Annotated in this window: 53 protein-coding genes and 1 pseudogene (2 of these 54 cut by a window edge); 38 read left to right on the forward strand and 16 right to left on the reverse strand. The window is 33.1% G+C overall.

Annotated elements, in window-relative coordinates:
- From rplU to QO190_RS00335, 4 genes are all read left to right on the forward strand, one after another.
- On the forward strand, nt 1-247 hold the 3' portion of the coding sequence (gene rplU, locus QO190_RS00320; protein ID WP_371460695.1) for a 50S ribosomal protein L21. 182 nt of this gene lie to the left of the window's left edge; only the last 247 of its 429 coding nucleotides appear in the window; its start codon lies beyond the left edge, outside the window; it ends in the stop codon at nt 245-247.
- A 29-nt stretch (nt 248-276) separates the two neighbouring features.
- Nucleotides 277-534, forward strand: coding sequence for a 50S ribosomal protein L27 (gene rpmA, locus QO190_RS00325; RefSeq protein WP_069800488.1), 258 nt, complete (start codon nt 277-279; stop codon nt 532-534).
- Nucleotides 535-668: 134 nt separating this feature from the next.
- Nucleotides 669-1,847, forward strand: a complete 1,179-nt coding sequence (locus QO190_RS00330; RefSeq protein WP_371460697.1) for a T9SS type A sorting domain-containing protein — start codon at nt 669-671, stop codon at nt 1,845-1,847.
- Nucleotides 1,848-1,909: 62 nt separating this feature from the next.
- Complete coding sequence (locus tag QO190_RS00335) at nt 1,910-4,024, forward strand: prolyl oligopeptidase family protein (RefSeq protein WP_371460699.1); 2,115 nt, start codon at nt 1,910-1,912, stop codon at nt 4,022-4,024.
- Between the two features lie 43 nt (nt 4,025-4,067).
- Here the strand turns inward: QO190_RS00335 and QO190_RS00340 are convergent, their stop codons facing one another.
- Both QO190_RS00340 and QO190_RS00345 read right to left on the reverse strand, forming a co-directional pair.
- Nucleotides 4,068-6,185: a hypothetical protein gene (locus QO190_RS00340; RefSeq protein WP_371460701.1), complete on the reverse strand. Its 2,118-nt coding sequence runs from the start codon at nt 6,183-6,185 to the stop codon at nt 4,068-4,070.
- A gap of 87 nt (nt 6,186-6,272) precedes the next feature.
- Nucleotides 6,273-7,067 (reverse strand): DUF2797 domain-containing protein, encoded by a 795-nt coding sequence (locus QO190_RS00345; protein ID WP_371460703.1) that lies wholly within the window; start codon nt 7,065-7,067, stop codon nt 6,273-6,275.
- Between the two features lie 177 nt (nt 7,068-7,244).
- On the opposite strand from QO190_RS00345, the pseudogene QO190_RS00350 reads away from it, so the two are divergent.
- The 7 genes and pseudogenes from QO190_RS00350 to QO190_RS00380 all read left to right on the forward strand — a co-directional run.
- Nucleotides 7,245-7,328: pseudogene (locus QO190_RS00350) on the forward strand (NAD-dependent epimerase/dehydratase family protein); the annotation flags it as partial.
- Between the two features lie 248 nt (nt 7,329-7,576).
- Nucleotides 7,577-7,798: a DUF2795 domain-containing protein gene (locus QO190_RS00355; RefSeq protein WP_002662059.1), complete on the forward strand. Its 222-nt coding sequence runs from the start codon at nt 7,577-7,579 to the stop codon at nt 7,796-7,798.
- Nucleotides 7,799-7,905: 107 nt separating this feature from the next.
- The gene (gene secA, locus QO190_RS00360) at nt 7,906-10,980 is read left to right on the forward strand and encodes a preprotein translocase subunit SecA (RefSeq protein ID WP_371460707.1); all 3,075 of its coding nucleotides are present in this window, start codon (nt 7,906-7,908) and stop codon (nt 10,978-10,980) included.
- 122 nt (nt 10,981-11,102) lie between these two features.
- Nucleotides 11,103-11,630 (forward strand): DUF3575 domain-containing protein, encoded by a 528-nt coding sequence (locus tag QO190_RS00365; RefSeq protein ID WP_371460708.1) that lies wholly within the window; start codon nt 11,103-11,105, stop codon nt 11,628-11,630.
- Nucleotides 11,631-11,672: 42 nt separating this feature from the next.
- Nucleotides 11,673-12,311: a peptide-methionine (S)-S-oxide reductase MsrA gene (gene msrA / locus QO190_RS00370; RefSeq protein WP_371460709.1), complete on the forward strand. Its 639-nt coding sequence runs from the start codon at nt 11,673-11,675 to the stop codon at nt 12,309-12,311.
- A 76-nt stretch (nt 12,312-12,387) separates the two neighbouring features.
- Nucleotides 12,388-14,031, forward strand: a complete 1,644-nt coding sequence (locus tag QO190_RS00375) for a tetratricopeptide repeat protein (protein WP_371460710.1) — start codon at nt 12,388-12,390, stop codon at nt 14,029-14,031.
- Nucleotides 14,032-14,033: 2 nt separating this feature from the next.
- On the forward strand, nt 14,034-14,699 hold the full coding sequence (locus QO190_RS00380) for a response regulator (RefSeq protein WP_371460712.1): 666 nt from the start codon (nt 14,034-14,036) through the stop codon (nt 14,697-14,699).
- 346 nt (nt 14,700-15,045) lie between these two features.
- Here the strand turns inward: QO190_RS00380 and QO190_RS00385 are convergent, their stop codons facing one another.
- From QO190_RS00385 to QO190_RS00400, 4 genes are read right to left on the reverse strand one after another with little or no spacing between them, the layout of a single operon-like run.
- Entirely contained in the window at nt 15,046-15,504 is a 459-nt protein-coding gene (locus tag QO190_RS00385) for a GNAT family N-acetyltransferase (RefSeq protein WP_371460714.1), read from the reverse strand.
- Nucleotides 15,497-16,012: a hypothetical protein gene (locus QO190_RS00390; protein WP_371460715.1), complete on the reverse strand. Its 516-nt coding sequence runs from the start codon at nt 16,010-16,012 to the stop codon at nt 15,497-15,499. The genes QO190_RS00385 and QO190_RS00390 overlap by 8 nt, the downstream gene beginning before the upstream one ends.
- Nucleotides 16,013-16,014: 2 nt before the next feature.
- Nucleotides 16,015-16,635: a ribosome biogenesis GTP-binding protein YihA/YsxC gene (yihA, locus tag QO190_RS00395; protein ID WP_371460716.1), complete on the reverse strand. Its 621-nt coding sequence runs from the start codon at nt 16,633-16,635 to the stop codon at nt 16,015-16,017.
- Nucleotides 16,636-16,687: 52 nt separating this feature from the next.
- Complete coding sequence (locus tag QO190_RS00400) at nt 16,688-17,449, reverse strand: alpha/beta fold hydrolase (RefSeq protein WP_371460717.1); 762 nt, start codon at nt 17,447-17,449, stop codon at nt 16,688-16,690.
- A gap of 245 nt (nt 17,450-17,694) precedes the next feature.
- Here QO190_RS00400 and mraZ point away from each other — a divergent pair, with 245 nt between their 5' ends.
- From mraZ to QO190_RS00495, 19 genes are all read left to right on the forward strand, one after another.
- Entirely contained in the window at nt 17,695-18,159 is a 465-nt protein-coding gene (gene mraZ / locus QO190_RS00405) for a division/cell wall cluster transcriptional repressor MraZ (protein ID WP_371460718.1), read from the forward strand.
- Nucleotides 18,160-18,200: 41 nt separating this feature from the next.
- On the forward strand, nt 18,201-19,094 hold the full coding sequence (rsmH, locus tag QO190_RS00410; RefSeq protein WP_371460720.1) for a 16S rRNA (cytosine(1402)-N(4))-methyltransferase RsmH: 894 nt from the start codon (nt 18,201-18,203) through the stop codon (nt 19,092-19,094).
- Nucleotides 19,095-19,114: 20 nt separating this feature from the next.
- On the forward strand, nt 19,115-19,483 hold the full coding sequence (locus QO190_RS00415; RefSeq protein ID WP_069797387.1) for an FtsL-like putative cell division protein: 369 nt from the start codon (nt 19,115-19,117) through the stop codon (nt 19,481-19,483).
- Nucleotides 19,470-21,485 (forward strand): penicillin-binding transpeptidase domain-containing protein, encoded by a 2,016-nt coding sequence (locus QO190_RS00420; protein WP_371460721.1) that lies wholly within the window; start codon nt 19,470-19,472, stop codon nt 21,483-21,485. Before QO190_RS00415 ends, QO190_RS00420 begins: the two co-directional genes overlap by 14 nt.
- 1 nt (nt 21,486) lies before the next feature.
- A complete protein-coding gene (locus QO190_RS00425; protein WP_371460722.1) occupies nt 21,487-22,947 on the forward strand; it encodes a UDP-N-acetylmuramoyl-L-alanyl-D-glutamate--2,6-diaminopimelate ligase in 1,461 nt (486 codons plus the stop codon).
- Between the two features lie 4 nt (nt 22,948-22,951).
- Complete coding sequence (locus QO190_RS00430; protein ID WP_371481222.1) at nt 22,952-23,329, forward strand: hypothetical protein; 378 nt, start codon at nt 22,952-22,954, stop codon at nt 23,327-23,329.
- Between the two features lie 17 nt (nt 23,330-23,346).
- On the forward strand, nt 23,347-24,585 hold the full coding sequence (mraY, locus tag QO190_RS00435; RefSeq protein WP_371460724.1) for a phospho-N-acetylmuramoyl-pentapeptide-transferase: 1,239 nt from the start codon (nt 23,347-23,349) through the stop codon (nt 24,583-24,585).
- A gap of 92 nt (nt 24,586-24,677) precedes the next feature.
- Nucleotides 24,678-26,009 carry a UDP-N-acetylmuramoyl-L-alanine--D-glutamate ligase gene (gene murD / locus QO190_RS00440; protein WP_371460725.1) on the forward strand — a complete coding sequence of 444 codons (1,332 nt, stop codon included), beginning with the start codon at nt 24,678-24,680 and terminating at the stop codon, nt 26,007-26,009.
- Between the two features lie 60 nt (nt 26,010-26,069).
- Nucleotides 26,070-27,299 (forward strand): FtsW/RodA/SpoVE family cell cycle protein, encoded by a 1,230-nt coding sequence (locus QO190_RS00445; RefSeq protein ID WP_371460726.1) that lies wholly within the window; start codon nt 26,070-26,072, stop codon nt 27,297-27,299.
- 67 nt (nt 27,300-27,366) lie between these two features.
- Complete coding sequence (gene murG, locus QO190_RS00450; RefSeq protein ID WP_371460728.1) at nt 27,367-28,473, forward strand: undecaprenyldiphospho-muramoylpentapeptide beta-N-acetylglucosaminyltransferase; 1,107 nt, start codon at nt 27,367-27,369, stop codon at nt 28,471-28,473.
- A 203-nt stretch (nt 28,474-28,676) separates the two neighbouring features.
- Complete coding sequence (gene murC / locus QO190_RS00455) at nt 28,677-30,029, forward strand: UDP-N-acetylmuramate--L-alanine ligase (RefSeq protein WP_371460729.1); 1,353 nt, start codon at nt 28,677-28,679, stop codon at nt 30,027-30,029.
- 27 nt (nt 30,030-30,056) lie between these two features.
- On the forward strand, nt 30,057-30,878 hold the full coding sequence (locus QO190_RS00460) for a cell division protein FtsQ/DivIB (RefSeq protein WP_371460730.1): 822 nt from the start codon (nt 30,057-30,059) through the stop codon (nt 30,876-30,878).
- Nucleotides 30,879-30,897: 19 nt separating this feature from the next.
- Complete coding sequence (ftsA, locus tag QO190_RS00465) at nt 30,898-32,253, forward strand: cell division protein FtsA (RefSeq protein WP_371460731.1); 1,356 nt, start codon at nt 30,898-30,900, stop codon at nt 32,251-32,253.
- 51 nt (nt 32,254-32,304) lie between these two features.
- Complete coding sequence (ftsZ, locus tag QO190_RS00470; RefSeq protein WP_213190290.1) at nt 32,305-34,224, forward strand: cell division protein FtsZ; 1,920 nt, start codon at nt 32,305-32,307, stop codon at nt 34,222-34,224.
- 22 nt (nt 34,225-34,246) lie between these two features.
- Nucleotides 34,247-34,693, forward strand: a complete 447-nt coding sequence (locus tag QO190_RS00475; protein WP_371460732.1) for a GatB/YqeY domain-containing protein — start codon at nt 34,247-34,249, stop codon at nt 34,691-34,693.
- Nucleotides 34,694-34,885: 192 nt separating this feature from the next.
- Entirely contained in the window at nt 34,886-35,296 is a 411-nt protein-coding gene (locus tag QO190_RS00480) for a BrxA/BrxB family bacilliredoxin (RefSeq protein WP_069797407.1), read from the forward strand.
- A 101-nt stretch (nt 35,297-35,397) separates the two neighbouring features.
- Nucleotides 35,398-36,915, forward strand: a complete 1,518-nt coding sequence (locus QO190_RS00485) for a GH3 auxin-responsive promoter family protein (protein WP_371460733.1) — start codon at nt 35,398-35,400, stop codon at nt 36,913-36,915.
- Complete coding sequence (locus tag QO190_RS00490; RefSeq protein ID WP_371460734.1) at nt 36,915-37,418, forward strand: hypothetical protein; 504 nt, start codon at nt 36,915-36,917, stop codon at nt 37,416-37,418. The genes QO190_RS00485 and QO190_RS00490 overlap by 1 nt, the downstream gene beginning before the upstream one ends.
- 96 nt (nt 37,419-37,514) lie before the next feature.
- Nucleotides 37,515-38,147, forward strand: coding sequence for a nitroreductase family protein (locus QO190_RS00495; RefSeq protein WP_371460735.1), 633 nt, complete (start codon nt 37,515-37,517; stop codon nt 38,145-38,147).
- A 54-nt stretch (nt 38,148-38,201) separates the two neighbouring features.
- Here QO190_RS00495 and hemE read toward each other — a convergent pair whose 3' ends face one another.
- The 6 genes from hemE to QO190_RS00525 form a co-directional block, all read right to left on the reverse strand.
- Nucleotides 38,202-39,227, reverse strand: a complete 1,026-nt coding sequence (gene hemE, locus QO190_RS00500; RefSeq protein WP_371460737.1) for a uroporphyrinogen decarboxylase — start codon at nt 39,225-39,227, stop codon at nt 38,202-38,204.
- A gap of 130 nt (nt 39,228-39,357) precedes the next feature.
- The gene (locus QO190_RS00505) at nt 39,358-40,029 is read right to left on the reverse strand and encodes a uroporphyrinogen-III synthase (RefSeq protein WP_371460739.1); all 672 of its coding nucleotides are present in this window, start codon (nt 40,027-40,029) and stop codon (nt 39,358-39,360) included.
- Between the two features lie 7 nt (nt 40,030-40,036).
- Nucleotides 40,037-40,945 (reverse strand): hydroxymethylbilane synthase, encoded by a 909-nt coding sequence (hemC, locus tag QO190_RS00510; protein WP_371460741.1) that lies wholly within the window; start codon nt 40,943-40,945, stop codon nt 40,037-40,039.
- Nucleotides 40,946-40,951: 6 nt separating this feature from the next.
- Entirely contained in the window at nt 40,952-41,269 is a 318-nt protein-coding gene (locus QO190_RS00515; RefSeq protein WP_104792960.1) for a hypothetical protein, read from the reverse strand.
- Between the two features lie 68 nt (nt 41,270-41,337).
- On the reverse strand, nt 41,338-42,615 hold the full coding sequence (gene hemA / locus QO190_RS00520; RefSeq protein WP_371460744.1) for a glutamyl-tRNA reductase: 1,278 nt from the start codon (nt 42,613-42,615) through the stop codon (nt 41,338-41,340).
- A gap of 68 nt (nt 42,616-42,683) precedes the next feature.
- A complete protein-coding gene (locus tag QO190_RS00525; RefSeq protein ID WP_371460746.1) occupies nt 42,684-43,100 on the reverse strand; it encodes a GNAT family N-acetyltransferase in 417 nt (138 codons plus the stop codon).
- 201 nt (nt 43,101-43,301) lie between these two features.
- Between QO190_RS00525 and QO190_RS00530 the strand changes: the two genes are divergently transcribed.
- Genes QO190_RS00530 through rodA form a run of 5 tightly spaced genes read left to right on the forward strand, consistent with a single transcriptional unit; the run spans nt 43,302 to nt 48,921 of the window.
- Entirely contained in the window at nt 43,302-44,327 is a 1,026-nt protein-coding gene (locus QO190_RS00530; protein ID WP_213197195.1) for a rod shape-determining protein, read from the forward strand.
- 19 nt (nt 44,328-44,346) lie between these two features.
- Nucleotides 44,347-45,198 carry a rod shape-determining protein MreC gene (gene mreC, locus QO190_RS00535; protein ID WP_069797430.1) on the forward strand — a complete coding sequence of 284 codons (852 nt, stop codon included), beginning with the start codon at nt 44,347-44,349 and terminating at the stop codon, nt 45,196-45,198.
- A complete protein-coding gene (locus QO190_RS00540; protein ID WP_069797432.1) occupies nt 45,188-45,694 on the forward strand; it encodes a rod shape-determining protein MreD in 507 nt (168 codons plus the stop codon). The genes mreC and QO190_RS00540 overlap by 11 nt, the downstream gene beginning before the upstream one ends.
- Nucleotides 45,691-47,688, forward strand: a complete 1,998-nt coding sequence (locus tag QO190_RS00545) for a peptidoglycan D,D-transpeptidase FtsI family protein (protein ID WP_371460747.1) — start codon at nt 45,691-45,693, stop codon at nt 47,686-47,688. The genes QO190_RS00540 and QO190_RS00545 overlap by 4 nt, the downstream gene beginning before the upstream one ends.
- Before the next feature lie 3 nt (nt 47,689-47,691).
- Nucleotides 47,692-48,921: a rod shape-determining protein RodA gene (gene rodA, locus QO190_RS00550; protein ID WP_371460748.1), complete on the forward strand. Its 1,230-nt coding sequence runs from the start codon at nt 47,692-47,694 to the stop codon at nt 48,919-48,921.
- 62 nt (nt 48,922-48,983) lie between these two features.
- Here the strand turns inward: rodA and QO190_RS00555 are convergent, their stop codons facing one another.
- The 3 genes from QO190_RS00555 to QO190_RS00565 form a co-directional block, all read right to left on the reverse strand.
- Complete coding sequence (locus QO190_RS00555) at nt 48,984-49,646, reverse strand: C40 family peptidase (protein ID WP_213190278.1); 663 nt, start codon at nt 49,644-49,646, stop codon at nt 48,984-48,986.
- Nucleotides 49,647-49,950: 304 nt separating this feature from the next.
- Complete coding sequence (locus QO190_RS00560) at nt 49,951-50,409, reverse strand: GNAT family N-acetyltransferase (RefSeq protein ID WP_371460749.1); 459 nt, start codon at nt 50,407-50,409, stop codon at nt 49,951-49,953.
- A 49-nt stretch (nt 50,410-50,458) separates the two neighbouring features.
- Nucleotides 50,459-52,654 carry a glutamine synthetase III gene (locus tag QO190_RS00565; protein ID WP_104792967.1) on the reverse strand — a complete coding sequence of 732 codons (2,196 nt, stop codon included), beginning with the start codon at nt 52,652-52,654 and terminating at the stop codon, nt 50,459-50,461.
- A gap of 308 nt (nt 52,655-52,962) precedes the next feature.
- Here QO190_RS00565 and QO190_RS00570 point away from each other — a divergent pair, with 308 nt between their 5' ends.
- The 3 genes from QO190_RS00570 to QO190_RS00580 all read left to right on the forward strand — a co-directional run bounded on the left by QO190_RS00570 (nt 52,963) and on the right by QO190_RS00580 (nt 57,431).
- Complete coding sequence (locus tag QO190_RS00570) at nt 52,963-54,651, forward strand: hypothetical protein (protein WP_371460750.1); 1,689 nt, start codon at nt 52,963-52,965, stop codon at nt 54,649-54,651.
- Nucleotides 54,652-54,755: 104 nt separating this feature from the next.
- Nucleotides 54,756-56,597 (forward strand): M1 family metallopeptidase, encoded by a 1,842-nt coding sequence (locus QO190_RS00575; RefSeq protein ID WP_371460751.1) that lies wholly within the window; start codon nt 54,756-54,758, stop codon nt 56,595-56,597.
- Nucleotides 56,598-56,672: 75 nt separating this feature from the next.
- Nucleotides 56,673-57,431 (forward strand): type III pantothenate kinase, encoded by a 759-nt coding sequence (locus tag QO190_RS00580; protein WP_371460752.1) that lies wholly within the window; start codon nt 56,673-56,675, stop codon nt 57,429-57,431.
- Between the two features lie 142 nt (nt 57,432-57,573).
- Here the strand turns inward: QO190_RS00580 and QO190_RS00585 are convergent, their stop codons facing one another.
- A protein-coding gene (locus QO190_RS00585; RefSeq protein WP_371460753.1) for a nucleoside deaminase crosses the window boundary here: on the reverse strand, nt 57,574-57,671 show its final stretch. The gene runs 334 nt beyond the window's last position; only the last 98 of its 432 coding nucleotides appear in the window; the start codon falls outside the window, past its right edge — the gene reads right to left on this strand; it ends in the stop codon at nt 57,574-57,576.

Raw genomic sequence — 57,671 nt, forward strand, 5'->3', positions numbered from 1 at the left:
AATCCTAGACCATGTACAAGCAGATAAAGTAATCGTTTTCAAAAAGAAAAGAAGAAAAGGTTACAAAGTGAAAAATGGTCACAGACAACAATTAACTCAAATTCAAATTGTATCAATTGGTGGTGCAGATGCTCCAAAAGCTAAAAAAGCTACCAAAAAAGAAACAACTGAAGAAGTAGTAGCAGAAGAAAAACCAGCTAAGAAACCAGCTGCTAAAAAAACTGCAAAAAAAGACACTGAAGATTAATTTAAAAAACCAAAAAACCTTAAAATAAAATGGCACACAAGAAAGGAGTTGGTAGTTCCAAAAACGGTAGAGAATCTCACTCTAAAAGATTAGGTGTGAAGATTTTCGGTGGACAAAGCGCTATTGCTGGTAATATTATTGTAAGACAAAGAGGTACACAACACCACCCAGGTGAAAACGTGGGAATGGGTAAAGACCACACTTTGCATGCATTAGTAGACGGTAAAGTAGTTTTTACTAAGAAAGCAAACAACAGATCTTTTGTATCTGTAGAACCAAACGCATAATTTAAGCGTTATAAAATCTTAAAAACCTCAGCTTTTCGCTGAGGTTTTTTTATGTTATTATTCATCAAAAAAAATTCTTTGTCATTGCATTGAAAATCTGTAACTTCGCTTCCCTTTTTATAGCAAGTTTATTTATGAAAAAAATATTATCCGTTTTTACCTTAATTGTATTTTTATCAACCAATGCCCAAATCAAAATTTTATTTGATGCCACAAAAGCCGAAATGGCAGGAAACGCAGATTGGGTAATTGATGCAGATTCTAAATCTGGTGGAGAATCTAATCCACAAAGAATTCCTACTCCCGCACAAAGCGGAATTACCGCTTCTACATCAGAAACTTATTGGACTGGCGGAATAAGTGCATGGGCAATTGATTTAGTAAAACAAGGATACTACGTAGAAACACTCCCAAGAACAGGAGGTGTAATTTCTTATGGAAATCCAAATAACAACCAAGATTTATCTAATTACAAAGTATTTATCGTTACCGAACCAAATAGCCAATTTACGATGGCAGAAAAAGACGCTATTATTAATTTCGTGAAAAACGGAGGCGGACTTTATATGATTGCCGACCATGACAATAGTGATAGAAATGGTGACGGTTGGGATTCTCCAGCTATTTGGAATGATTTAGTCTCTACCAATTCTGTAGTTGCCAATCCTTTCGGAATTACGTTTGATGTAGTGACTTTTTCACAAACTACTACTAATTTTGCCAATATTCCGTCTAATACTATTTTAAATGGAAGCGCTGGAACTCCTAGAGCTATGCAGTTTTCTGCGGGTGCAAGTATGACGCTTAATAAAACCGCTAATCCTTCCGTTCAAGGTTTGGTTTTTAAAACAGGAGCTTCAACCACAGGAACCACCAATGTAATGTTTGCTACAGCAACTTACGGAGCTGGAAAAGTTTGCGCATTAGGAGACAGTTCCGTTCCTGATGATGGAACTGGAGACACTGGAGATAATTTATATGATGGCTATTTTGCAGATGCATCGGGAAATCATAGACCTCTTTTAATTAATTCTGTAATTTGGTTGGCTACATCTTCAGGATTAGCCACAGATGACATTATGAAACCAGAACTTTCGGTAAATATTTACCCTAATCCAAGTAGTGATTTTGTGTATGTACAGAGCAAAACTTCAGAAAAATATCACTTAACCTTAATGGACTCTTCTGGAAAAGTTTTACAAAGTATTCCTAATACAGATAAAATCAGCATAACCTCTTATCCTAAAGGAATTTACTACTTAGTCATCAAAAATGATAAAGGTTTTAAGAACTTTAAAGTCGAAAAAAAATAATTCCACACCAACCGAAGAAATTCTTCGGTTTTTTTATTTATTTTTGAGGAAATTCTCAACAAATGAAAATCAATACATTCACTATGGCATTAGCAGGATTATTCCTTGCCTCGTGCTCATCACAAGTTATGAAAAATTCATTGAACTATCCTGAAACCAAAAAAGTAGAACATACGGACGAATATTTTGGGACTAAAGTGGCAGATCCTTTTCGTTGGTTAGAAGACGATCGTGCTGAAGATACTAAAGATTGGGTTCAGCGTGAAGTGGCTTTTACACAAAATTATCTTAATCAAATTCCGTTTCGTGAAGAAATTCGTGCACAGTTAAAAAACATTTGGAACTACGAGAAAATTTCTGCTCCATTTAAAGAAGGAGATTATACATATTTCTATAAAAATGACGGTTTACAAGCACAATCTGTACTCTACAGAACAGATAAAAATGGCAACACCGAAGTTTTCCTTGACCCGAATAAATTTTCAGAAAAAGGAACTACTTCTATGTCTGGCTTGTCTTTTAACAAAAAAGGAACACTTGCAGCTTACAATATTTCTGAAGGAGGAAGCGATTGGCAAAAAATTGTCATCATCAATGCGATTACCAAAGAAAAAATAGACGAAACCATTACCGATGTTAAATTTTCTGGCGCTTCTTGGTTGGGAGACGAAGGTTTTTTCTACTCTAGTTACGGAAAAGTACAAGGCTCTGAACTTTCTGTGAAAACAGACATGCACAAAGTTTATTTCCATAAATTAGGAACCAAGCAATCCGAAGACAAACATATCATCGGCGATGAAAATTTTAAACGCAGATATATGAACATTGGCGTTTCAGATGACGAAAGATTCTTGATTCTAAATGCTTCAATTGCAACCAACGGAAATGAATTGTACGTCAAAGACCTTAAAAATAACACCGACTGGATTGCGATTCAAAAAGGATATGATTACAATACCGATGTTTTAGACACCAAAGGAGATTTTATCTACATCATGACCGATAAAAATGCTCCAAACATGAAATTGCAGAAATTTGACATTAAAAATCCTTCTGTTTGGACAGACGTTATCCCAGAAACCGAAAACGTATTAAGTGCTTCAACTGGTGGCGGTTATATCTTCGCTAAATACATGAAAGACGCTGTCTCTTACATGAAACAGTTCGATTATAATGGTAAATTGGTTAGAGAAATCACTCTTCCTGGAGTCGGTACCGCTTCTAATATTGGTGGCAAAGAAACTGCAAAAGAATTGTATTATTCTTTCAGCAATTATATCACGCCGGGAACTACTTATAAATTCAATGTAGAAAATGGAACTTCTGAAATTTACCAAAAACCAAACGTAAAATTCAATCCAGAAGATTATGTTTCTAAGCAAGTATTTTTCACTTCAAAAGATGGAACAAAAGTGCCCATGATGATTTCTTACAAAAAAGGAATTAAACTAAACGGTAAAAATCCAACTATTTTATACGGTTACGGCGGTTTCAATATTTCTGTAACTCCAAATTTCTCCGTAGTCAATGCAATCTGGATGGAAAACGGCGGAATTTATGCCGTTCCAAATCTTAGAGGAGGAGGTGAATACGGCAAAAAATGGCACGTAGCTGGAACACAAATGCAAAAGAAAAATGTTTTTGAAGATTTTATAGCTGCAGGTGAATATTTACAGAAAAACGGTTACACTTCACCAGAATTTATGGCACTTTCTGGTCGTTCAAACGGTGGTTTATTAGTTGGCGCAACCATGACGATGAGACCTGATTTAGCGAAAGTAGCTTTCCCTGGAGTTGGCGTTCTTGATATGTTAAGATACAATAAATTTACAGCAGGAGCTGGTTGGTCTTTCGATTACGGAACTGCGGAAGATTCAAAAGAAATGTTCGAGTATTTGAAATCTTACTCACCAGTTCACAATGTTAGAAAAGGCGTTTGTTATCCTTCTACGATGATTATCACGAGTGATCATGATGACAGAGTAGTTCCGGCGCATTCTTTTAAATTCGGTGCAGAATTACAGGAAAAACAAAGTTGTAACAACCCTGCTTTAATCAGAATTGAAGTAAATGCAGGACATGGAGCTGGTAGAAGTACAGACCAAGTTATTGGTGAAAACACAGATTTGATGAGTTTTGCACTCTATGAAATGGGAATTAAAGAATTGAAAAAATAATTTCTAATCTACCATAAAATCAAACCGCAGAAATTTCTGCGGTTTATTTTTTGAATAAATTTTTAAAAAATCCTTTTTCTTTTTTAGGCTTTTCTTTTTGATTTACAGAATCTTGCAAACCTAACTTTTGCTTTACCTGTTTTACCGTTTTCTCAGTTTTTTCTACATTTTTACCCACCAAAGTTTTCTTCAAACCTTCTTCTACTCCTTTCCAAAGCAAATTAAAAAATGATTTCGTAGGATTTCTAGTGGTGTGAACTTCTACATTTTCTGTTTCGGATTTAGAATTGGTTCGGACGATTAAATTTGTAACCGCACTCAATACTTTCTTCTCTTTTCTCGTTTTTTCATCTAAAACTTTCACTTTCACATTTTCATGTTTCATCGTGTAATTTCCAGAAATTTCATGACGATTTCCTTTGAAATTAAATCGCACTTCGTGAATATTCCCTTCTACTTTTTTATGAGAATAGGGCGTAACAAAAGCGTTAATACTTTCGGCTGGTAAATCATTAATTTGCCCTGAAATCGAAAAGTCATCCTGAAGATTTGCTGTATCAAAACTCCAGTTTACTTTCATAGGCGCTACATTCATAAATTGTGTGTGAATTTTAATCGGAATAACCGTATTTTTGAAACCTTTATTTGAATTAAGATTTTGTGCATTTAAATTAAATTGGCTGAAAGTCAGTTTCCCAGGTTTATTTCCATTCGGCAAATCTTCTTCATAAATTAAATTTGAATTTCTAATGTTCAAATTTTTCACCAAAAGAGGAAATTTGATGGAACGGAGCAATTCACTGTAAAGTTTTTTTCTAGTTAGATCATCTTTAGGACTTTTACTTCTATAAATTTGCGCTTGTAAATTGTTAATCAATACATTACCAATATTAATTTTCGGTTGACTATCTTTTAATTTCCAATGAAAATCAGTAATTCTCGTTTGTGCAATTTTTACATTATACCAATCTTTTTCTGTAGAAATTTTAGAAGTAAACTGGGTTTTAGTAAACTTGGGCTGTAAATGCAATCCTCTTAAATCCATAGAATTTTTCTGAAAATCAGCATTATTAATGAACAACTGATAGAATTTTCCAGCATCTAAAAAAATATTTCTTCCCGAAATTTGGTAATTTTTATACTGAAAAGGCAATTCATTTTTGGAATTTTTTTCATCTAAAACCAATTGTTCAAAATGAGCATTTACGTTGACTACGGAAAACTTGTTTTGTCCGTTTTTGATAATTTTTGCTTTTCCATTATCAAAGAAAACATTTTGTAATTCAACAATATAAGTAAAAGGTTTATTTTTATTTTTATTCTGATTTTCAGAAGAATACAACGTTAAATTAGGTTCAGAAAACCGAACTTCAGACAAACTAATTTTATTCTTCTTCAATACCATATCTTTGAAATTCATTTTTTGAGAAGAAATATCAAAAAGTGATTTTCTAGGAAATTTTCTTGAAAATTCAGAAAAACTCATCAAAGGTTTCATTGAAAAATCTGTCACTGACATTTGCCCATTTTCTGTATTAATTTCGGCAGCTGAAATGTGATACACTTCATCTGGATAAAAATGAAATGCTTTACTTTTTATAGAATATTGATCAAAAACAATTGGCAATTTACGCGTAACATTTTTCTCTGTATGTTTCAGATTGTCAATACTTAGACTTAAATTTTCAATTGACAAAAATTTACTTTTATCAAATCTTAAGATTTCCACATTTCCGTCTTTAATGATCAAATTTTTAGAAATCAAGGGTTGCTTATTGTTCTTATGTGCATCTTGATTTTCTGGCAGAATAATCTGAAGATTTGGACGAAAAAGCTTTAAGTATTTAGCATTGATTTTCTTATTTAGAATGGCATCATAAATCCCAAGATTTGAAATAAAAAGAGAATCTACAGTTCCGTTAAGCTGTAAGAGTTTTCGATTATCTATATGTTTTGGAGTAATTTTAACTTTACTAGCAGAAATATTTCCGCTTACAAATTCTATGTTTAAATCCTGATAATGAATATAATACGGAGATTTTTTTTCAATATACTGCGGCAAATGATGCTGCAACCAATAATGGAAATACAGATTCACCGAAACCAAAAGCACAGCAAATCCAAAAATAACGGAAAATAGAATTCGTAAAGCTCTCTTCATAGAGCAAAAGTATTTGGTTATTAGCTTTTTGGGTTACAAGATTACAGCATTTTCTTGTTTTATTTTAAGTTTTATAATTCAGTTATATTATTGAATATCAAGTTCAATCACATAACCTTCGTGGCTTCTTACATTGATAAAATCTCCTTCATTAAAATACAAATACTGCCCTTTAATTCCTTTTAAAACCCCTTCAAACTCTGGTTTAGAATCTAGTGTGAAAGAATTAATTTTAGCAGGTGCTTCATATGGAAAGTCTAAACGCACCATTTCTTGACCATCAATCGCAAAATTTTTAAAATCTTTAGGAAAAAGTTCCGCAATCTGATTTCGAAAATCCAATAAATCTACATCACTTTCGCGGTCGTCTTGAAGCATTTTTCTCCAATTGGTTTTATCTGCAATATGTTTTTTGAGTTCCACTTCTATCATTCCCGCTTCATAGCGGTTTTCAGTTTTTGCAATTGGCAAGGCAAAAGTAGCTCCTTGATCAATCCAACGTGTAGGAATCTGACTTTCGCGCGTTACCCCAACTTTTACATCACCTGTATAAGCCAAATAAACAATATGGGGTTGCAATTGTATCTCTTTTTCTACTTCTAAATCACGCTCTTCAATGCCGAGATGCGCTGTAGAAAGTTCTGGTTTTAGAATCGTATCACTTGCATAAGGACTTTCGAAAAAACATTTTTTACAAAATCCCATTCTATAGATTTTTTCATCTTTACCACATTCTACACACTGATAACCAACATGTTTTATGTTGAAATTTTTACCAAATAGCTGATTCATAGAGATTAAATCTCCTGAAAGATTGAGGTAATACTGAATTGGATTTCCGAGAACGGAAGACATTTTGAGAATTTGTCCTTTAAGTTGCATTGAGAAAATTTTGAGTAAAAATAAGGAAAAAGATATTAAATGTTTCGCTGATTTTACTGATTGAGCATATTTATAAAGAATCAGCCTAATTTGCTCAATCTGCACGAAAATTTATTTTATATTTGACCATAATCATTTCCAAATTCTTAAATTTGCTACTCTTTGTAAAACGCACAAATGAATTATTTAGTAACAGGCGGTTCTGGATTTATTGGTTCACATTTAGTAGAACATTTGTTGAAAGATGGACATTTTGTCATTTTTGAATAAAAGCTTTATATTTCCTTAAATTTTTAAGTCAAAGCGATAACTAATTTCACTATTCACCCAAAACAAAATACCAAAATGGCATAAAAATTTTTGTGGAATGGTTTTTGAGAAAGAGATAAAACAATTATATTAGAACATTATTAAAAATTAAGTTTAGATTTTATAAATCTGTTGAAAATCAGATAGAAAAATTTTGAAATCTCACCTAATTTTATACTTTTGCAAAAAATTTAAATATTATGTATTGGACATTAGAATTAGCTTCATATTTAAGCGACGCACCTTGGCCGATGACTAAAGCAGAGCTTATCGATTACGCTATTAGAACAGGTGCACCAATGGAAGTAGTAGAAAATCTTCAAGCCATTGAAGACGAAGGAGAAATCTATGAAAGCATAGAAGAAGTCTGGAGTGATTATCCTACAGACGAAGACTTCCTCTGGAACGAAGACGAATACTAAAAAATGCAGTCGGCTGTCGGCAATCGGCAATCGGCTTTTTTTTGAATTTTTATAAATTTAACATTAATATGGCTGAAGCATTTTGCTACTAGCCAAAAGCAATTATTATGAGTTTTTTAAATAAAGTTCTTCAAGGATTCTTAGGCGACAAAAATGCTAAAGACCTCAAAGAAATAAAAAAAGTTGTAGACAAAATTAAGAAAGTAGAGCCAGCAATTGCCGAGCTTTCGGATGATGAATTGAGAGCAAAAACTCAAGAATTCAAAGATAAAATTGATGCAGCTACAGAACACATTACCAATCAGGTAGTAGAAGTTCATGAGCAAATTGCAAAATCTTCTGACGTAGACGAAAAAGAAAAACTTTTTGGGCAAATTGAAACGCTGAAAAAGGATTCTTATCAAATTGAAGAAAAAGTATTGAACGATATTCTTCCTGAAGCTTTTGCGGTTATCAAAGAAACTGCAAGAAGATTGGCTCAAAATGGTGGACTTACCGTTACAGCAACTGAACATGATCAAGAATTAGCTGCTGCTAAAGATTTTGTACAAATTCAAGGAGACAAAGCTTTCTGGAAAAATAAATGGGATGCTGCTGGTAAAGAAGTAGTTTGGGACATGGTTCACTATGACACCCAATTTATCGGTGGGGTTGCACTTCACAGTGGTAGAATCGCCGAAATGGCAACTGGAGAAGGTAAAACTTTAGTAGGAACGCTACCTATTTACTTAAATGCACTTCCTGGTCGTGGTGTTCACGTAGTTACTGTGAATGATTACTTGGCAAAAAGAGACTCGGCTTGGATGGGACCAATTTATCAGTTCCACGGTTTAAGCATCGATTGTATCGATTTGCATCAACCGAATACTGATGCGAGAAGAAAAGCTTATCAAGCAGATATCACTTATGGAACCAATAATGAGTTCGGTTTTGACTATTTAAGAGACAACATGGTTTCTTCGCCTGAAGAATTAGTTCAAGGTGAATTAAACTTTGCAATTGTAGACGAAGTAGACTCAGTATTAATTGATGATGCGAGAACTCCACTCATTATTTCTGGACCGATTCCTCAAGGAGACAGACAAGAATTCGATGTGTTAAAACCATCTGTAGACAGAATTGTAGCTGTTCAGAAACAAATCGTTTCTAATTTATTAACCGAAGCGAAGAAATTAATTGCAGCAGGTAATAAAACAGACGGAGGTTTTAAACTTTTACAGGCTTACAGAGGTTTACCTAAAAACAAACACCTCATCAAATTCCTTTCAGAAGAAGGAATAAGAGTCCTTTTACAAAAAACAGAAGGAGAATACATGCAAGACAATAGCAAGAGAATGCGTATTGTAGACAAAGACCTTTATTTTGTAATCGACGAGAAAAATAATCAAATAGACCTTACAGACAAAGGTGTAGAATATATGTCTCAAGGGAACCAAGATGCCAATTTCTTTGTTTTAGAAGACATCGGAACCTTGATTGCTGAACTAGAGGCAAAAAATCTTACTAAAGAAGAAGAATTTGCTCAAAAAGAAGAGCTTTTCAGAAATTATGCTGTAAAATCTGAAAGAATTCACACTTTAAGCCAGTTGTTAAAAGCATATACATTATTTGAAAAAGATGATGAATATGTAGTAATCGATGGAGAAGTAAAAATCGTAGACGAGCAAACTGGACGTATCATGGAAGGAAGACGTTATTCAGACGGACTTCACCAAGCGATAGAAGCTAAAGAAAATGTAAAAATCGAAGCTGCTACTCAAACTTTCGCTACCATTACGTTACAGAACTACTTCAGAATGTATAACAAATTAGCCGGGATGACAGGTACTGCAGAAACTGAAGCAGGCGAATTCTGGCAAATTTATAAATTAGACGTAGTTGTAATTCCTACCAACAGACCTATCATCAGAGACGATAGACAAGATTTAGTTTATAAAACTAACAGAGAAAAATTCAATGCTGTAATTGACGAAATCGAAAGACTTACCGCAGCAGGAAGACCAGTACTAGTTGGTACAACTTCTGTAGAAATTTCTCAGTTCTTGTCAAAAGCGCTTCAATTAAGAAAAATTCCGCATAATATATTGAATGCGAAATTGCACAAAAAAGAAGCAGACATCGTAGCTGAAGCTGGTAGAGCTGGTGTAGTAACTATTGCTACCAACATGGCTGGTCGTGGTACCGATATTAAACTTCAAGGAGACGTAAAAGCAAACGGAGGTTTAGCAATTATAGGTACAGAAAGACACGATTCTAGACGTGTAGACAGACAGTTAAGAGGTAGAGCTGGTAGACAAGGAGACCCTGGAAGTTCGCAATTCTATGTTTCTCTGGAAGATAACTTAATGAGACTTTTCGGTTCTGAAAGAATCGCAAAAATGATGGATAAAATGGGACACAAAGAAGGCGAAGTAATTCAGCACTCTATGATTACCAAATCTATCGAAAGAGCTCAGAAAAAAGTAGAAGAAAACAACTTCGGTATCAGAAAAAGATTGCTAGAATATGATGATGTAATGAACAAACAACGTGATGTAATCTACAAACGTAGAAAAAATGCATTGTTTGGCGACCATTTAAAATATGACATCATTAATACCATTTATGATGTAGCAGCATCTATCGTAAGCAATACAAAAGGAGGCAACCAATTCAAAGAATTTGAATACGAAATCATCAAATTCTTCACGATGGAAGCTCCACTTACTGAAGCTGAATTCAAAGCAAAAACTGAAAGAGAAATCACAGATATCGTTTTCAAAAAAGCAGAAGAAGATTACAAAAACAGATTGGTTTTATTGAAAGAAAACTCATTCCCAATCATAGAAAATGTGTTTAAACAGCAAGGTCACATGTTCAAAAACGTACAAGTACCTTTCTCTGACGGAGCCAAAACGCTTACCATCGTTACTGATCTTAAGCAAGCTTATGAAACACAATGCGAATCTATGATTAATGATTTCGAGAAGAACATCTGTTTAACCATTATAGACGAAAACTGGAAACATCACCTTAAAGAAATGGATGATTTACGTAAATCTTCACAAGGTGCAGTTTATGAGCAAAAAGATCCATTGGTAATTTACAAACAAGAGTCTTTCCATTTGTTCAGCGAAATGATGGATAAAGTAAACAAAGAAATTATTTCTTTCTTATTCAAAGGAGAAATTCCTACTTCTTAAGACTTAAAATCCTTATATTTATAAAAAACCGAAGAAATTCTTCGGTTTTTTTTTGAAATTGATTACAATCAAGATTTTCTGAGAAAAATTTTAATACTTTAGCACTAATTAAAAATGATACAATGAAAAAACTGATTACAATTTTTACTCTAGCTGTTAGCACGTTTACATTTTCTCAAAATTCTACACCTTTAAAATCAAATGACATTGTGATAAATCCTGTTGCATTAGTTTTAGGAGCTGTAAATGTAGAATACGAAAGAATTATTTCAGAAAATTCAGGAATTGGAGTTACCACTTCTTTTCTTCTTGATGACTATATAATAGAAGATAATAATGGGTTCAGTATAACACCTTATTATAATTATTATTTTGGTAAAAAAAGAGCCAATGGTTTTTATATTGGCGGATATTGCAGCATTAACAGCGGAGATGTAGAAAAATCTTATTATGTTTCTTCTCAATATGGAGGATACACGATGTATACTACAGAAAAAGAAACCAATTTTGGTGTCGGATTTAAATTCGGAGGAAAATGGGTGGTAAAAAACGACATTGTCTTAGAAATCGGAACAGGATTAGGGCGAAATTTTGGAGGCGAAAACAAAGTGAACACCACAGGAATGTTAGGAATTGGCAAAAGATTTTAACTATTATTAAAATAAAAATTAAAACAACAACGTTATTTCTAAATGAAAAAGTTTTTTATATTTTTGATGAGTATTTTACTGATTTCTTGTAACGGACAAGAAAATAAAGTTTCAAAGAAAAAAAATCTTAAAATGGAAAACAAAAAACTAGAATATGCTACGTTTGGTGGCGGGTGTTTTTGGTGTGTAGAAGCATGTTTTGACATGCTGAAAGGTGTAGAATCTGTAACTTCTGGCTATTCTGGTGGTCATAAAGAAAACCCTACTTACGAAGAAGTTTGCACAGGTGAAACGGGTCATGCAGAAGTGGTACAAATCGCTTTTGATCCTTCTGTCATTTCTTTTTCGCAATTGTTAGAATCTTTTTGGTTCCTGCACGATCCTACACAATTAAACAGACAGGGTGAAGACATCGGCACACAATACCGTTCCGTAATTTTCTATCATTCTGAAAAACAAAAAGAAGAAGCACAAATCTCTATGGAAAATTCAGAAAAATCTGGAAAATGGAACGGAAAATATGTTACTCAAATCGTTCCTTTTGAAAAATTCTGGGGCGCAGAGAAATATCACCAAAATTATTTTGAAATCAATCCTAATCAACCTTATTGCAGCGCTGTAGTAGGTCCAAAAGTAGCCAAATTCAAAAAACATTTCGGCGAACTTGGGTTATTGAAATAAAAAATTGAAAAATTTAACTTTTGAGCAGACTAAAAAGTCTGCTCTTTTTTTGTAATTTAGAGTAAAAATTTTCCCGTTGAAAAAACTAATTCCACTTTTATTTTTAACCATTATATTTTCCTGCATTAAAAACACTGTAGAATCTGATTCTGCAAAAAATAAAACGTATTTAAAAGCCACAGACTTGAGAGATGCTGGCGAAAAAGACTCTGCTTATATTTATTATGCATTAGCAAAGGATGATTTTTTGAAAAAAAATGATTCCATCTTTGTAGCTAAATGTCTTGTCAATATGGCCATTATTCAAACAGAAAAAGGTGATAATTTTGGAGGAATTGAAACTTCATTAGAAGCGGAAAAATATCTCAAAAAGAATGACGAGATTACAAGAGAGATTAAGTCATCTAATTATAATAATCTTGCACTGGCACATGTTGAATTAAAGGATTACAAAAAATCAGAAAAATATTATTTCTTAGCTCTTAATCAATCTAATAATTCTTTATCTAAGCTCATATTTTATAATAATATTGCAAATAATTTTTTAGATCAAAAAAATTACCAAAGTGCAAAAACATATTATAAAAAAGCATTGAAAACCCAAGATAGCTTAAGTTACGCAAGAGCTTTAAACAATTGGGGAAGATGCTTGTACCTAGAAAACAAAAACACCAAAGTTTTGCCTTATTTTCAAAAAGCTTTACTCATTAGAACGATTTTAAAAGATTATTGGGGACTTAATTCCAGCTATGGAACTTTAGCAGACTATTATAAAGAAATAAATCCTCTAAAATCTATTTTTTATGCTAAAAAAATGTACGAAGTTGCATTAAAAATAGAAAATCCTGATGATAGATTAGAAGCACTAGAAAAATTAATCGCTTTAGAAAAATCAGAAAACTCAAAAAAATATTTTTTCGAATATCAAAAACTGAATGACAGTTTGCAAACAGCTAGAGCAAAAGCCAGAAATCAATTTGCACTGATTCGCTATGAAACCGAAAAAGCCAAAACAGAAAATATAGAAAAAGAAAATCACATTTTTAGACAAAAAGTGGCGATTGCATTTCTCGTCACAGGTTTATTGGTTGGTTTATTTTGGTATTTAAGAAGAAAAAAAAGACTGGAACAAGAAAAAGAAATTGAGGTAAAAAACACTCAAATTAAATATTCTAAAAAAATACATGATGTAGTAGCCAATGGTTTATACCAAACTATGGTAGAAGTAGAAAATCAAGAAGAGCTAGACAAAGAAAAACTCCTTGATAAACTAGAAAAAATGTACGAAGAATCAAGAGACATTGCTCATGAAGACATTAATAAACAAATAAAAAAAGAATTTTCGGTTAAGCTTTTTGAAATGATTTCTTCTTATTCTTCACTTCAGCAAAAAGTTTTAGTCATAGGAAACGAGCAGAATATTTGGCAAAACGTTTCTCAGAATATACAATCAGAAATTTTCTATGCACTTAGAGAACTCATGATTAACATGAAAAAACACAGTCAAGCGACATTAGTTTCGGTAAAATTTGAAAAATTTGAAAATATTTTAAAAATAAAATACACCGATAATGGCCTTGGAATGGGCAATGCAGAAAATAAAAAACTTTCTGGAATCAAAAATACGGAAAACCGTATTGAGAACATTGGCGGAGATATTAATTTTGAAAAAAATCTACAAAAAGGATTACAAGTAAATATGTCTATTCCAATTCATTAAAAATGATGTTTAATAAAGTACTAATAGCCGAAGACCACGAAATCAGAAATCTAGGAGTCATCAAAACTCTAGAAGAATTGCAAATTACGGATTACGAGTTTGTAAGTTATTGTGATGATGCCGTTTCTAAACTAAAAACTGCCATTTCAGAAGAAAATCCTTATGATTTACTCATTACGGATTTATCTTTTGACACCGATTTCCGGGAACAAAAATTGAGTTCTGGACAAGAACTCATCGCAGAAGTGAGACAATTGCAACCCAATATTAAAATCATCGCTTTTTCTATCGAGAAAAAACCTTCTATTATTGATGAACTTTTCAAGAAACATCACATCAATGGTTTTGTAAGCAAAGGCAGAAATGATGGTAAAGAACTGAAAAGTGCCATCAAAAAAGTTTTTGAAAACAAAATTGTGATTCCTCAGGAAATCATTAATTCCATCAGAAATAACTCATTTGAATTTACCAATTATGATGTGTATTTGGTTGAACTTTTGGCTAAAGGTTGGCGTCAACAAGAAATAGAAGACCATTTTAAAAACACCAATATAAAACCAGACAGCAGAAGTTCTATAGAAAAGAGATTAAGTGAACTCCGCGAAAGTTTAAGCGCCAAAAATAACACGGAAATGGTGGTACTTTGTAAGGATTTGGGGATTATTTAAATAATCCTTTTTTTACGAAATTATTTTACAAAACTCCTCATTAGTAAATTTAGGAAATATAAAAACAAAAAATAAAACCCAATTACGGAAAACCGTAATGAAACAAATTTTTATCAGTCTACATTTGCAGAAGTAATCTTCTACATACTCTTTTTAATAAATGCAAAATTTTATTTTTAAACTAATAACTTTTTATATAACAACACATTTGCATTGAGAGTAGAGTAAGTTTTAAACGGGGAAATGGTGGGAGAAATCTCACCATTTATTTTTATCAGTACTTTTAAAATTATGGATTTTTAAAATCAAAGAAGAAAACACAAGCGAAAACATGAATGGCAAGAAATTATTTTCTCGCCATTTCTGTATGTGGAATATCATCTTCTAGATATTTTTTCCCAGTGTCTTGAAACCCAAAATCACTGTAAAATTTAATGAGATAATCTTGTGCAGAAATTCTACATTCAGTGGTGTTAAATCTGGTTTTTATAGCTTCTAAAGCAAATTTGATAAGAGTTTTTCCTAATTTTAAATTTCTAAAATCAGGATGGGTAAGAACTCTTCCGATGGAAGTTTCTGGATATTTTACGCCTTCTGGGAAAATTCTGCAATACGCTACTACTTTCCCTTCTTTTTCTGCAAAAAGATGAAGCGCTTTCTGGTCATAACCATCTGCGTCCAAGTAATAACAAGTTTGCTCTACTACAAAAACCTCTTGTCTCACTTTCAAAATCTCATACAATTCATGAATGGATAGCTCTTCGAATGATTTTATTTTCCATGTTATATTAAAAATATCACTCATATCTCTTGACAACAGTTTTGAAAAAAATGGTTCCTTTATGTTTTTTATTAGCACCAATATATTGTGGTTCGATTTCAACTTTTAATTTTCCAAATATCGAATCTCCAATTTTTAAATAAGGCTTACTAATTGTTAATTCTTCCAGATCAACTTTATAATATTCTTTATTGTTTGGAAAATAGTATTTTATTTTAGAAAATTTATGATTCAAGGTGAACAGTGTAAATCCATTAAAGGGTTTATCTTCTTTTCCTATAATAAAATGATATGAGTGGTCATTTTTCTTTAAAACTTTACAAAAATCAAAAAAAATAACATCATAATTTACTTTTTCCTCATTTTCAAAAATTATTTCCGTGCTTCTTTGGTTTAAAAATTTATGATTTGCTAAACTTGAATCATATTTAATTTTTTCCGAATTAATGATGAAGTAATATGATATAGAAACAATTAATAGAAAAATAAACAAAAAACTATAAACAAAAATTTTATAAAACTTTGTTGACATAACTACACGAACTTCACTTTATTTTTAACCAAATAAGCATTGGTTTTTTCGATGAATTTCAGAATTTCATCACCGCCCATTTTCTTTTCGGCAGAAGTAATATAAATATCTGGTAAATCTTCCCAAGTTTCTAGAAGTTTGGTTTTATATACTTCTACATTTCTGTCTGCAGCTCCAGGTTTTAGTTTATCTTGTTTGGTAAAAACAATAGAAAACGGCACTCCATTTTCTCCGCACCATTCCATAAATTCTAAATCTATTTTTTGGGGAGTATGTCTTATATCAACTAAAACAAAAAGGTTTACCAAATTTTTTCTATTCAGAATATAATTGGTGATGAGTTTTTCGAAGTCTCTTCTCAAACTTTTAGAAACCTTAGCATAACCATAGCCAGGTAAATCGGTGAGATACCAATTTTCATTCACCAAAAAATGATTAATCAGCTGTGTTTTACCAGGAGTTTGCGAAGTTTTTGCCAAATCTTTATGATTCATAATGGCATTGATTAACGAAGATTTCCCCACGTTACTTCTCCCGATAAAAGCATATTCAGGAATTGTAGGTTCTGGGCACTCTTGCCATTTCCCACTAGATTTTACAAAGTTTACAGTCTTTACTATCATATTCAAAAAATGGAAGTTTTTCAACTTCCATCATTATTTTTTCAACTTAATTCTAAATTTTATCTTTTAACCAGTTGTAAAGAATTTCATTAAATTCTTCTGGCTTTTCCATCATCGCAGCGTGACCGCATTCATCTAACCAGAACAAATCTGAATTAGGAATTTGTCTATCCATTTCTTCTGCTACATCGGGTGGAGTTACTCCGTCTTGTTTTCCCCAAATAATACAAGTTGGTTGTTTTATTTTTGGCAAATCATGGAGCATATTATGTTTGATGGCACTTTTCGCTAAAAGCACTGTTTTAATGCCTTTCATTCTATCATTTACCACCGAGAAAACCTCATCTACTAATTCATCTGTAGCTACTTTCGGGTCAAAGAAAACTTCTTCTGTTTTCTTTTTGATATAGTCTCTGTCCCCTCTTCTTGGGAAGGTTTCTCCAAAACTTTTTTCGTACAAACCAGAACTTCCTGTTAAAACTAAAGAATGTACTAACTCTGGGTTAGCTAATGTTAGAATAAGGCCAATATGACCACCCATAGAATTTCCCATTAAAGTTACGGGTTGTCCTATTTTATCTTTTATAAATCTTGCTACATATTTTGCGATGCCGGTAAGATTAGTATTCAGCACTGGCAAATCATAAATAGGAAGTTGCGGAACATAAACTTTATAGCCTCTTTCTGAGAAATAAGTAATCATTTTATCAAAATTACTTAAGCCTCCCATCAATCCATGTAGAAATACCATAGGATGACCTTCTCCGCTTTCTATAAATGTATATTTCTTCTCCTTTTTGGTATTAAAAATCATATAACGTATCTGTCAAACGCAAAAATACAAAAAAAATGGAATTTTGACCGGTTTTTGTTATGTTAATTTCATTTAAAGTATGTCAATTGGGCATACATCTACCCTCATATCACACTCATTTATTAACATTTTATCAATCAACAAGTTAGCTACATAAAGCTCTACAGGTAAAAAGTTATCAACATTAAGTTAAAAAGTGGGAAAAAGTGGGAAATTTTAGAAAATAATAAATAAATTTGCTCCAAATGATTCATTTCTACGAAACATACGAATGCAAGATTGATGACAAAGGCAGAATAAAGCTTCCTTCGTCATTAGTAAAACTATTGCAAAGTTCTGAGGATAAGAACTTTGTAATTAAGCGTGCCGTGTTTCAGAATTGCTTAGAAGTTTACCCAATGCAGCCTTGGGAAAAACTGATGAAAAAGATAAACGGACTGAACCGTTTCGTGAAAAAGAATGCAGATTTCATCAGAATGTTTACCGCCGGTGTAAAAAACGTAGAGCTGGATTCTTCTGAGAGGATTCTTATTCCAAAAGATTTGAAACAATTTGCCAACCTTCATAAAGAAATAGTGATTTCAGGAGCAGGTGAACTGTTTGAAATTTGGGACAAAGAAGCGTATGAAAAAGTAATTGCTACCAACGAAGTTGATTTCGGGAAACTAACCGAAGAAGTGATGGGCGACATCAATTTTGACGAAGAATAATTTCTACACCTCAATTTTTATAATTTTTTAAATCTAATAGAATGTATCACAATCCTGTATTATTAAAGGAAAGTATAGACGCTCTCATCACTAATCCTGATGGAGTTTACGTAGATGTAACTTTCGGCGGAGGTGGCCATTCTCGTGAAATATTAAAAAGACTTTCCAGCAAAGGAAAATTATACAGCTTCGATCAAGATTTAGACGCGCTCAACAATTCAATTGATGATGAGAGATTTACATTAATCAATCAGAATTTCAGATTTTTAGAAAATTCATTGTTGATGTACGGCGTAACTGAAGTTGATGGAATTTTAGGAGATTTAGGCGTTTCTTCTCATCAGTTTGATGCTGCAGAACGTGGTTTTTCCACCAGAAGTGATGCACCTCTAGACATGAGAATGAACGTGATGCAACATCTTGACGCGAGAAAAGTAGTGAATGAATACGAAGAAGAACATTTGGCTGATATTTTCTACTACTATGGCGAGATAAGAGAAGCCAGAAAACTGGCTAGAGAAATTGTTCATACTAGGAAATCAAAGGAAATTGTAACCACCGAAGATTTGAAAAAAGTCTTTAGTTATATTCCTCAATTTAAGCAAAATAAATTTTTTGCACAGTTGTTCCAAGCGATTAGAATAGAGGTAAACCAAGAGCTAGAAGTTTTAAAAGAAATGCTGCTACAGTCTTATAAAATCTTGAAAAAAGAAGGGAGATTAGTCGTGATTTCTTATCATTCTTTAGAAGACAGATTGGTAAAACGTTTCCTAAAAAACGGAATGTTCGAAGGAGAACCAGAACGAGATATTTATGGAAATTATGCTAAAGCTTTTGAATTGTTAAAAAGCAAAGCCATCATTCCAACAGAAGAAGAAATAGAAGAAAATTCTAGAGCAAGAAGCGCAAAAATGCGTGTAGGAATCAAAATTTAATTAAAAATCAGACAAAGTCTGTGGCAAAAAGAGTAACATATAATAAAAAACCAAAGAAACTTACTTTCATGGATATCATGAAGGGAAACTTCTTAAACCGTGATGAAGTAAAAGTTCATTACAAATATTTTTTACTCATCTTTTCCTTGTTGATGATTATGATTTACAGCAATCACTTGGTCAACAAAAAAATAGAAACCGTAAACCAACTTAAAGAACAAGCAGAAGAATATAAATCTAGAAATGCTTACGCACAGAGCAGACTGATTAAAGTAAGAATGGAAAGTGAACTAAGCAAAGAAATGGAAGGAGATTCTCTAATGTCTTTAGAAAATCATCCACATAAACTTTTAATAAAAGTAGACAGTTTAGAAAATGGCGATAAATAGTAATGAATATGATATCAAACGCGGCAAAGCGTTAAAATGGGGTTACCTTTTTGCAGGGGTAGCTTTCATCGTATTTATTATGTTTTTGGCGAGAATTCTTTTTCTACAAAATACCAATGTAGAAGAATTTGAAGACAATTATATCAGTAAAAATTATAGAGAAGCCACCTTAAAAGCTGCTCGTGGAAACCTTTTTGCATCAGATGGTTCTATTTTAGCAACCACAGTAATGAGATACGATGCGTATATCGATTTTAAAACCATCAAAGATTCTGTTTACGACAATAATATTGGCGCATTGACTGATTCATTGAGCCAAATGTTTGGTAAACCTAGAGTTCATTATAGAAAAATATTTGACGAACAAAAAAAGAAGAAAAATCAATATTTTTCTTTGGTAAGAGGTTTAGACTTCGACCAATATGACAGAATTAAAAAATTCCCAATTTTCAGTAAAAAGGATAAAAAAACAGGGAAATTTAAGAAAAATAGATGTCTCATTATCGATAGAAAATTCCGAAGAGAACTGGCAACAGCTCAAATTGGTGCTGGAACCATAGGAATGGATAACGAGATTGGAAAATCTGGACTTGAAGGCGCCTTTTCTAAATATCTTACTGGAACAGATGGCAAAAGATTAGAGCAAAGAATCAATTCATCTCAGTGGAAACCAATTGATTACTGGAAAGTTCAAGACCCAATTGATGGTCAAGATGTTTACACCACAATAGATTTAAGAATTCAAGATATTGCTCATTCTGCTTTAGAAAAACAACTGCTACATTTCGAAGCAGATCATGGTTCTGTTCTCGTGATGGAAACCGCTACGGGAAAAGTAAGAGCTATGGTAAACCTTAGAAGAAATGAAGAAGGGAATTATATAGATGCTTACAATTATGCACTGAAAGATGCTACAGAACCAGGTTCTACATTTAAGACGGTTTCACTTTTAGCTGCAATGGACGATGGTTTCATAGATGAAAACACCAAAATAAACATTGGTGGAATCTCTTGGACTTATTACAGTCAAAAAATTACAGATTCTCACGCAGGTGGAACGTATGACATCAGTGATATTTTAGCACAATCAAGTAACATTGGTGCAGCAAAAATCATCACCCAACATTATGCAGATAAACCAGATGTTTTCTTAAAACATTTAAAAAGATGGAAACTTTTTGAAAAATTAGAAATCGAACTTCCGGGTGTTACCAAACCTTCAATTGTAACGCCAGAAAATAAAAGATGGAACAAGGCTACATTGGCTTCTCTAGGATATGGTTATAGCGTGAGCCTCAATTTATTACAGCTCACCACATTCTATAACGGGATTGCTAACAAAGGAAAAATGGTGAAGCCGCTTTTCATAGAAAAAATCATGAAAGATGGTAAAACTTCTTACCAAGCAGAACCTCAGGTTTTAGTAGATAAAATGGCTTCTACTGAGGCGATTAATCTAATGACTGCGATGCTTACCAAAGCGGTAGAAAAAGGAACCGCAAAAAGTATTTTTACGCCAAATATCAAATTGGCAGGAAAAACTGGAACCGCAAGGTTTGAATATTGGAAACCAGGACCAACAAAATATCAGGCGAGTTTTGCAGGATTTTTCCCAGCAGATAATCCAAAATACACTTGTATTGTGATGGTGAACCAGCCGAATACTTCCAAAGGATATTATGGTTCAGTAGTTTCGGCGCCAGTTTTTAAAGAAATTGCAGGAAAAGTGTTCCTTAAAACACCACTTAATGTAGAAAAAGAGCTTTTAGTTGATAAAAAGGTGAACCTTAATAAAATGCTAGAACCCAATGTAAAGGTAAACGTGAAAAACGGAGTTCTACCAAATCTTAAAGGTTTAATGGGCAAAAACATTATTCCACAATTAGAAAACCAAGGTTACCGAGTTGATTATAAAGGTGTTGGAAAAATAAAAAATCAGTTCCCAATGGCTGGAACTGTCATTAATAAAAACCAAAGAATTTATTTGGAATTACAGAATTAAAATGATTTTATCAGAATTATTACATAAAATCCCAGTTTTAGAAACTTTTGGAAATCTCAATTCAGAAGTGTCAGAAATCGTTTTCGATAGCAGAAAAGTTACCGAAGGTTCACTTTATGCTGCTATAAAAGGGACAGTTTCAGACGGACATTGTTATATTTCTTCGGCAATCGAAAAGGGAGCAAAAACAATTGTTTGCGAAGTTTTACCAGAAAATTTAATCGATGGAATTAACTATATTCAAGTTAAAAATTCATCTAAAACTTTAGGCAAACTCGCTACTAATTTTTATGGAAATCCTTCTGAAAATCTGAAATTAATCGGCATTACAGGAACCAACGGAAAAACCACCGCTTCTACTCTACTTTTTGATATTTTCAAAAATTTAGGTTATCAAAGTGCGCTGATTTCTACCGTAGAATACAGGATTGGTGATGAAATTATTCCTTCAACTCACACCACTCCAGATGTAATCCGATTGAACCAAATGTTGGCAAAAGCTGTAGAAAGCGGTTGCGAATATGCTTTTATGGAAGTTTCTTCTCACGGAATTCATCAAGACAGAATTGAAGGTTTACACTTTGCTGTGGCTGGTTTCACCAATCTTACCCATGATCATTTAGATTATCATAAAACGTTCGATGAATATCTGAAAACTAAAAAAAGATTTTTTGACGAATTACCAGAAACCGCCGTAGCGATTACCAATGCTGATGATAAAAATGGCGATGTAATGCTACAAAACACCAAAGCGAAAAAGAAAGATTACGCTTTGAAAACTTTGGCAGATTATCACGGAAAAATTTTAGAAGTTGATTTCAACGGAATGCTTCTAAATTTCAACGGAAAAGAATTCTGGACGACTTTAACTGGGAAATTCAATGTTTATAATTTGCTTTTGGCTTTTGCAATTGCGGTAGAATTAGGATTTAATGAAGAAGAAGTTTTACAAGCAATTTCAAGTCTAAAAAGAGTGAATGGAAGATTTGAAACTCTAAAATCGGATGGCGGAATTTTCTTCATCGTAGATTATGCTCACACTCCTGATGCTTTGGAAAATGTTTTAGATTCCATCAACGAAATCAGAACCAAAAACGAAAGATTAATCACCGTTTTCGGTTGTGGCGGAGATAGAGACCATGCAAAAAGACCAGAAATGGGAAAAATTGCTACCAGAAAATCTACTTTGGCCATCATTACCACAGATAATCCGAGAACTGAAAATCCTCAAGAGATTATCAAAGAAATTGAAGCAGGTGTAGAACCGCAGAATTTCAGCAAATACACTTCTATTCCAGACAGAAGAGAAGCGATAAAGATGGCAATAAAATTCGCTGAGCCAAAAGATATTGTTCTCGTTGCAGGAAAAGGTCACGAAACGTATCAGGAAATCAATGGAGTGAGACATCATTTCGATGACAAAGAGACGATTATAGAACTATATAAATTGATGTCGAAGTAATTTGATGATGAAAAAAATATTTAAAATATTATTAGCTGTCATTTCAATCCTTGTTGTAGCAGTTTTGATGTTGTATCTATTTACAAACAAGTTTGAAAGAAAGTTAAATATTTTAGATTGTGAAGGTATTTATTACAAAGGATTATTTGAAAAACCAAAACCTGGATATTTAGATTTTTCGGAAAATAATGCTAAAGTAGATATTGCAAACTGTCTTTGTGAAAAATACATTAAAAATAAAGATACGACTTACAAAAAAGAAATAATAAAATTATATGATAACATTGGGCTAAAATGGGAAAAATATGAAAAGCCAAATATTAATGCTGATACAATATGTAAATATAGAGGTCAAATATTTATCCAAGCCTTTGACTTGTAAACATTAAAATTAAACAAATGCTATACTATCTATACGAATATCTTACCAATCACGGAATTCACATTCCTGGATTAAACTTACTGAAATACATCTCTTTCAGAGCGGCTTTTGCTGTGCTTTTGTCATTGCTAATTGCTTTGGTTTATGGTAAAAAAATAATCAATTATCTGCGCAACAAACAGATGGGAGAATTGGTAAGAGATCTTGGTTTAGAAGGACAAAAACAAAAAGAAGGAACGCCAACTATGGGAGGTTTAATCATCATTTTTGCCACCATTATTCCTGTACTTTTATTTACAAAATTTAATATTTATGTTCTTCTGTTAATTGTTTCTATGCTTTGGATGGGCGCCATCGGTTTTATAGATGATTATCTCAAAAAAATAAAGAAAAATAAAGACGGTTTAAGCGGAATTTTCAAAATTATAGGACAAGTTGGTTTAGGACTAATCGTAGGAGTTACCATGTATTTTCACCCAGACATTACCATCAAAAGAAAATATGCTGATGCTCACGAAATCAATAGAACCAGTGTTTCTCAAAACTTCGCTCCAGCCGAAAGAGAAACCATTTCTACCGTTCCATTTATGAAAAATAATGAATTTGATTACAGTAAAATTCTTTTCTGGATGGACGAAGCTTCGCAAGAAGAATGGGCTTGGATTATTTTTATTCCACTGGTAATTTTCATTGTGACCGCTGTTTCTAATGGAGCCAATATTACAGACGGAATTGATGGACTTGCTGCAGGAACGAGTGTGGTAATTTTAGGAACACTTGCCTTTTTCGCTTATTTATCTGGAAACATCATTTTCGCTGATTATCTGAATATTATGTTCCTTCCAAACATGGGAGAAACCACCATTTTCGCAGTTGCTCTAATTGGAGCAACCATAGGATTTTTCTGGTACAACACATATCCAGCTCAAGTTTTTATGGGCGACACTGGTAGTTTAATGTTAGGAGGTGTAATTGCAGTTTTGGCAATTATCTTAAGAAAAGAATTATTGATTCCAGTTTTATGCGGGATTTTCTTAATCGAAAATCTTTCAGTAATGCTGCAAGTAGCAGTTTTTAAATACAGAAAGAAAAAGTACGGATTAGAGTACGCTCAGAATAACAGATTGTTTAAAATGTCTCCACTTCATCACCATTATCAGAAAAGTGGTTTCCATGAAAGCAAAATTGTTAACAGAATGATTATCATAGGAGTTATGTTGGCGATTGTCTGTTTAATAACACTGAAAATTAGATAAAAATTAAGTTCCACAGGAACGAAAGATATGAGAACGTTGGATTTTAATCCAACAAAATAAAAAGGTTTGAAATAAAAATCGAAATGGAAAAAATGAAAGTCGTAATTCTAGGAGGAGGAGAAAGTGGAGTGGGCGCTGCAATTTTGGCTAAAACTAAAGGTTTGGAAGTTTTTCTTTCCGACAAAGGCGAAATTAAAGAGAATTACAAAAAAGTTTTGGTAGAAAACGGAATCGAGTTTGAAGAAAAAAACCACGATGAAGAAAGAATTCTTGCTGCAAATTGGGTTATAAAATCTCCAGGAGTTCCTAAGAAAGCTGAAATGGTTCAAAAAATCAAAGCGAAAGGAATCAGACTTTCTTCGGAGATAGAATTCGGTGCAGAATTTACCAATGCCAAAATCATCGCCATCACAGGAAGTAATGGGAAAACCACTACTACATCGCTCATTTATCACATTCTGAAAAATGACAATTTGAATGTAGGTTTAGGTGGAAACATCGGCAAAAGTTTCGCAATGCAAGTTGCGCAAGAGAATTTTGACTATTATGTATTGGAAGTTAGCAGCTTCCAATTAGATGATATTCAGAATTTTAGACCTTACATTTCTTTATTGTTGAATTTGAGTCCAGATCATCTTGACCAATATAATTACAACTACGAAGAATATGCTTTGGCAAAATTTAGAATTGCCGAAAATCAAGAAAACGACAATTATTTCATCTACAATAAAGACGATGAAATGAGTCAAAAACTGCTTCAAGAATTAGATTTAAGAGTGAAGCAAATTCCTTTCTCTATGAAGGAAAAATTAGAAGAAGGAGGTTTTACAGAAGAGGAAAAAATTGTGGTAAAACTTCACGATGAATTTTCTATGAAAATAGAAGATTTATCATTGATGGGAACGCATAATGTTGCGAATAGCTTAGCAGCCTCTATTGCTGGTAAATTATTGAATATCAGCAATGAAAGCATTAGAAATTCTCTGATGACATTCCAAGCGGTAGAACACAGATTAGAAGGTGTGGCAGAAATTAATGGTGTGAAATTCATTAATGATTCTAAAGCAACCAATGTAAACGCTACCTACTATGCTTTAGAAAGCATGAAAACGCCAACGGTTTGGATTGTTGGCGGAACAGACAAAGGAAATGATTATACAGAAATAGAAGATTTAGTAAAAAGAAAAGTAAAAGCGATTGTTTGTCTTGGATTAGATAATTCTAAAATCATAGAATTTTTCAAAGACAAAAAAGACATTATCGTAGATACTTCTAGCATGGAAGAAGCGGTGAAAACTGCAAAATCTCTAGCAGAAAAAGGCGATACGGTTTTACTTTCTCCTTGTTGTGCAAGTTTTGATTTATTCAATAACTATGAACACAGAGGACAATTATTTAAAGAAGAAGTTTTAAAAAATAATTAAAAAAAAGCCACGAAGTGGCGATAAGAAATAAAATAGGATTTCAATCCTATGAAATAAAGAATGGAACAACAAGAAAACAAATTTGAACTTTTAAAAGGCGACAAAGTGCTTTGGATGGTGATTATTTTAATCTCCTTCTTTTCCGTGTTCCCTGTATATTCTGCAAGTTCTAACTTAGAATACATTGTGCAGAATGGTACAACTACGGGACACGTTATCAAGCACATGTTTTTTGTTTTCTTAGGTTTAGCCATTATGAGAGCTGTAGGAACTGTAAAATACGAACACATCGGAAAACTGAGCAGTATCCTTCTCGGAATTATGGTGATTTTACTTTTTGTAACCATGTTTACGGGACAAAAAATCGACGGAGCGTCTGCTTCTCGTTGGTTAAAAATCCCTGGAACTCCTATTTCTTTTCAGCCTTCAAGTTTTGCATACCTCATGTTAATTATCTATTTGTGCAGATATTTAACTAAAAAAATTAAAAGAGAAAGACTTCCGATAGAGAATATATTTTACATTTTCGGGCCAGTTTTATTGGTTTTCGGATTGGTTGCCAAAGACAATGGTTCTACTGCTTTGATGATTTTAATGGTTTCATTAGCAGTAATGTTGGTTGGTCAACTTTCCTCCAAATACATCCTTGGATTTTTAGGAATTTCAGGACTTTTTGTGGGAATTTTCTTGTTTTTGGCTTTAAAAACAGATTTAATTGGCAGCAATCGTGTTCATACTTGGGTAAGTAGAATAGAAACTTTTGCCAATTCTAAGAAAAATGCCAATGTAGAAGACGAAACCGTAAAAGCAAAAAATTACCAAGTCAACCAAGCAAAAGCAGCCATAGTTCATGGCGGAATTACAGGAATGGGACCAGGAAAATCTGCATTGAAACAAATGCTTCCACAGTCTGCTTCCGATTTTATTTTCGCGATTATTGTAGAAGAATATGGCTTTTTCGGAGCATTAGCACTCATCACGTTGTATATGATTATGATGATTAGAATTGTGATGATTGCCAGTAAAATGCGGGCATTTTTCGGGAGTTTATTGGTGCTGAGTTTAGGAATTATGATTTTCGTGCAACTGGCAGTAAATATTGCAGTTGCGGTGAATTTAATTCCCGTAACAGGACAACCTTTGCCTTTAATAAGTTATGGAGGAACTTCAATGTTGGTGACTTATCTTCAATTAGGAATTATTCTGAATGTAAGTTCAAGGATTTTAACCTTCGAAGAAGAAGGAATGGGCAAAAAACAAAATGTAGAAGAAATAAATGATATAGCGTAAAATTAAACGATTGAACGAGTTGAAATCTTTAAATATTTCAATTCTTAAATCTTTAAATCAAGATAATATGAGCAAAAAATTAAAAGTTTTAATGAGTGGTGGTGGAACAGGTGGTCACATCTTTCCTGCCGTTGCCATTGCGCAGGAAATACAAAAACGTTTTCCTGATGCAGAATTTTTGTTCATGGGTGCCAATGGAAAAATGGAGATGGAAAAAGTTCCGCAAGCTGGTTTCAAAATTGAAGGATTAAACATCGCAGGCTTTGACAGAGGAAATCTTTTGGCTAATATTAATTTACCGTTTAAGGTGATTTCTAGTTTGATTAAAGCTAGAAAAATCATTAAAGAATTCCAACCAGATTTTGCGGTAGGAACAGGAGGTTTTGCAAGTGGACCAGCATTATTCATTGCTGCGAGAATGGAAATTCCTACTTTTATTCAGGAACAGAATTCTCTTCCTGGGAAAACCAATATTTTCAATGCTAAAAAGGCAAAAACTGTTTTCACCGCCTATCCAAATATGGAAAAATTCTTCCACGGAACGAAAACGTTATTTTTAGGAAATCCTATCAGAAAAAACATTATTACTGATATCATTGACAGCGATTTAGCCAAAGAAAAATTAGGTTTAGAAAAAGGGAAATTAACGATACTTTCAGTAGGCGGTTCTTTAGGTTCTAGAACTTTGAACAACGGCTGGAAAGAAAACATTAATCAAGTTTTAGAAAAAGATTACCAACTCATTTGGCAAACTGGTAAACTAGATTATAAAAATATTTTAGAAGAAACGAAAGACATTCACAGCAGAAACATTCAAATTGTAGAATTTATTAAAAACATGGAAATGGCTTATTCTGCGGCAGATGTAATTGTTTCTAGAGCTGGAGCGATAGCGATTTCTGAATTAGCCATTGCTAAAAAGCCAGTTTTGCTGGTTCCTTTTCCTTTTGCGGCAGAAGATCATCAAACCAAAAACGCTCAGACTTTGGTTGAAAAAAACGCTGCTAAAATGGTAAAAGACACAGAAATGAAAGAGAAATTCTGGAAAACGCTTTCAGAAATTTGCGAAAACGAAGGTTTGAGAAAAGAAATGTCTCAAAATTTAGACTTTTTTGCAAAACCAAAAGCGACAGAAGAAATTGTGAATGAGATTATTAATAATTTGAATATTTAAAAATTTATATAAAAGTGTTTTCAAAAGATAATATTGCTTTAATCGTAATCGTATTAGTTGTAATTAGTATTTGGATAATGCTTTTTATCTCTCATAATAAGAGAAAAAAGAAAGGAATTAAAATCCTATATAAAGAATCTGATAATTCAAATGTTTTGATTACGATTTTTGAAATTATAGGAAAATTCTTTAAATAAAATGAAATGATACAGTATAAAAACTTTTACTTCGTAGGAATCGGTGGAATCGGGATGTCTGCTTTAGCAAGATATTTCCATGCTGCCGGGAAAAATGTTTTGGGTTATGATAAAACCGAAACCAAGCTCACTTCTGCGCTTATTTCGGAAGGTATTGATATTGTTTTTGATGATAAAATTAATGAAAATATTTCTTCTTTAAATCCTGAAGAAACGTTAGTAATTTACACTCCTGCCATTAAAATTTTAGGAATTTTAGACTACTTTAATGAAAATGGTTTTGAAGTTTTAAAACGTGCAAAAGTTCTCGGGATGATTACCGAAGATACCAATTGTATCGCAGTAGCTGGAACGCATGGCAAAACTACTACTTCAAGTTTGGTAGCACATCTTTGCAAAGTGGCGAATCTTCCATTTTCAGGATTTTTAGGTGGAATTGCAGAAAATTACAAGTCAAATTTCATCTTTAACGGAACAGAAATGTCTGTTCTAGAAGCAGATGAATATGACAGAAGTTTCCTAAATCTTTCACCAGATTGGGCAATTATTACATCTATTGATGCAGACCATCTTGATATTTATGGAGATACAGAAACCATTGAACAAGGATTTAGAGATTTTGCAGATTTAGTGCCAGAAAACGACCAACTTTTCGTGAGAAAAGGCGTAAATATTGGCAGACCTTGTAAAACGTATGCTGTGAATGAAGAAGCGGATTATTATTCTGATAATCTGCACATTATAGACGGTTGGATGATGTTTGATTTTCATGCTGGCGAACAAACCGTAGAATTTGCTTGGCAAATTCCGGGAACGCATAATGTGGAAAATGCAACTGCTGCGATTGCTGTTTTGCACAATTTAGGAGCAGATTTTACAGCATTACAAGAAGGGATTTCTAGTTTCAAAGGAATTAAAAGACGTTATACCAAACATATTTTTGAAAACGGTAAGATTTATGTAGATGATTATGCACACCACCCAACAGAACTGAATGCGGTGATAGGTTCTATCAGAACGTTTAACCCAAATAAAAAACTGTTGGTAGCGTTTCAGCCACATTTATTCAGCAGAACCAGAGATTTTGCAGATGGTTTTGCAGAAAGCTTAGCGGCAGCAGATGAATTACTATTATTAGACATTTATCCAGCAAGAGAATTACAAAAAGATTTTGAAGGGGTAACTTCTGACTGGTTGCTAGAAAAAGTACAGTTAGAGAAAAAAGAAGTGTGCAGTTTAAGCGAAGCTTTTGACAAAATCAAAGAAAAAGATTTTGACATTTTGCTTACTGTAGGTGCAGGAAACATAGACACTTTGTATGACCCAATTATGAATTGGATTGGTATATTGAAAAATTAAAATTAGAAAAAACTCGGACGTAAGTTTATGAAAAACAAGTGGAGAATTCTCAAAATTTTTGTCACAGTAGTAATCTTCGGATTTCTATTGAGCTTCTCTTTGAAGAGATTTAATGACAGAAAAATTGATGAGCAATCTATCATCGTAAAATTAAATGATAGCTCCACTCCTGTTTATTTTGTAGACGAAAAAGACATTAGAACCATTGTAGAAAGGTATAATTCTACAAAAAAAGTGGGCGATGTAGACATCCCGAGTTTGGAAAAAAAATTAAACGAATTGCCTGCGGTAGATAGTGCAAACGTTTATTTGAATTTAAATGGAAAACTGAATGTAGACATCAAACAAAGAGTTCCCGTTTTTAGATTAAATAATGGAGGAAAAGGATTTTATGTAGACAAAAAAGGAATAGAATTCCCAATTTCTAAAACATACTCTCATCCTTGCATGCTCGTTTCTGGCGATGTGAAGAAGAAAGAGTATAAAAAACTCATTGAGTTAATAGAAAAAATAAACAAAGACAGTTTCTGCAAAAATTTCTTTGTAGGCATTACAAAAGAAAACGGAAACTTCAATCTTGCAACCAGCGATGGAAATTATAAAGTAGAAATCGGTGATTTAGATAGAATAGATTTTAAAGTAAAAGGTTTTAAAACATTTGTAGAAAAATATTTGGTGTATCAAGCTCCAGAAAAATATTCTAAAATTTCTGTGAAATATGATAACCAAATCGTAACCACTCTTAATTCTGGCTATAAACCCGAAGAAGATAGTTTACAAACAAATGAACAAACACCAATAAACACCGTAACAGGAACACAAAAACCCGAAGAAAAAACAATTAATTAAAAAAAGAGAACAGCAATATATGGAAACACATGATTATTCAGTAGGTTTAGACATTGGTACCACGAAAATTGTTGCCATTGTAGGCAGAAAAAATGCCCACGGAAAAATTGAAGTTTTAGGCGTAGGTAAAGCCAAAAGTTTGGGCGTTCACAAAGGAATTGTGAATAATATTTCTCAAACGATAAGCTCTATCAAAGCTGCTATTTCAGAAGCAGAAAAATCTTCAGGAGTTCCTATTCATAGAGTAACTGTAGGTATCGCAGGCAAACACATTCGTAGTCTGCAACACTCAGATTACATTATGAGAGAAAACCCAGATAAATATATCACAGATGAAGATATAGAAATCTTAAAAGACCAAGTAAAAAAACTGGTCATGCTTCCTGGTGAAGAAATCATACACGTGCTTCCACAAGAGTACAAAGTAGATTCTGAGGGCGAAATCCAAGAACCAATCGGCATGCACGGAAAACGTCTGGAAGCAAATTTCCACGTAGTTGTTGGTCAAATGGGAAGCATCAGAAATATCGCACGTTGCGTTCGCGAAGCTGGTTTAGAAATGGAAGCCCTTACTCTAGAACCTCTTGCCTCTTCAGAAGCTGTTCTTACTACTGAAGAAAAAGAAGCAGGAGTTGCCATCGTAGACATCGGTGGTGGTACTACAGATATTGCTATTTTTAAAGATAACATCATTCGCCATACTTGCGTTATTCCTTATGGTGGCGGAATTATTACAGATGATATTAAAGAAGGCTGTTCTATTATAGAAAAACACGCAGAGCAACTGAAAGTAAAATTCGGATCTGCCGTTCCAGATTTAGAAAAAGATTCTACGTTTGTTACCATTCCTGGTTTGCACGGAAGACCAGACAAAGAAATTTCTCTAAAATCTTTGGCAAGTATTATCAATGCAAGAGTGGAAGAAATTCTCGAAATGGTAAATACAGAATTAAAAGCCTATGGAGCTTATGAACAAAAACGCAAACTCATCGCGGGAATTGTATTAACAGGTGGCGGTTCTAATCTTAAAAACCTTCGTCAGTTAGCCAATTATGTAACAGGATTTGATGCGAGAATTGGTTTTGCCAATGAATATATTGCCAATGACAAAAACCAATATTTGAAATCTCCAGAGTTTGCTACCTCAATTGGTTTATTGATGGAAAGTTTAAAAATTCACGACAAAAAACCTGTAGAAAAACCTGTGGAAGAGCCAAAAGTTATAGAAGTTCCTCAAACAGAAAATACAGTAGAAGAAGTAAAAACTGAGGAGCAAGAAATTTCACAACACATCGAGGAAGTGAAGAAAAACAAACCTACTTTTGGACAATCAATCCTTGAAAAAGTAAAAAAATTCTTCGAAGAAGTAGAATAATTAAAACGAATAACACAAAATAAGTAAGTAACTTTTATACATCGAAAATATATGGAAAATACATTAAATACAGGGTTTTCATTCGATTTACCAAAAGGAAATTCATCTATCATAAAAGTGATTGGTGTAGGTGGTGGAGGTAACAATGCGTTGAAACACATGTACGAGAAAGGAATTCATGGAGTAGATTTTATCATTTGTAACACCGATGCACAAACACTAGATAATAATCCAATTTCTACAAAAGTTCAGTTAGGAGCTGCCATTACAGAAGGTTTAGGAGCTGGAGCAGACCCAGAAGTTGGAGAAAAATCTGCCTTAGAAAGTATTGATGAAATCAAAGCTGTTCTAGGTCATAATACTAAAATGGTTTTCATAACCGCAGGAATGGGTGGCGGAACCGGAACTGGTGCTGCTCCTGTTATTGCAAAAATTGCCAAAGAAATGGGAATTTTAACCATTGGTATCGTTACCGTTCCTTTTAGTTTTGAAGGAAAAAGAAGACTAGAACAAGCCGAAAATGGTTTAGAAAAACTTCGCAATAATGTAGATTCCTTAATTGTTATTAATAACGATAAACTTCGTCAACAGTTCGGTAACCTTGGCTTCAAATCTGGTTTTGCTAAGGCAGACGAAGTCTTAGCCAATGCTGCTAAAGGTATGGCAGAAGTGATTACTGGTTATTTCGATGTAAATATAGACTTCCGTGATGCGCGTTCAGTTTTACAAAATTCAGGAACTGCTCTCATGTCTACAGGAACCGCTTCTGGTGAAAACAAAGCAGAAGAAGCAGTGAAAAAAGCACTCGATTCTCCATTATTAAACGATAATAAAATCACAGGCGCTAAAAACGTTCTTCTCCTTATCAGAAGTGGAAACGAAGAAGCTACAATGGACGAAATCGGCTTAATTAATGACCACATTCAGCGCGAAGCAGGAAACACTGCAGATATTATTTTCGGTGTAGGAACAGATGCAGAATTGGGAGATTCTATCAGCGTATTGGTTATTGCCACTGGTTTTGCAGCAGATGATCAAAAATATGCTGGTCCTACCGAAAAAATTAGATATACATTAGAAGACAGTCCTTCTACACCAAAAGTGAAGAGAGAATCTCCATTTGGCAGAACTTCTTCTGAAAAATCTCAAGAAAATCCAATGCAAAATTCATCAAAAAGCATGTTTTTCTTAGATGATTCTAATGATAACAGCACTCCAGACTTCCCAAATAATTCTGTGAATCAATTTGCAGAAACACAAGCAGCTGTGATGGAAGAAAGAATAGAAGAACTTAGATTTTTTGAAGACGAAAGTTTAAGCATTGAAAGCAGTCATCAAACTTTTGAAGTAGAAGAACAAGAAAATAATGTTTTAGAGTTATTTTCATTTGATGATGAAGACGTTTTAGAATCTCAATCTTTCACTTTTGAAACAGAAGAAAAGAAAACGACTATTATTGAAGAAACTCAGTTTAATGCTGCACAAGAAGTAGAAAATGTGAAACTTTCTGTGGAAGAAACCAAAGAAGAAATTTCTTTCATTGTAGAAGAAAAAACGGTAGAAACGTATAAACCAAAAGCAGAAACGAAAACTTTAGTTGAAGAAAAACCTATTGAGTTTACCTTTAAAATTGCAGAAGAAATAGAAGAAGTAAAAACCGTTTTTGAAAATCATACAGAAGAAAAAATCACCTTTACAGAAACTAAAATTGAAGAGGAATTTAAATTTATCGAAAAAAATACTGCCACAGAAAAAGTTCAGGCAAGAAGAGATAAATTGAAAGAGTTCAACTCTCGTTATCAGACGATAGAAAACGAAAATGAATTCGAAAACATTCCTGCTTTCAGAAGAAAAAACATCAATATTGGTCACGAAAATGCTTCTCAACAGCAAATTTCTAGCTTCCTTTCTGAAAACAACGGAAGAGTACAACTTAGAGAAAACAAGTTTTTAAACAAAGACGTAGATTAAAATTTTTAAAATTTAGAAAAAAATGAGTTTAGAACTTACCATAAACGAAGCGATTAAAACCGCAATGAGAGAAAAAGACAAAGTTGCTCTTGACTCTCTAAGAGCCGTAAAATCTCAAATTCTCCTGCTCAAAACTGAAGCAAAAGGAGCTGATGTTTCTCCAGAACAAGAAATTGCCATTCTTCAAAGAATGATTAAGCAAAGAAAAGATTCTTACGAACAATTTGTTGCTCAAAATAGAAATGATTTGGCAGAAGTAGAATTGGCACAAATGAAAGTGATTGAACAATTTTTACCTGCTCAAGTTTCTGCGGAAGAATTGGAAGCAGAAATTAAAAAAATTATTGCCGAAGTAGGCGCAGAATCTCTAAAAGACTTAGGAAAAGTAATGGGAACTGCTTCTAAAGCTTTGGCAGGAAAATCAGATGGAAAATCCATCTCTGAAATGGTGAAAAAACTATTATCATAATTAAATTTTCATATTAACTATAAAGAGCCGATGAAAAATTCATCGGCTTTTTTAATTAAAAAGGAGTCATTTTGTCTTAATAGATTTTTGGCATATTTTTGATAATAGAATTAAATAGAATTTTCCAAATTTTAATTATAAATTTGCACTACAAAATCTTGAATTTTCTAATCATTAAATAAAATATATATTATGTATCCAGCAGATTTAGTAATGCCAATGAAGGCAGAACTCACAGATAAAGGTTTTCAAGACCTTACCTCAGCAGAACAAGTAAACGATGCACTTAAACAACCGGGAACTACCCTAGTTATGGTAAATTCGGTTTGTGGTTGCGCTGCAGGAGCAGCAAGACCAGGCGTTATTTATTCTTTAACTGGTGATAAAAAACCAGACCATTTAACTACTGTTTTTGCAGGTTTTGACACAGAAGCGGTAGCAGAAGCTAGAAAACATTTTGCGCCATTCCCACCAAGTTCACCTTGTGTTGCGCTTTTCAAAGATGGCGAACTAGTTCACATGTTAGAAAGACACCACATCGAAGGAAATCCTGCTGGTGCTATTGCAGCGAATTTACAAGCAGCTTACGAAGAATTTTGCTAAAATTTTCTCTAAAATAATCATCAATCCGTTCTAAATCTTTAGAGCGGATTTTTGTTGCATTCAAATTACAAAATTCTCAAAAAATTTATTAAATTTGAGCAATGGCAACAAAAGCTCTCTTCAATATGGCTGTAAATTGGTTTATTCGACAAAGAATAGACCAAATTCAGAATTTTATGAAACATCCTATTGAAACTCAAAACGGAGTTTTATTTTCTCAGCTTTTCCATGCAGAAGAAACAGAATACGGCAAAAAATTCGGTTTCAAAGACATTTCTTCTTACCGAGATTTTCAGCAACAAGTTCCTATCGTAAACTATGAAGAATTTGAACCTTACATAGAAAAAGCAAGACAAGGTCAAAAAGATATTTCTTGGCCTGGAGTTATTCGCCAATTTGCTAAATCTTCTGGAACGACCAATGCCAAAAGCAAATTCATCCCTATTTCAGACGAAAGTTTAGAAGAGTGTCATTACAAAGCAGGAAAGGATTTAATTTCCATTTATGCAAACAATCACCCTGATAATCAATTATTTCTCAATAAAAATTTAAGATTAGGCGGAAGTGCAGAATTGTACGAAAGCTTCAATACTAAGTTCGGAGATTTATCTGCTATTTTGATAGAAAATCTTCCTTTTTGGGTAGAAATTACCACGGTTCCCAGCAAAAAAACTTCCCTCATGTCAGAATGGGAAACCAAACTGAAAGCCATCGTTTCAGAAGTTAAAAACCAAGATGTAGGAAGTTTAACTGGTGTACCAAGTTGGATGATGGTTTTACTTCAAAGAATTTTAACCGAAACAGGAAAAGGCAATATTTCTGACATTTTTCCAAATTTAGAAGTATTTTTCCACGGTGGAATAAGTTTTAAACCTTACAGAGAACAGTATAAAAAAATCATCGGCAAAGACATTAATTACTACGAAATTTACAACGCTTCTGAAGGTTTCTTCGGAATTCAAGACAGAAGTGGTAGTGACGAAATGCTTCTGATGCTAGATTACGGAATTTTCTACGAATTTATTCCGATGGATAAATTTGACCGCAATAATCTTCAAGCAATTCCTTTGGAAGAAGTAGAACTCGGCAAAAATTATGCAGTCGTTATTTCTACCAATGGTGGACTTTGGCGTTATTTAATCGGTGATACCGTAAAATTTACATCTCTTTCTCCGCATCGAATTCAGATTTCTGGCAGAACCAAACATTACATCAATGCTTTCGGAGAAGAATTAATGATTGATAATGTAGAAACAGCTCTTAAAAAAGCCTGTGATGCTACAGAAGCTCACGTTTTAGATTATACAGGAGCGCCCGTTTTTATGAGCGAAGGAAAATCTGGAGCGCATGAATGGTTGATTGAATTTGCCAAACATCCTAATAATTTCGAAGCGTTTTCTAAAATTTTTGATGATACTTTGAAATCTATCAATTCAGATTACGAAGCGAAACGTTACCTCAATATGACGCTGAATCCGCCAATTATTCACACGGCAAAAGAAAAACTTTTTTATCAATGGATGGAATCTAGAGGAAAACTGGGCGGACAAAACAAAGTGCCACGATTGAGCAACGACAGAGAATACATAGATCCACTTTTGGAGTTGAATAAAAACTAATGAAAAGACTTCTTCTAATTTTTGTTTTAAGTCTATTCTCAATAAATTCTTATGCGCAAAGTTTAAGCGGAAAAGTACGTGATAGTATCATTAGTAGAAAGTATGACCGAGTTCAATTTGAAATAAAACTTAAAAAAATCAATTCTGAAAAAGAATACTTTTCAACCTCTGATTTGGATGGAAATTTCAGATTTTCAAATATTGAAAATGGGGATTATCAATTCACAATCAACAATGAATTTTACGACAAAAATCTTTTTCTCATCAAAATAAGTGGAGACACCTCTTTAAATATTTTTGTCAAAAAGTTCTGCCAATATCATGAAAATAAAACTTCTGTTTGCCCAAAATGTAAATCTTCCCAAAAAGTTGTTCCTATATTTTATGGATTAACGACTTTAGATTTCATGAAGAAAAATAAGAAAAAATATCATTTTGCTGGCTGCGAACTTTCTTATTGTATGCCAAATTGGTATTGTAAAAGAGATAGGTTAGAATTTTAAATCACATTTTTTAATTATTTTTCTATTTCTTTCTTAACATAAATCAATGACAAAACCGCTCATCATAACTTATCTTTGTAAAAAATTTTTTATAAAATGGAATTATTAGATAAATTAAAGTGGAGATACGCTGCAAAAGCGATGAACGGAGAAAAAGTAAGTGATGAAAAACTTGAAAGAATTTTAGAAGCAGCACGACTTGCTCCTACTTCTAGTGGTTTACAGCCTTTCGAAATTTTCGTGGTGTCTAATCAAGAGGTTAAAAATCAATTGAAAGAAGCAGCAAGTAATCAACCGCAAGTTGCAGATGCTTCTCATGTTTTGGTTTTTGCAGCTTGGGATACTTACACTGCAGAAAGAATCAACTATATGTTTGATTTAACGAACGAAGTAAGAGGTTTTACTAATGATGGTTGGGAAAACTACAGACAATTTTTATTGAACGCTTACGTTCCTAAATCTGCAGAAGAAAACTTCGTACACACTGCAAAACAAGCGTACATTGCATTCGGTGCTGCAATTATTGCAGCTGCTTTCGAAGGGGTAGACGCTACACCAATGGAAGGTTTCAGCCCAGAAAAAGTAGACGAAATTCTAGGTTTAAGAGAAAAAGGATTAAGAAGTGTTTTACTTTTACCTCTTGGTTACAGAGACACTGAAAAAGACTGGTTAGAAAAACTTGAAAAAGTAAGAAAACCAAAAGATAAATTTATCACAGAAGTGAAATAATACAAAAATCCTCAGAATTATCTGAGGATTTTGTGTTTATATAAAGATGGGTTTTTAACCCTTCCATTCTACCACCGCTCTAATAAAAGCTTCGGCATTTTCTAAAGGAATGTTTGGCAAAATTCCGTGACCTAGATTAGCAATGTATTTGTCTTTGCCAAATCTATCAATCATTTCATGAACCATTTTTCTAATCACTTCTGGCGAAGAGTGCAATCTTGCAGGATCAAAATTTCCTTGTAAAGTGATAGAGTTATTGGTGAACTTTCTTGCCAATTCTGGTGTAATCGTCCAATCAACTCCAAGAGCAGAAACTTTAGATTTTGTCATTTCTTCTAAAGCATACCAACAACCTTTCGCAAAAACTACAACATGAGCTTCTGGAGCTAAAGCTTCTACAATTTGATTGATATATTTCCAAGAAAATTCTTGATAATCTTCCGGAGAAAGCATTCCGCCCCAAGAATCAAAAATCTGCACCGCAGAAACTCCGCTTTGTACTTTTCTCTTTAAATAAGCGATGGTTACGTCTGTAATTTTTTGTAAAAGCAAATGTGCTGCTTCTGGTTGAGTAAAGCAAAACGACTTCGCAATGTCAAAAGATTTAGAACCTTTTCCTTCAACACAATAGCAAAGCAAAGTCCAAGGTGAACCAGCAAAACCAATCAAAGGAATTTCGTTTTCTAATTTCTGTAAAGTGATGTCAATCGCATCATAAACATATTTCAGATTTTCTTCTGCTCCCTCTACTTGAAGATTTTGTACTTGTTCTAAGCTTCTAATTGGTGTATCTAGCCATGGTCCAACTGATTCTTTCATTTTGAAATCAATTCCCATCGCTTGTGGAACTACCAAAATATCAGAAAATAAAATCGCTGCATCTAGCGGAAACCTTCTAATCGGTTGAACAGTAATTTCTGCTGCCAATTCTGGAGTTTGACAACGTGTGAAGAAATCATATTGGTCACGAAGTGCGATGAATTCTGGCAAATATCTTCCTGCTTGTCTCATCATCCAAACCGGTGGTCTTTCTACAGTTTCGCCTCGTAATGCTCTTAAATATAGGTCGTTTTTTATCATTTTTCTTGTTTTGCTTCTCACGGATTACACAGATTTTCACAGAAAATAAATTCAAGATTTCTATTTCTTAGTCTTTAACTGATTTAATTTCAATCAATGAAAGAATTAAATTTTAAATTAAAAATCTGTGCTATCTGTGAGACATTATTATTTTAATTAAATCTTCTAAATTGCTTTCTTTACTGGTAAAAATTTTATTTTGTGTAAATTTTCTCAGCTCCTTTTCTGTGGTTTGTCCGATAGAAAAGATCTTCAAATTTTCTAAAGAATTAAACTTTGCAAAACTACGAACTCCACTTGGACTAAAAAAAACTACAGCCTCATATTTTTCATGAATTTCTGGATAGAGAATTTTAGTATTGTAAAGCACTACTTTTTTGTAAGAAATATTCTGTAGTGGCAACGCTTTATCTAAAATATCAAGTGCTAAATTTCCACAAAAATGAATGAAATTTTCTTTTTGGCTATGCTTGAGAATAAATTCAGACAAATCATTAAGATGTTTCTTCACTTTAAAAGTTCCAAAACCTTTATTTCTCAATTCTTTTTTGGTTTTAAGACCTACTGCGTAGATTTTATTATAGTGAGCTTCTTGAAAATTTTCATTCGGTTGAAAACCATTTTCAAAGAAAGATTTTACAGCATTTACGCTCGTGAAAATAAGTGAAGAATTCTTAAGCGGAAAAGGTTTGGTTTTAATTTTTTCAATCGCTATAAAATCCTTAAAATCACAAGAAAAACCGGTTTCTAATTTCTCTGAAACCTCATGTTCGATTCCGGTTTTGGTGAAAAGGATTTTCATGATAACTCTATTCCTTTATTTGTTTCTTAATCTCCTCCATCATTTCTTTTCCTCCGTTTTCTAGGACAAATTCTGCAAATTTTTTGCCGTAATTTTCAGATTCATCATATTCAAATTCTTCAACTACATTTATCGTTTTACTTCCGTCTAAAGAATTTAATCTACCAGAAAACTTGATTTTATTTTCTTCAAAAACTGCTATTGCTCCAATTGGCGCAGTACAGCCACCTTCTAGAGTTCTGAGGAAATTACGTTCTATTTCAACGCAGATTTGAGTGGTTTTATGATTGATTTTTTGCAAAATTTCTTTGGTTTCCTTGTCATCTACCCTACTCGAAATTGCTACAACTCCCTGACTAGGTGCAGAAATCATAAAATCAAGCATTTCATACTCCAACTCCATTTCCATTCTTTTAATACCTGCCAAAGAAAAAAGTGTAGCATCAAAATCTCCTTCTTCCAATTTCTTTAAACGCGTTTGTACGTTTCCTCTAATGTCAGAAAACTGAGTGTTCGGGAATTTTTCTGACCAAAAAGCTCTTCTTCTCAAACTGCTGGTTGCAATTTTAAGTTCTGCTAAATCTTTATTTTTAGAAGAAGATTTTCTCACCAAAACATCTTGCGGGAAATCTCTTTCCAAAACTGCAGAAACTTCTATATTTTGAGGTAAAATAGTAGGAACATCTTTCAGAGAATGCACTGCAATATCTATTTCATTATTGAGTAATGCAATGTCTAAATCTTTGGTAAAAACGCCCGTAATTCCAAGAGAATAAAGCGGTTGATTAAGGTTTTTATCACCAGAAGAAAGCACAGGAACCAGCACTGTTTCGTAGCCTAAATTTTGTAATTTTTGTTCTACTTCTTTTGCTTGCCACATTGCTAATGGCGAATTTCTGGTGCCTATTCTAATCATTATATTTTAAATATTGATATCAATTATTTGATTTGGAAAAACATAAAACTCATTAAACCCTTCATAAGTTTCAATATCCCAAGGTTTTTCAGTTGTTACTTTTAAAGCTTTTTTTTCATCAAAAACTAATTCTTCCAAAATTTCGCAACCTAGAAACCCTTTTTTTGGATAAATACTCTCTTCGTCAAGATATTCTGTTGTAATAATTGGAACTTTATCTTGAAAAATATGTTTTTTATTATTTATATCTAAAAATTCGCATTCTACCCAACCTGGTTGAGAATTATCTACAAATTTTGTAATTAAAACTTTGATTGCTTTCATTTAAAAAAATTTAGATTCCTTCGGAATGACAAAAATGTGTGAAAATTCATAAATCCCAAATCGAAAATCTATTGATGTTTTTTATTAAATTCTTCTTTGGGTTGTTCTACCAAAATTTCGTTCATCAACTTAGTAACTTCTTCGGCACGAAGCGGATTTTCGATGATATATTTCGCAAATCTATTGGTGATTTTTTGAATCAATTTTTCGGTGAGCTCCATGTCTTCTATATCCACATATCTGTGTTTTCTGTGGAAATTATGCATTTCATGGTCTTCTATATGTTTCAGTGCAGCTTTGAACTGATGAATATTCGGCGCGAATTTTCTTTTTCTTTCCCAAGCCAAAAATTCTTTGGTCATTTCCTTGATGATTTTCTCCGCTTTAGGAATTTCTTTCTTGCGCTGTTCTATGGTTTCCTGAATATGCTTAGACAATTCGTCTACATCTACCAATTGCACCGCTTTATTTTCCGCCACTTTTTTATCTACATTATTTGGAATAGAAAGGTCTATCACCAATGTTTCTTTTCCATTTGGAAAATGTTTCTGGTGAATAATCGGATGTGAAGCGCCAGTTGCAACAATAAGAATATCTGTAGATTTCAGTTCTTCTTCGAAATTTTCAAAAGCAATTTGTGGAATGTTATACTTTTCTGCAATTTTCTCAGCTTTTTCATAAGAACGGTTGGCGATTTTTACTTTTGGCTGATACACATGTTTCACCAAATTTTCTACAGTATTTTGACCGATTTCGCCAGTTCCCAAAAGAAGAATATTCTTCTCTGAAATTTGCTTTTGAGTTTTTAAGATATAATGTACCGCTGCATAAGAAACAGAAGCTGCTCCGTTTGAAAGTGCGGTTTCGTTTTTAATTCTTTTAGAAATCTGAATCGCCGAGTTGATGGCTCTTTCTAAGTAAGGATTGCTGAAACTTTTATGTTTTTTGAATCGATGGTAAGCATTTTTTATCTGACCAATAATTTCGAAGTCTCCTAAAATCTGACTTTCTAAACCTGCAGAAACCCTGAAGAGATGATAAAGCGCTTCTTCGTTTTTCATCACATTCACAAACTGCATGAAATCCATCAAACTTACTTCTACACTCTTGCAATACATCTCTGCAATCGCAATATAATTATGAGAAGTAGTGTAGATTTCGGTTCTGTTACAAGTAGAAACTACAAACGCATCACCTAGTTTCTTTTCATGAATTTCTTTTACGAACTGTTTTACGTGTTCATCAAAAAACGCAAATTTCCCTCTGATTTCGGCATTGGCTTTTTCAAAACTAATGCTTAAAACAGTGAAGTTCTGTGTATTATATGTCTTCGCAAGAGAATTCATTTCAAGTCTGCAAATTTAATCATTATTATGATATAAAATTTCTAATTTTCATCATATTTTAATAGATGTTATGAATTGAAATATTTGGTCATTACATAATGAAATCCGATGGGTTTTACTTTAAACAATTCACCTTCAATTTCATACCCTAATTTTTGGTAAAATTCTGTAGCTGTTTCTCTGGCATTCATCCAAATTTTTTGAATTTGAGCTTCTCTCAAAATTTCTTCAACTTTTTCTACCAATTTTTTTCCTATTCCTTTTCCTTGATAATCTTCTGAAACTGCCATTCCTCTAATTTGAGCAATTTCTCCATTTTGCAAGACCGTGATAATTCCCACAATTCTATCTTCCACGAAATAACCTAGATGAAAAGTTTGGTCATCAAAATCACCACTGAACTCATGAGATTCTTGAGGAAGATTTTTTCTTAGGATTTCTCGTCTAAGAAGATAGGTTTCTTCTGGGCTAATTCTTTTAATCATTTGAAAATCTGAGTGTTAAATTATTTTAAGAATTGAAATTCATTAAATTCTCAAAAGAGAAAAATAATTTTTAAAGTTTCGAGTTTAAAGTTACAACAAGCATTTAAAAATTAATAAAATTTTAACGATATTTTTTGTTTTTCATTATTTTTAAATGCTCTGAAATTTATATCTTTGTCACTTAAAAATTTATAGAAGAAAATGGGGTTATTTGATATGTTCACGCAAGAAATTGCAATAGACTTAGGAACAGCGAACACACTTATCATACATAATAATAAAATCGTGATTGACCAGCCGTCAATCGTTGCTATCGAGCGTTCAACTGGAAAGGCAATTGCTGTAGGAGAACAAGCGAAACACATGCAAGGAAAAACGCACGAAGATATTAAAACGATTCGTCCGCTAAAAGATGGTGTCATTGCAGATTTTGCTGCATCAGAACACATGATTAAGGAATTTATTAAACAAATTCCTGGTATCAAAGGAAAATTAATTCAGCCTTCTCTTAGAATTGTAATTTGTATTCCTTCTGGTATTACAGAAGTAGAAAAAAGAGCGGTAAGAGATTCTGCTCAAAAAGTTAATGCTAAAGAAGTAAGATTAATTTATGAACCAATGGCTGCAGCAATAGGTGTAGGAATTGATGTACAAAAACCTGAAGGTAACATGATTATCGATATAGGTGGTGGTACTACAGAAATTGCAGTAGTGGCTCTTGGTGGTATTGTTTGTGATAAATCTGTGAAAATTGCAGGTGATGTTTTCACGAATGATATTGCTTATTACCTAAGAACGCATCACAACTTATACATCGGAGAAAGAACAGCAGAAAGAGTGAAAATAGAAGTAGGTTCTGCAGTAGAAGATTTAGACGTAGAAGTAGAAGATATTCCAGTACAAGGTAGAGATTTAATTACTGGTAAACCAAAAGAAATTATGGTAGGTTATAAAGAAATCGCAAGAGCTCTGGATAAATCTATCATCAGAATAGAAGATGCAGTAATGGAAACGCTTTCTCTTACTCCGCCAGAATTAGCAGCAGATATTTACAAAACAGGTATTTATTTAGCTGGTGGTGGTGCTTTATTAAGAGGTTTAGCAGACAGACTTCACAAGAAAACAGGATTACCAGTTTTCGTAGCAGAAGATCCATTAAGAGCAGTTGTTCGTGGAACAGGTATAGCTCTTAAAAACATGGATAAATTTAACTTCCTTATAAAATAAGTAAAAACCTAGTTATAGAATGGGGTTTTTGATAAGATTATTTAGCAAGAACGGATTATTTCTGTTCTTTCTTTTTTTACAAATAATTGCCGTAACATTGATTTTCAGTAGAAACTCAATGCAACAGTCTTTTATTGCAGCACAAACTACCGCGTTTAATGCTTGGGTTTCTGGTTACATAGACGAAGGAACCAGCTACTTAAAACTGAAGCAAATTAATGAAGAATTAGTTGCTCAGAATAAAACGCTTATGCAGGAATTATACGGTAAAGAAAAAATTAAAAATCCTAGTTTTGTAAGAGTTACCGACACGATTGGTGGTGGACAGATTTACACTTTCGTAGATGGTGAAATAGTAAATAATTCTATCATTAGAAAAGACAATTATTTTACCATTAACAGAGGAAAAAGACATGGCGTTTTTCCTAAAATGGGTGTAATTGCACCTCAAGGAATTGCAGGAATTGTGATCAATACCACTAATAATTATGCATTAGTACAATCTGTACTCAGTATGAACAAAATTAGAATTAATGCTTCGCTCAAAGATTCTGGATTTTTCGGGACGCTTACTTGGAGAGGCGAAAATTCTAGAACCATGCATTTATCAGACATTCCTAAATATGTGCCAATAAAAGTTGGCGACACGGTAGTTACAGATGGCAAATCTGCAATTTTCCCACAAGGAATTATGATTGGTAGAGTTGCAGGTTACGAAGTAGATTCTAAAACAGGATATTGGGATATTTCTGTAGAATTAAGCCAAAAAATGGGACAACTTAACAAAGTTTATGTTGTAAGAAATTTAAAAAAATTAGAAGTAAAACAAATTCAAGATACTCTTGATGCCACGATAAACAATGATCAGTAGAAATTTATTTACAGATGTTTTATTAATCGCAATGTTAGTCACATTGCAAATATTTTTATTTAACAGAATAGATATTGCTGGTAAATATACTCCTGTCATCTACATTATTTTTGTTTTGTTTTATCCTTTTTATAGAAATCTCTATATTTTCCTATCGGCGAGTTTTATTTTAGGATTATCTATAGATGCATTTTTAGGAACTTGGGGTATCAATGCATTTGCCACTACACTTATCGCCTATTTTAGAACCATTATTTTCAAAACTTCCACAGAAGTCTCTTCGGATGTATTTTCTTTCCATAATCTTCAGTGGTCGCAGTTTCTATTTTATATTTTTTCAAGTATTTTTGTGCATCAACTATTAGTTCAGAGTATAGAATTTTTTAAATTCGACAGGTTTTTTGAAGTAATACTTAATATTTTAGTAACCAGTGTTATTTCTATAATATTTGTACTCCTCTATTCGTTAGCATTTAAAATCAAAGAAAAAGTTTGAAAACAGCCTATTATAAAATTACCTTATTTCTCTTTATCATTGCCGCAATTTTTGTGGCAAGATTGGTCTATTTACAGTTGCTTACAGATAGATATGCGCTCAATGCAGCCAATACTTCTATCAAAATAGACTATGTCATTCCTCAACGTGGAATTATCTTTGACCGAAACGGAAAAATTTTAGTAGGTAACCAGCCTTCTTATGAAATTTCTTTTACCCAAAGTCAAATGACGCCAGATTTTGATACTTTGGGTTTTTGTAATTTATTAAAAATCAGCAAAAAAGATTTCATCAAAAAAATAGAGTCTATTAAAAAAGAAAAATATTACTCTAAACTCACTCCTATGACTTTCAAAAGTGATATGAGTAGAGAAGAAATCGCTAGAATTCAAGAAATTATCTTCAAATATCCAGCTTTTAACATTGTAGAAAGACCTCAACGTAAATATGAAGTTTCTACTTCAGGGAATTTACTTGGTTACACCAATCAGGTCAACGAAAATTACATCAAAAAAGATTCTCTTTATTATTTGCCTGGAGATATTGCTGGGATTACAGGAATAGAGCGTGCCTACGAAAAACAATTGCGTGGTGAAAAAGGAATGCGCTACATTCAGAAAGACATTAAACTTAGAAATGTAGGCCCTTATAAAAACGGTGAGTTAGATAAAGAAGTGGTTTCTGGTAAAGATTTAACGCTTACCATAGACTATGATTTGCAAAGAATCGCCGAAGAAATGCTCGTGAATAAGCATGGCGCAATTGTAGCACTTGACCCAAATAATGGAGAAATTTTAGCGCTCGCAACTGGTCCAGACATAGACCCAAATCTTTTTACAGGACCTAACAAAAAAAGAAATATTTATAGATTGGCAAACGACACCATCTATGACAACAAACCTACTTATGACCGTTCAGTTCAGGCAGCTTATCCTCCAGGTTCGCCTTTTAAACTATTGACTGCACTAGCTGGCTATCAGATGAAAGTCATCAGTGATTCTACCAAATTTACTTGTAGACATGGTTATAGAATGGGAAGACACACCATCGGTTGTCACTGTGGAACTTTTTGGCCTATCGGAATGGAAAAAGCCATAGAAAAATCTTGCAACAATTATTTTTCTAGTGTTTTTTATAAAATCACAGAAAAATACGGCCCAAAAGGAAGAAATAGAGCCATAGATGAATGGAAAGAAATCATGAATAGCTTCGGTTTAGGAGAATTCATGAATAACGATTTAGCAGTTGGTGCAAAAGGAAAAATTCCTTCTGGAGAATTTTACACCAAAAGATTAGGGGAAAAATGGCATCCGTATGAATCTGCTATTTTTAATGGAATGGGACAAGGAGACGTTCTACTTACTCCGCTTCAAATGGCAAATTTTACTGCAGCTATTGTTAATAAAGGTTGGTATTTTACGCCACATATTGTAAGATCCATTGACGGAAAACCTAATCCAGACGAAAGATTTAAGAAAAAACATGTAACCAAAGTAGAACCTAGATATTTTGATGTGGTTCTAAAAGGAATGAAAGACGTTTTCATTGGCGGAACAGCTAGAGGACTTGCTTCTAAAGAATTCACACAACTCGGAAAAACAGGAACAGCTCAGGTTCCAGGAGGAAGAGATAACTCTATTTTTGTAATGGCAGCACCTGCTGATAAACCCAAAATCGTAGTGGTTGCGGTAATAGAACACGCTGGTTTTGGTGCAACTTGGGCAGGTCCAGCTTCTACCATCATCGCCGAAAAATATTTGTTGGGAGATATTAAGAGAACTCATCTTTATGATAGAATGATAAAATCTAGTTTCATGGGAGAGTACAAGCGAATGTACATCAATCATCTTACCAAAAAAGGTTGGTATACCGCGCCTAAACCAGACCCTATTCAATTGAAAAAACTAGAAGACAGCCTAAGATTACTCAATGAAAAAAAGGCAGCACAAAATCCAAAAAAATTAAAAGACACCACTAAAAATAATAAAACGTAAAAGATGAAATGGGCAGAAGGAATTGATAAACTTGGCATTTTTCTATACTTAGCTATTTCACTTTTTGCAATAGCAAATATTTATAGTGTAGATGAAGGATTAGGAACCAAACAATTTATATTTTTTGGAATTTCACTCGTGGTAGGACTTGTAATTTTCACCATGAGAACAAAGTTTTTCGAAAACTTTGCGGGAATTTTTTTCATATTGGGCGTCCTTTCATTAGCAGGTTTACATGTTTTTGGAACTGAAATTTTAGGTCAAAAAAACTGGTACAAGTTTGGCGGTTTTACCATGCAACCTGTAGAATTTGCAAAAATAGGAACAGCACTTATGCTCGCCAATTACGTTTCTGGACCAGATTTTAATCTGAAAATGAGAAAATCACAGTTGACGGTTTTAGCGATTATTGGAGTGCCAGCTTTAGTTGTTTTATCCATTCCAGATGTAGGTTCATTATTAGTATTTACCGCATTTGCGATTGCTTTATACAGAGAAGGATTAAATGGTTGGCTATTTATAGTAGGATTTGTTTTAGCAGCTGTTTTTCTTTTGTCGATTGCGTTTAATCCTTTATACATTACTGGAGTTTTAGTAGGTTTAGTCCTCATTTTTATACTCTTTAATTATCAAAAAATTCATTGGAGCGTTCCTACTATAGTCACCATTGTCGGAAGCTTAGGAATTTTAGCCGGCATAAGTTTTGGAACTCCAAAAATCATGGAAAAACTACCAAAGCATCAGCGAGAAAGAATAGAAGTTCTCTACAAAGGTGAAAAAGCTTTCCGAGATACTTCTGGTTATAACTTATTGTATTCTAAAACGGCAATTGGTTCTGGCGGATTTTGGGGAAAAGGTTATAAACAAGGTTCGGTAACTCAAGGAAAATTCGTTCCTGAACAAGAAACAGACTATATTTTCTGTACAGTGGGAGAAGAATGGGGTTTCTTCGGAAGTTTTCTTTTAGTGTTATTTTATGCTATTTATATTGGCAGAATATTTTACTTAGCCGAAACTCAAAAAAATACTTTTAACCGAGTTTTCGGTTATTGTTTTGCTGGAATATTACTCATGCACTTTTCCATCAATTTAGGAATGGTAATGGGACTATTTCCTACAGTGGGAATTCCACTGCCTTATTTCAGTTATGGAGGGAGTTCTCTTTTAGCTTTCTCTATTATGACCGCTATTTTCTTTAAATTAAATTACGCAGATAAGAATTCACTCGTATAAATAAAAACCTCCGCAACAAGTTGCGGAGGTTTTTTATCACTATTTAATTTAATTAATCTATATTAATTCGTTGCTTCTGCTGTAGCAATATTTTGATCTTCTTTTAAAATTCTTTTAGCAAATCTAAATTTTGGACCCCAATAAGAATCGTTAAGTGAAGAAATCATTACGCCTCTGGAAGTAGCAGCGTGAATAAATTTAATTTCTCCTTCTGGTGTAACTTCTTGTACTATTCCTACGTGAGAGATTCTCCTGTTGTGCGCAAAGAAAACCAAATCTCCTTTTTGCAATTGCTGTCTCTCTACTCTTTCTCCTAGCTCAGCTTGTTCTGCGGCAACTCTTGGCAATTCTAAACCTGTAGTTTCTTCATAAACATTTAAAACGAATGCTGAACAATCTATTCCACTTCTGGTAGAACCACCAAATCTGTAAGGAGTTCCTAAATAAGTATTCGCTTCACTTAGAATATCATCAATCGTTTTAGCATGAGAAATCGCTCCTGTAATCAAAGCAGCCATTTCTGATTTTTTTGCCATTTCAAAAGTTGCATTATAGCTATCATAAGAACTTTTGCTCGCAGAATTTAGATTTCTAGTATTTATTTTATCTAGTTTGGTACTAGATTTGTATTTTGTAGGTGTAGAAACAACGTAGTTTGTTACACAAGATTGCAACGAGAAGATGGAAATAATTGCAACCAAACTTAGCAAAACTCTTTTCTTCATATTTATTTGATTATCTGTGTAGATTTCTTTTTTAGACAAGACAAAAGTATATCATACAAGTTTTTTAGGACTTGATAATTGTCAGCTAATCAAAAAATTTAACATTTTTTAACATTTGTCTTTCATATGTTAAAAAAAAATTTCCGCGAGGCTCCTATTTTGGAAATCCTGCGGAATTTTTTTTTAAGACTTTTTAACAAAATATTGTCAAAATCTATAAATTATATAACGCTAGTCTATAATGATGTAAACTTTAACAAAGGAAATTCTTTATTATTAAATTTACTATGTAAATTTCTTAAAATCAATACACTAACTGTTTTAGAAAACAAATGCTATTTTCTACATTTTCATAAGGTTCATAATTAGGAATACGTGAATAGCCGGACTTTTCATAAAGATGAACCGCCGAAACTTGCTTAACTCCAGTTTCTAAAACAGAAAAATTGTAACCTTCTTCTTTTGCCCATTTTTCAAGAAGAGATAGAACCATTTTAGCATATCCTTTTCCTCTATAGTGTTCTTTGGTAAACATTCTTTTAACTTCGATGGTTTGGTCATCATATTTTTTATAAGCACCACAAGCAATGGGTTCTTTGTCTATATAAATAATAATACAGTTTTTTATAGCATCTAGCTTATTATATTGAGCATAAAAAGAATGGTCTTCTCCGTCTATTTCTGCAAGATAAAGATCTAATTCGTAGACTAATTTTTGGAAATCTTTGTGATGTGATTCAGTTTTTAGGATATCTATTTTCATATTAATTTTTAAAAAAAAAATCCCTCTCGAAAAGGAGAGGGAAGTGTGATTATCTAGTGAATAATAATTCTCTGTATTTTGTGAGTGGCCAAAGCTCATCATCTACCATCATTTCTAATGCGTCTGATGCTTCCCTAATTTTATCAAACAATGGCTTCACTTCGTTACAATAGGCTTCTGCCTGTTTCTGCGAGTTGGTAGTAGATTTCGCCTTATCTTTCGCTTTTAACAACTCTTCTACTCCTAACTTAATAATAGAAACGTTTTCAGAAATCTGAGTAATTAAACTCATTTGTTCTTTTGCCAAAGCCTTGAATTCTTTATCTCCGAAAATTTCTTTTAATCCTTTTACATTGTCTATTAATCTGTTCTGATAGTTTAATGCAGCTGGAATGATGTGATTTCTTGCGATATCTGCCAAAACTCTAGCTTCAATATCAATTACTGTAGAATATTTTTCTAACTTAATTTCGTTTCTAGCTTCTACTTCTACATGAGAGAAAACGCCCATTTCTTCGTAAAGTTTCACGAATTTTTTGTCCATTTCTCTTTCTAAAGCTTCTGGAGTAGTTTTAAGGTTAGATAAACCTCTTTTCTGTGCTTCTTTTGCCCAGTCATCAGAATATCCATCACCTTCGAACATGATGTTTTTCGATTGTTTGATGTATTCTCTTAACACATTGAAAATAGCTTCATCTTTTTTAAGACCTTTTTCAATTAAAGCATCTACTTCTTTTTTGAATTCTTTTAATTGTTTTGCAGCGATGGTATTCATTACCGTCATAGATTCTGCACAGTTTGCAGAAGAACCTACTGCTCTAATCTCAAATTTATTTCCTGTAAATGCGAAAGGCGAAGTTCTGTTTCTATCTGTATTGTCTAATAAAATTTCTGGAATTTTACCTACTACATTTAGTTTTAATTCTGTCTTTTCTTCTGGAGAAAGTTTACCATTAGTCACTTTTTCTAATTCAGAAAGTACACTATATAATTGAGAACCGATGAAAACAGAAATAATTGCAGGCGGCGCTTCGTTTGCTCCTAATCTGTGGTCATTACTTGCAGAAGCAATACTTGCTCTCAATAAGTCTGCATATTCATGAACTGCTTTAATCGTATTCACGAAGAAAGTCAAAAACTGTAAGTTTTTCTTAGGATTTTTCCCTGGGCTTAGTAAATTTTCGCCAGTATCTGTAGAAAGTGACCAGTTATTGTGTTTTCCACTTCCGTTTACTCCAGCAAATGGTTTTTCATGTAATAAAATATGGAAATGATGTTTGTGAGCTACTCTTGCCATTACATCCATTAATAATGAATTGTGGTCTACTGCTACGTTTGCTTCTTCAAACATTGGAGCCAACTCAAACTGGTTTGGAGCAACTTCATTATGTCTAGTTGTAACAGGAATTCCCAATTTCATACATTCTATTTCTAGTTCCTTCATAAAATTCATCACTCTAGTAGGAATAGAACCGAAATAATGATCATCTAACTGTTGACCTTTTGCAGGAGAATGTCCTAATAACGTTTTACCAGTTAATACTAAGTCTGGTCTTGATTGATATAATGCAGAATCAACTAAAAAGTATTCTTGTTCCCAACCTAGAGTAGGAACCACTTTCGTTACATTTTTGTCAAAATATTGCATTACTTCTGTTGCGGCTTCGTCTACAGCATGTAAAGCTCTTAATAATGGTGCTTTGTAATCTAATGTTTCACCAGTATAAGAAATAAAAATAGAAGGAATACAAAGTGTAGTTCCCATAATAAAAGCTGGAGAAGTAGGATCCCAAGCTGTATAACCTCTCGCTTCGAAAGTATTTCTAATTCCACCATTCGGGAAAGAAGAAGCGTCTGGTTCTTGCTGAATGAGCATTCCACCGTTAAATCTTTCGATAGCTCTTCCACCTTCAATTGGAGTAAAAAATGAATCGTGCTTTTCTGCAGTAGCTCCTGTTAATGGCTGAAACCAGTGAGTGTAGTGAGTCACTCCTTTAGACAAAGCCCAATCTTTCATTGCTACAGCAACCTGATCTGCAATATGTCTTTGGATTTTTGTTCCTTTTCTTATAGCATCTAAGATAGACTGAAATGCTTCTTTGGTTAAATATTCTCTCATGGTTTCTTCAGAGAAAACATTTTCGCAATACAATTCTGATAATTTTGCAGGAACTTCTACATGATTATCTTTTCTAAAGTTTTTAAAAGGAAGCGTTTCTAACGCTTTAAATCTTAATGTTGACATATAGGTGTTAAAATTTTCAGCAAATTTAAGTAAAAAATCGAAACTTTTTTAAAACACCCCTAAAATTTTAAGGGTATTTGTAAATTTTACATAGATTTTTGAATAGCAAATCAATAAAACCGATAACTTAAATCTATTTTAATGTAAAATTAATCTTAGCTTATCCTTTTATTCATACCTTAGAGAAACAAAATCTCTTTGTCCAAAAAAAAACTTAAATCACTCAAAATCAACGCAAATAAGCGTTCATGTCTTTAATTAAAAATAAAAGTTGTATCTTTGTAGACTTTTTTAAAAACAAAATATATATGGCAAATTCTAGAGCAAGAGAAACAACAGAAGCAATCGAAAGAATTTATGTCTCTATGAGACATTTGTTTTACAGAGGATTTTTTAAACCTTCAGGAGTTTCGGGTGATAGCATTAGAAGCCTTCTAAAAATCATCAATCCAGAAATCTACGGAACCATGAATGTTCCTAATAAAGTAGAATTAGATGGTTTATTATATGTATTAGACAGATTACCAGAAGGCATAGAAGAATGCGCATTTATTCACCTTACTTCAGACGAAGGCTTTGACAAAGGAAGTTTTGAACCTATAGTTCCTAAAAAACGTAGAAGAAACTGCTATAGAATAGATGAACACCAAATGAACATAGAAGTTCTACTCGGTCGTTCAGAAATTTATGATATTCTAACTCACCTTACTTTCTTATATATAGAAGCAGACAAAATAAGAAATATTGCTTTCTTAATTGATGAAGACGGAGAACCAAAACGTTCTTGGAAAATTATAGAACAAGTTGCAAAAGGTGAGAAAAAATTCAGTAGAAAAGAAAAAGAAGTAGCCCTTATTCATCTTTCTTCACTTTTGGGAAGAACTTTCGAAGAAACGCTTAATGCTTATAATAATTTCGGCGAAGACAACAATCCTGATAGATTATTCAAAATCATTTATCACTTAGGAAAAGTAAGTTTTGACGACTTGAAACAAGTGAGAGAAAGAGAAATTCATTTCAGTGCTATTCTAAAAGAAAGAGTTGGTCACCACTATTTCGGTGAAAAATGGGCAAATCACGTAAAACAAGTTCTAGGAGATAACAATTTATTAAACAGACCTTTACATATTATTTCCGCCAATATGCATTCGGTGAAAAACATGCTTTTTGCCAATGACGCATTGAAGAAAAAGAATACTAAAGATGTAGATTATTCACTTTACGAAGAAATTTCTAACAAAAAGGAACTTAGAGACAAAGTTCTGGAATATGCTATTTCTAAAGAAATGATTTACATAGATGATAATTCTGGTAGTAACATAGATGTACAGTTGATTGATTTATCAAAAGTAGACCTTAAAAACTCTCCATTTGCTAATTCTGGTTACAAAGGAGATGATGTTTTAATGGTCTTTGATTATGCTTTTGGTGAACAAGCTTATGAAGTGATGGATGAGTTGTTAAGACCATTCGAATACGAAGGAAATGTGTACACCATGAATGTAAAATCTGTTTCTATCATGGGTAAAGCTGGAATTCTTACCGGTGAAAAAGGAGATATTATGATTCCTACTTCTCACATTTTCGAAGGAACTGCAGATAATTATCCATTTGAAAACGCTTTGAAATTAGAAGATTTCCAAGATGAAGAATTAAGAGCTTTCGAAGGAAGCATGATTACTGTTCTAGGAACTTCTCTTCAGAATAAAGATATTTTAACCTATTTCATGACTACTTCTTGGAAATCAATCGGTCTAGAAATGGAAGGAGCACATTATCAAAAAGCGATTCAAGTAGCTTCTAAAATCAGAAAACACATTTCAGAAGATTTATTTGTAATGTATGCGTATTACGCTTCTGATAACCCATTAGAAACAGGTTCTACACTTTCTTCTGGCGGATTAGGATTAACGGGTGTAAAACCTACTTATTTAATCACGTTAAGAATTTTAGAAAAGATTTTACAATCTTCTGCTAAAAACAAGACAAAGAAGTAAAAATCATAAACTTTTAATAAAATCCTTCCAAACTTTGCTTTTGGAAGGATTTTTATTTAATATAGCAGTCTAAAATTTGATTTATATTTGAAAAAATTTATGATATGAAGAATAGACTCGTTGCTATATTTTCTTTAATCGTAGGATTAATTACAGCACAACAACAAGCTTACTATCAACAAGAAGCTTCTTACAAAATGGAAATCGATGTAGATGCTGCTAATTTTTCTTATCACGGTAACCAAGAAATAAAATATACCAATAATTCTCCTGATGAACTTTCAGTAGTGTACTTTCACTTGTATTGGAATGCTTTTAAACCCAATTCTTTGATGGATCAAAGAGTGCAAAACCAAGGAAAAAATGCAGATGGTAGATTAACTGAATTCGGAAATTCTAAATTAGCTTCTATTCCTAAAAACGAAGAAGGTTCACAAACCGTAAACTGGATTAAACAAAACGGAAAACTTCTAAAATTTGAAGTTCAAGAAACCATTATGAAGGTTTACCTCAACGAAAAAATAAAACCAAACTCTACCACCACTTTTACGATGGATTGGGATTCTGTAGTTCCTAAACAAATCCGTAGAAGTGGCAGAAATAACAGAGAAGGCGTAGATATGACCATGACGCAATGGTTCCCAAAACTAGCAGAATATGATTATGATGGTTGGGCAACTTTTGATTATGTAGGCAGAGAATTTCACGCTCCTTTTTCTAATTTTGATGTAACCATAAAGATTGATAAAAATTACGTAATTGGCGCAGGTGGCGTTTTGGAAAATCCTACAGAAGTAAAAGGCTACACCGAAAATCCTACGATAAAAACAGATAAAAACGACAAGGCAACTTGGCGTTTTACCGCAAAAAATATTTTAGATTTTGCTTGGGCTGCAGATAAAGACTATTCTGTAGAAACCTTCATCGTTCCAGATGGACCAAAAGTGAATTTTGTCTACCAAAAATCTGAAAAAACACAATTCTGGAGCGAAGCACAACCTTACATTACCAAATTTTTCCAATTAATGAATGCCACTTTTGGCAGATACGTTTACCCTACTTATAGCTTTATACAAGGCGGAGATGGCGGAATGGAATACGGAATGTGTACCATGATTCTAGGCGAAGCAAGAAGTTTAGAAAATTTATTAGGATTAATGATTCACGAAGGAGCGCACTCTTGGTATCAGCAAATGCTTGCCACCAATGAAAGCACAAAACCTTGGTTAGATGAAGGTTTTACCAGTTATGCAGAAGATTTCGTGATGAATGCACTTTTCCCTAAAGATGATATGCCAAATCCTTTTTACAATGCAATTCAGTCCTATGTAAGATTTGTAAAATCTGGCAAAGAAGAACCAGCAGTTTGGTTAGCAGACCATCACGATAACGGAACAGCTTATACCGTAGCTTCTTACACTAAAGGCGAATTGTTCTTAGTAGAATTAGGATACATTGTGGGCGAAGAAAATTTATCTAAAATTTTGAAAAAATATTACCAAGACTGGAACCTTAAACATCCTACAGATCGAGATTTTCTCCACATTGCTCAACAAATTTCTGGCATGGATTTAAAATGGTTCCATCATTATTGGATTAACACGACCAAAACCATAGATTACGCGATAAAAGATGTAAAATACAATGATGATTCTACTACAATTACCCTAGTAAACAACGGTGAAGTTCCTATGCCAATTGATTTTAGCATTTTTACCAAAGACAAAAAAACGGTGAACTATCACATTCCGCTGAATATGATGAGAACTCCTAAAACCAAAGATTATTTTGGAGATTTCCAAACCTTAAACTATTGGAACTGGACTACCAAAGAATACACTTTGACCATTCCTTACAAAAAATCTGATTTACAAATTTTAGGAATAGATTTCTCTCAAAGATTGGCAGATGTAAACCCCGAAAATAATTTTTTAGAAGTGAAATAAAAGTTGAGAAATTTCTCAACTTTTTTTATGCAGAAAATGCTTAACTTTCGGCTCTAATTTTTCTTTTAAAAATCAATGACGAGCATTGTAATAAACATTGGCAACACCAATATTAGATTTGGCCATTTTATTGATGGTAAATGTGATGTTTCTTGGATTATTAACACCAAACCTTACGGAACCCGAGACGAACTTTTCGCCCAATTTTCTATGCTGTATCAAACGTACAATGTAGATATAGAAAAAGTAGATAAAATCATTATTGGTTCTGTGGTACCTCAGCTTACACACATTATCAGCAGTGCTTTGTATAAAATTCACGGAATAGAAGCCATAGTGGTAGATAGAAAAACGCACTCTCCTATTCATCACAAGTCTAATCAAATGGGAACTGATATTTTTGCCAATTTAGTGGCGGCTCATTTTCTCTATCCCAACAAAAAGAAAATTATTTTAGATTTCGGAACTGCGCTTACTGCAAGTTGTGTAGCCGAAGATGGAGAAGTTTTGGGCGTAATCATCGCTCCAGGAATTATCACTTCTCTTAATTCTTTGGTGAAACAAACCGCACAACTTCCTGAAATAGAGCTCACTAAACCAAAATCTGTTTTAGGACATGACACCGTTTCTTGTATGACTTCGGGGATGGTTTATGGATTCCTAGGAATGGTAGAAGGTTTTATCGACCGTATAAACGAAGAAGTAAACGATAAATGTTTCGTGATTGCAACAGGTGGCGTTTCTCATGTTTATCAACCTTTGACCAATAAAATAGACATCGCCGATAAATTACACACTTTAAAAGGTCTTTATTTCTTAGGGAAAGACAAATAATTTCAAAAATCTGTAGAATTTTCTTTTGAGGAAAACTGTATTTTTTAGACGAAATCTCGCAGCCCGACTTGAGTGAAGCTCTTTTTACGAAACGCAGTGAAGTAAAAAAGCGGGAACGGAAGGCGGAAAAGCTGCCCAAAAATTATCTTTTATTTTTAAAGAAATTTTTCACGATTTCTGAGCATTCATTTTCTAAAATTCCCGAAACAATTTCTGTTTTAGGATGAAGTTTCACGTTTT

The organism is Cloacibacterium sp. Arc13, from assembly GCF_041431305.1.
GTDB classification, from domain to species: domain Bacteria; phylum Bacteroidota; class Bacteroidia; order Flavobacteriales; family Weeksellaceae; genus Cloacibacterium; species Cloacibacterium caeni_B.

Excerpts from the sequence above, each read along its gene's own strand:
- QO190_RS00330 (WP_371460697.1), top strand. The coding sequence starts at position 669 with ATGAAAAAAATATTATCCGTTTTTACCTTAATTGTATTTTTATCAACC.
- QO190_RS00425 (WP_371460722.1), top strand. The coding sequence starts at position 21,487 with ATGATTTTATCAGAATTATTACATAAAATCCCAGTTTTAGAAACTTTT.
- murC (WP_371460729.1), top strand. The coding sequence starts at position 28,677 with ATGATACAGTATAAAAACTTTTACTTCGTAGGAATCGGTGGAATCGGG.
- hemA (WP_371460744.1), bottom strand. The coding sequence starts at position 42,615 with ATGAATTCTCTTGCGAAGACATATAATACACAGAACTTCACTGTTTTA.
- QO190_RS00485 (WP_371460733.1), top strand. The coding sequence starts at position 35,398 with ATGGCAACAAAAGCTCTCTTCAATATGGCTGTAAATTGGTTTATTCGA.
- QO190_RS00445 (WP_371460726.1), top strand. The coding sequence starts at position 26,070 with ATGGAACAACAAGAAAACAAATTTGAACTTTTAAAAGGCGACAAAGTG.
- mraZ (WP_371460718.1), top strand. The coding sequence starts at position 17,695 with ATGATTCATTTCTACGAAACATACGAATGCAAGATTGATGACAAAGGC.
- QO190_RS00515 (WP_104792960.1), bottom strand. The coding sequence starts at position 41,269 with ATGAAAGCAATCAAAGTTTTAATTACAAAATTTGTAGATAATTCTCAA.
- hemC (WP_371460741.1), bottom strand. The coding sequence starts at position 40,945 with ATGATTAGAATAGGCACCAGAAATTCGCCATTAGCAATGTGGCAAGCA.
- QO190_RS00565 (WP_104792967.1), bottom strand. The coding sequence starts at position 52,654 with ATGTCAACATTAAGATTTAAAGCGTTAGAAACGCTTCCTTTTAAAAAC.
- QO190_RS00345 (WP_371460703.1), bottom strand. The coding sequence starts at position 7,067 with ATGCAACTTAAAGGACAAATTCTCAAAATGTCTTCCGTTCTCGGAAAT.
- QO190_RS00575 (WP_371460751.1), top strand. The coding sequence starts at position 54,756 with ATGAAGAATAGACTCGTTGCTATATTTTCTTTAATCGTAGGATTAATT.
- msrA (WP_371460709.1), top strand. The coding sequence starts at position 11,673 with ATGAAAAAGTTTTTTATATTTTTGATGAGTATTTTACTGATTTCTTGT.
- QO190_RS00540 (WP_069797432.1), top strand. The coding sequence starts at position 45,188 with ATGATCAGTAGAAATTTATTTACAGATGTTTTATTAATCGCAATGTTA.
- QO190_RS00495 (WP_371460735.1), top strand. The coding sequence starts at position 37,515 with ATGGAATTATTAGATAAATTAAAGTGGAGATACGCTGCAAAAGCGATG.
- QO190_RS00525 (WP_371460746.1), bottom strand. The coding sequence starts at position 43,100 with ATGATTAAAAGAATTAGCCCAGAAGAAACCTATCTTCTTAGACGAGAA.
- rsmH (WP_371460720.1), top strand. The coding sequence starts at position 18,201 with ATGTATCACAATCCTGTATTATTAAAGGAAAGTATAGACGCTCTCATC.
- rpmA (WP_069800488.1), top strand. The coding sequence starts at position 277 with ATGGCACACAAGAAAGGAGTTGGTAGTTCCAAAAACGGTAGAGAATCT.
- ftsZ (WP_213190290.1), top strand. The coding sequence starts at position 32,305 with ATGGAAAATACATTAAATACAGGGTTTTCATTCGATTTACCAAAAGGA.
- rodA (WP_371460748.1), top strand. The coding sequence starts at position 47,692 with ATGAAATGGGCAGAAGGAATTGATAAACTTGGCATTTTTCTATACTTA.
- QO190_RS00340 (WP_371460701.1), bottom strand. The coding sequence starts at position 6,185 with ATGAAGAGAGCTTTACGAATTCTATTTTCCGTTATTTTTGGATTTGCT.
- QO190_RS00400 (WP_371460717.1), bottom strand. The coding sequence starts at position 17,449 with ATGATTTTTAATACCAAAAAGGAGAAGAAATATACATTTATAGAAAGC.
- QO190_RS00365 (WP_371460708.1), top strand. The coding sequence starts at position 11,103 with ATGAAAAAACTGATTACAATTTTTACTCTAGCTGTTAGCACGTTTACA.
- QO190_RS00555 (WP_213190278.1), bottom strand. The coding sequence starts at position 49,646 with ATGAAGAAAAGAGTTTTGCTAAGTTTGGTTGCAATTATTTCCATCTTC.
- hemE (WP_371460737.1), bottom strand. The coding sequence starts at position 39,227 with ATGATAAAAAACGACCTATATTTAAGAGCATTACGAGGCGAAACTGTA.
- mraY (WP_371460724.1), top strand. The coding sequence starts at position 23,347 with ATGCTATACTATCTATACGAATATCTTACCAATCACGGAATTCACATT.
- murD (WP_371460725.1), top strand. The coding sequence starts at position 24,678 with ATGAAAGTCGTAATTCTAGGAGGAGGAGAAAGTGGAGTGGGCGCTGCA.
- secA (WP_371460707.1), top strand. The coding sequence starts at position 7,906 with ATGAGTTTTTTAAATAAAGTTCTTCAAGGATTCTTAGGCGACAAAAAT.
- murG (WP_371460728.1), top strand. The coding sequence starts at position 27,367 with ATGAGCAAAAAATTAAAAGTTTTAATGAGTGGTGGTGGAACAGGTGGT.
- QO190_RS00355 (WP_002662059.1), top strand. The coding sequence starts at position 7,577 with ATGTATTGGACATTAGAATTAGCTTCATATTTAAGCGACGCACCTTGG.
- QO190_RS00420 (WP_371460721.1), top strand. The coding sequence starts at position 19,470 with ATGGCGATAAATAGTAATGAATATGATATCAAACGCGGCAAAGCGTTA.
- QO190_RS00530 (WP_213197195.1), top strand. The coding sequence starts at position 43,302 with ATGGGGTTATTTGATATGTTCACGCAAGAAATTGCAATAGACTTAGGA.
- QO190_RS00335 (WP_371460699.1), top strand. The coding sequence starts at position 1,910 with ATGAAAATCAATACATTCACTATGGCATTAGCAGGATTATTCCTTGCC.
- mreC (WP_069797430.1), top strand. The coding sequence starts at position 44,347 with ATGGGGTTTTTGATAAGATTATTTAGCAAGAACGGATTATTTCTGTTC.
- QO190_RS00560 (WP_371460749.1), bottom strand. The coding sequence starts at position 50,409 with ATGAAAATAGATATCCTAAAAACTGAATCACATCACAAAGATTTCCAA.
- ftsA (WP_371460731.1), top strand. The coding sequence starts at position 30,898 with ATGGAAACACATGATTATTCAGTAGGTTTAGACATTGGTACCACGAAA.
- QO190_RS00505 (WP_371460739.1), bottom strand. The coding sequence starts at position 40,029 with ATGAAAATCCTTTTCACCAAAACCGGAATCGAACATGAGGTTTCAGAG.
- QO190_RS00430 (WP_371481222.1), top strand. The coding sequence starts at position 22,952 with ATGATGAAAAAAATATTTAAAATATTATTAGCTGTCATTTCAATCCTT.
- QO190_RS00390 (WP_371460715.1), bottom strand. The coding sequence starts at position 16,012 with ATGTCAACAAAGTTTTATAAAATTTTTGTTTATAGTTTTTTGTTTATT.
- QO190_RS00380 (WP_371460712.1), top strand. The coding sequence starts at position 14,034 with ATGATGTTTAATAAAGTACTAATAGCCGAAGACCACGAAATCAGAAAT.
- QO190_RS00385 (WP_371460714.1), bottom strand. The coding sequence starts at position 15,504 with ATGAGTGATATTTTTAATATAACATGGAAAATAAAATCATTCGAAGAG.
- QO190_RS00580 (WP_371460752.1), top strand. The coding sequence starts at position 56,673 with ATGACGAGCATTGTAATAAACATTGGCAACACCAATATTAGATTTGGC.
- QO190_RS00570 (WP_371460750.1), top strand. The coding sequence starts at position 52,963 with ATGGCAAATTCTAGAGCAAGAGAAACAACAGAAGCAATCGAAAGAATT.
- yihA (WP_371460716.1), bottom strand. The coding sequence starts at position 16,635 with ATGATAGTAAAGACTGTAAACTTTGTAAAATCTAGTGGGAAATGGCAA.
- QO190_RS00460 (WP_371460730.1), top strand. The coding sequence starts at position 30,057 with ATGAAAAACAAGTGGAGAATTCTCAAAATTTTTGTCACAGTAGTAATC.
- QO190_RS00480 (WP_069797407.1), top strand. The coding sequence starts at position 34,886 with ATGTATCCAGCAGATTTAGTAATGCCAATGAAGGCAGAACTCACAGAT.
- QO190_RS00475 (WP_371460732.1), top strand. The coding sequence starts at position 34,247 with ATGAGTTTAGAACTTACCATAAACGAAGCGATTAAAACCGCAATGAGA.
- QO190_RS00490 (WP_371460734.1), top strand. The coding sequence starts at position 36,915 with ATGAAAAGACTTCTTCTAATTTTTGTTTTAAGTCTATTCTCAATAAAT.